The 54530-nt window shown below is 63.3% G+C and carries 54 protein-coding genes and 1 riboswitch (2 of these 55 only partly in view); of the genes, 22 read left to right on the top strand and 32 right to left on the bottom strand.

Annotated elements, in window-relative coordinates; all coding sequences use genetic code 11:
• The 5 genes in view from LNV06_RS21750 to LNV06_RS21730 are tightly spaced (at most 58 nt apart) and all read left to right on the top strand, a layout consistent with a single transcriptional unit that may run on beyond the window.
• Positions 1–280: the 3' portion of an efflux RND transporter periplasmic adaptor subunit gene (locus LNV06_RS21750; protein WP_263540409.1), read on the top strand. 1010 nt of this gene lie to the left of the window's left edge; 280 of the gene's 1290 nt are visible here — the last part of the coding sequence; the start codon falls outside the window, past its left edge; its stop codon occupies positions 278–280.
• Between the two features lie 27 nt (positions 281–307).
• Entirely contained in the window at positions 308–985 is a 678-nt protein-coding gene (locus tag LNV06_RS21745; RefSeq protein WP_263540408.1) for an ABC transporter ATP-binding protein, read from the top strand.
• An 18-nt stretch (positions 986–1003) separates the two neighbouring features.
• A complete protein-coding gene (locus LNV06_RS21740) occupies positions 1004–3403 on the top strand; it encodes an FtsX-like permease family protein (protein WP_263540407.1) in 2400 nt (799 codons plus the stop codon).
• 4 nt (positions 3404–3407) lie between these two features.
• Positions 3408–5822 (top strand): ABC transporter permease, encoded by a 2415-nt coding sequence (locus LNV06_RS21735; RefSeq protein ID WP_263540406.1) that lies wholly within the window; start codon positions 3408–3410, stop codon positions 5820–5822.
• A gap of 58 nt (positions 5823–5880) precedes the next feature.
• Positions 5881–6642 carry a PA4824 family protein gene (locus tag LNV06_RS21730; protein ID WP_263540405.1) on the top strand — a complete coding sequence of 254 codons (762 nt, stop codon included), beginning with the start codon at positions 5881–5883 and terminating at the stop codon, positions 6640–6642.
• A gap of 26 nt (positions 6643–6668) precedes the next feature.
• Here LNV06_RS21730 and LNV06_RS21725 read toward each other — a convergent pair whose 3' ends face one another.
• Positions 6669–7364, bottom strand: a complete 696-nt coding sequence (locus LNV06_RS21725; RefSeq protein ID WP_263540404.1) for a DUF8198 family protein — start codon at positions 7362–7364, stop codon at positions 6669–6671.
• 5 nt (positions 7365–7369) lie between these two features.
• Positions 7370–7792, bottom strand: coding sequence for a MerR family transcriptional regulator (locus tag LNV06_RS21720; protein WP_263540403.1), 423 nt, complete (start codon positions 7790–7792; stop codon positions 7370–7372).
• Between the two features lie 95 nt (positions 7793–7887).
• On the opposite strand from LNV06_RS21720, the gene LNV06_RS21715 reads away from it, so the two are divergent.
• Together LNV06_RS21715 and LNV06_RS21710 are read left to right on the top strand one after the other, a co-directional pair.
• Positions 7888–8946: an MBL fold metallo-hydrolase gene (locus tag LNV06_RS21715; RefSeq protein ID WP_263540402.1), complete on the top strand. Its 1059-nt coding sequence runs from the start codon at positions 7888–7890 to the stop codon at positions 8944–8946.
• A 492-nt stretch (positions 8947–9438) separates the two neighbouring features.
• Positions 9439–10446, top strand: coding sequence for a GGDEF domain-containing response regulator (locus LNV06_RS21710; RefSeq protein ID WP_263540401.1), 1008 nt, complete (start codon positions 9439–9441; stop codon positions 10444–10446).
• A gap of 21 nt (positions 10447–10467) precedes the next feature.
• Here LNV06_RS21710 and LNV06_RS21705 read toward each other — a convergent pair whose 3' ends face one another.
• The gene (locus tag LNV06_RS21705) at positions 10468–10836 is read right to left on the bottom strand and encodes a response regulator (RefSeq protein ID WP_263540400.1); all 369 of its coding nucleotides are present in this window, start codon (positions 10834–10836) and stop codon (positions 10468–10470) included.
• Positions 10837–10887: 51 nt separating this feature from the next.
• Positions 10888–11853, bottom strand: coding sequence for a chemotaxis protein CheX (locus tag LNV06_RS21700; RefSeq protein WP_263540399.1), 966 nt, complete (start codon positions 11851–11853; stop codon positions 10888–10890).
• 126 nt (positions 11854–11979) lie between these two features.
• Here LNV06_RS21700 and LNV06_RS21695 point away from each other — a divergent pair, with 126 nt between their 5' ends.
• Entirely contained in the window at positions 11980–13113 is a 1134-nt protein-coding gene (locus LNV06_RS21695) for a DNA glycosylase AlkZ-like family protein (RefSeq protein ID WP_263540398.1), read from the top strand.
• Here LNV06_RS21695 and LNV06_RS21690 read toward each other — a convergent pair.
• Positions 13110–13904, bottom strand: coding sequence for an HAD-IIB family hydrolase (locus tag LNV06_RS21690; protein WP_263540397.1), 795 nt, complete (start codon positions 13902–13904; stop codon positions 13110–13112). The two genes, LNV06_RS21695 and LNV06_RS21690, sit on opposite strands and share 4 nt — an antisense overlap.
• A gap of 69 nt (positions 13905–13973) precedes the next feature.
• Positions 13974–14090, top strand: a riboswitch (S-adenosyl-L-homocysteine riboswitch).
• 72 nt (positions 14091–14162) lie between these two features.
• On the opposite strand from LNV06_RS21690, the gene ahcY reads away from it, so the two are divergent.
• From ahcY to LNV06_RS21670, 4 genes are all read left to right on the top strand, one after another.
• Entirely contained in the window at positions 14163–15614 is a 1452-nt protein-coding gene (gene ahcY, locus LNV06_RS21685; protein WP_263540396.1) for an adenosylhomocysteinase, read from the top strand.
• 147 nt (positions 15615–15761) lie between these two features.
• Positions 15762–16538 (top strand): TlyA family RNA methyltransferase, encoded by a 777-nt coding sequence (locus LNV06_RS21680; protein WP_263540395.1) that lies wholly within the window; start codon positions 15762–15764, stop codon positions 16536–16538.
• The gene (metF, locus tag LNV06_RS21675) at positions 16535–17380 is read left to right on the top strand and encodes a methylenetetrahydrofolate reductase [NAD(P)H] (RefSeq protein ID WP_263540394.1); all 846 of its coding nucleotides are present in this window, start codon (positions 16535–16537) and stop codon (positions 17378–17380) included. Before LNV06_RS21680 ends, metF begins: the two co-directional genes overlap by 4 nt.
• A 141-nt stretch (positions 17381–17521) precedes the next feature.
• On the top strand, positions 17522–18184 hold the full coding sequence (locus LNV06_RS21670) for an OmpW/AlkL family protein (protein ID WP_263540393.1): 663 nt from the start codon (positions 17522–17524) through the stop codon (positions 18182–18184).
• A 74-nt stretch (positions 18185–18258) separates the two neighbouring features.
• On the opposite strand, the gene pepQ is transcribed toward LNV06_RS21670, so the two are convergent.
• A complete protein-coding gene (pepQ, locus tag LNV06_RS21665; protein WP_263540392.1) occupies positions 18259–19572 on the bottom strand; it encodes a Xaa-Pro dipeptidase in 1314 nt (437 codons plus the stop codon).
• A gap of 11 nt (positions 19573–19583) precedes the next feature.
• Entirely contained in the window at positions 19584–20159 is a 576-nt protein-coding gene (locus tag LNV06_RS21660) for a 5-formyltetrahydrofolate cyclo-ligase (protein ID WP_411970147.1), read from the bottom strand.
• Between the two features lie 130 nt (positions 20160–20289).
• Here LNV06_RS21660 and LNV06_RS21655 point away from each other — a divergent pair, with 130 nt between their 5' ends.
• Together LNV06_RS21655 and LNV06_RS21650 are read left to right on the top strand one after the other, a co-directional pair.
• Positions 20290–20670: a TfoX/Sxy family protein gene (locus tag LNV06_RS21655; RefSeq protein ID WP_263540390.1), complete on the top strand. Its 381-nt coding sequence runs from the start codon at positions 20290–20292 to the stop codon at positions 20668–20670.
• An 82-nt stretch (positions 20671–20752) separates the two neighbouring features.
• Complete coding sequence (locus tag LNV06_RS21650) at positions 20753–21700, top strand: class I SAM-dependent methyltransferase (protein ID WP_263540389.1); 948 nt, start codon at positions 20753–20755, stop codon at positions 21698–21700.
• Here LNV06_RS21650 and LNV06_RS21645 read toward each other — a convergent pair.
• Both LNV06_RS21645 and LNV06_RS21640 read right to left on the bottom strand, forming a co-directional pair.
• Entirely contained in the window at positions 21682–22164 is a 483-nt protein-coding gene (locus tag LNV06_RS21645; RefSeq protein ID WP_263540388.1) for a cupin domain-containing protein, read from the bottom strand. The genes LNV06_RS21650 and LNV06_RS21645 overlap by 19 nt on opposite strands.
• A gap of 13 nt (positions 22165–22177) precedes the next feature.
• The gene (locus LNV06_RS21640; protein WP_263540387.1) at positions 22178–22516 is read right to left on the bottom strand and encodes a DUF2917 domain-containing protein; all 339 of its coding nucleotides are present in this window, start codon (positions 22514–22516) and stop codon (positions 22178–22180) included.
• 134 nt (positions 22517–22650) lie between these two features.
• Here LNV06_RS21640 and LNV06_RS21635 point away from each other — a divergent pair, with 134 nt between their 5' ends.
• Positions 22651–23667 carry a LysR substrate-binding domain-containing protein gene (locus LNV06_RS21635; RefSeq protein ID WP_263540386.1) on the top strand — a complete coding sequence of 339 codons (1017 nt, stop codon included), beginning with the start codon at positions 22651–22653 and terminating at the stop codon, positions 23665–23667.
• A 5-nt stretch (positions 23668–23672) separates the two neighbouring features.
• Here the strand turns inward: LNV06_RS21635 and LNV06_RS21630 are convergent, their stop codons facing one another.
• From LNV06_RS21630 to LNV06_RS21605, 6 genes are read right to left on the bottom strand one after another with little or no spacing between them, the layout of a single operon-like run.
• The gene (locus LNV06_RS21630; RefSeq protein WP_263540385.1) at positions 23673–24041 is read right to left on the bottom strand and encodes a Na+/H+ antiporter subunit G; all 369 of its coding nucleotides are present in this window, start codon (positions 24039–24041) and stop codon (positions 23673–23675) included.
• On the bottom strand, positions 24038–24316 hold the full coding sequence (locus LNV06_RS21625) for a K+/H+ antiporter subunit F (protein ID WP_263540384.1): 279 nt from the start codon (positions 24314–24316) through the stop codon (positions 24038–24040). The genes LNV06_RS21630 and LNV06_RS21625 overlap by 4 nt, the downstream gene beginning before the upstream one ends.
• Complete coding sequence (locus LNV06_RS21620) at positions 24313–24834, bottom strand: Na+/H+ antiporter subunit E (RefSeq protein WP_263540383.1); 522 nt, start codon at positions 24832–24834, stop codon at positions 24313–24315. Before LNV06_RS21620 ends, LNV06_RS21625 begins: the two co-directional genes overlap by 4 nt.
• On the bottom strand, positions 24831–26558 hold the full coding sequence (locus LNV06_RS21615; RefSeq protein WP_263540382.1) for a monovalent cation/H+ antiporter subunit D: 1728 nt from the start codon (positions 26556–26558) through the stop codon (positions 24831–24833). Before LNV06_RS21615 ends, LNV06_RS21620 begins: the two co-directional genes overlap by 4 nt.
• The gene (locus tag LNV06_RS21610) at positions 26555–26935 is read right to left on the bottom strand and encodes a Na+/H+ antiporter subunit C (protein ID WP_263540381.1); all 381 of its coding nucleotides are present in this window, start codon (positions 26933–26935) and stop codon (positions 26555–26557) included. The genes LNV06_RS21615 and LNV06_RS21610 overlap by 4 nt, the downstream gene beginning before the upstream one ends.
• The gene (locus LNV06_RS21605; RefSeq protein ID WP_263540380.1) at positions 26935–29973 is read right to left on the bottom strand and encodes a monovalent cation/H+ antiporter subunit A; all 3039 of its coding nucleotides are present in this window, start codon (positions 29971–29973) and stop codon (positions 26935–26937) included. Before LNV06_RS21605 ends, LNV06_RS21610 begins: the two co-directional genes overlap by 1 nt.
• A gap of 201 nt (positions 29974–30174) precedes the next feature.
• Between LNV06_RS21605 and LNV06_RS21600 the strand changes: the two genes are divergently transcribed.
• Entirely contained in the window at positions 30175–30843 is a 669-nt protein-coding gene (locus tag LNV06_RS21600; RefSeq protein WP_263540379.1) for a YiaD family glycine zipper/OmpA-like lipoprotein, read from the top strand.
• 21 nt (positions 30844–30864) lie between these two features.
• Here the strand turns inward: LNV06_RS21600 and LNV06_RS21595 are convergent, their stop codons facing one another.
• A complete protein-coding gene (locus LNV06_RS21595) occupies positions 30865–31839 on the bottom strand; it encodes a sterol desaturase family protein (RefSeq protein WP_263540378.1) in 975 nt (324 codons plus the stop codon).
• 49 nt (positions 31840–31888) lie between these two features.
• Between LNV06_RS21595 and LNV06_RS21590 the strand changes: the two genes are divergently transcribed.
• Positions 31889–32488: a Crp/Fnr family transcriptional regulator gene (locus LNV06_RS21590; protein WP_263540377.1), complete on the top strand. Its 600-nt coding sequence runs from the start codon at positions 31889–31891 to the stop codon at positions 32486–32488.
• A gap of 4 nt (positions 32489–32492) precedes the next feature.
• On the opposite strand, the gene LNV06_RS21585 is transcribed toward LNV06_RS21590, so the two are convergent.
• Positions 32493–33152: a 5-formyltetrahydrofolate cyclo-ligase gene (locus LNV06_RS21585; protein WP_263540376.1), complete on the bottom strand. Its 660-nt coding sequence runs from the start codon at positions 33150–33152 to the stop codon at positions 32493–32495.
• A 137-nt stretch (positions 33153–33289) separates the two neighbouring features.
• Here LNV06_RS21585 and LNV06_RS21580 point away from each other — a divergent pair, with 137 nt between their 5' ends.
• The 3 genes from LNV06_RS21580 to LNV06_RS21570 all read left to right on the top strand — a co-directional run bounded on the left by LNV06_RS21580 (position 33290) and on the right by LNV06_RS21570 (position 37012).
• A complete protein-coding gene (locus LNV06_RS21580) occupies positions 33290–35260 on the top strand; it encodes a lytic transglycosylase domain-containing protein (RefSeq protein WP_411970152.1) in 1971 nt (656 codons plus the stop codon).
• Positions 35260–36225, top strand: a complete 966-nt coding sequence (locus LNV06_RS21575; RefSeq protein WP_263540374.1) for a complex I NDUFA9 subunit family protein — start codon at positions 35260–35262, stop codon at positions 36223–36225. Before LNV06_RS21580 ends, LNV06_RS21575 begins: the two co-directional genes overlap by 1 nt.
• Positions 36226–36328: 103 nt before the next feature.
• Positions 36329–37012: a glutathione S-transferase family protein gene (locus LNV06_RS21570; RefSeq protein ID WP_263540373.1), complete on the top strand. Its 684-nt coding sequence runs from the start codon at positions 36329–36331 to the stop codon at positions 37010–37012.
• Between the two features lie 87 nt (positions 37013–37099).
• On the opposite strand, the gene LNV06_RS21565 is transcribed toward LNV06_RS21570, so the two are convergent.
• Positions 37100–37657, bottom strand: coding sequence for an FxDxF family PEP-CTERM protein (locus LNV06_RS21565; RefSeq protein WP_263540372.1), 558 nt, complete (start codon positions 37655–37657; stop codon positions 37100–37102).
• A 136-nt stretch (positions 37658–37793) separates the two neighbouring features.
• On the opposite strand from LNV06_RS21565, the gene LNV06_RS21560 reads away from it, so the two are divergent.
• Positions 37794–39047, top strand: a complete 1254-nt coding sequence (locus tag LNV06_RS21560) for a multifunctional CCA addition/repair protein (protein WP_263540371.1) — start codon at positions 37794–37796, stop codon at positions 39045–39047.
• Here LNV06_RS21560 and LNV06_RS21555 read toward each other — a convergent pair.
• From LNV06_RS21555 to purE, 9 genes are all read right to left on the bottom strand, one after another.
• Positions 39033–40154: a class I SAM-dependent methyltransferase gene (locus LNV06_RS21555; RefSeq protein WP_263540370.1), complete on the bottom strand. Its 1122-nt coding sequence runs from the start codon at positions 40152–40154 to the stop codon at positions 39033–39035. The genes LNV06_RS21560 and LNV06_RS21555 overlap by 15 nt on opposite strands.
• 39 nt (positions 40155–40193) lie before the next feature.
• Entirely contained in the window at positions 40194–42173 is a 1980-nt protein-coding gene (locus LNV06_RS21550) for a putative bifunctional diguanylate cyclase/phosphodiesterase (protein WP_263540369.1), read from the bottom strand.
• Positions 42170–43036 carry a uracil-DNA glycosylase gene (locus LNV06_RS21545; RefSeq protein ID WP_263540368.1) on the bottom strand — a complete coding sequence of 289 codons (867 nt, stop codon included), beginning with the start codon at positions 43034–43036 and terminating at the stop codon, positions 42170–42172. Before LNV06_RS21545 ends, LNV06_RS21550 begins: the two co-directional genes overlap by 4 nt.
• Positions 43033–43569 (bottom strand): ribosomal protein S18-alanine N-acetyltransferase, encoded by a 537-nt coding sequence (gene rimI, locus LNV06_RS21540; RefSeq protein WP_263540367.1) that lies wholly within the window; start codon positions 43567–43569, stop codon positions 43033–43035. Before rimI ends, LNV06_RS21545 begins: the two co-directional genes overlap by 4 nt.
• Positions 43566–44288 carry a tRNA (adenosine(37)-N6)-threonylcarbamoyltransferase complex dimerization subunit type 1 TsaB gene (gene tsaB / locus LNV06_RS21535; RefSeq protein WP_263540366.1) on the bottom strand — a complete coding sequence of 241 codons (723 nt, stop codon included), beginning with the start codon at positions 44286–44288 and terminating at the stop codon, positions 43566–43568. Before tsaB ends, rimI begins: the two co-directional genes overlap by 4 nt.
• A 129-nt stretch (positions 44289–44417) precedes the next feature.
• A complete protein-coding gene (locus LNV06_RS21530) occupies positions 44418–45374 on the bottom strand; it encodes an esterase (protein WP_263540365.1) in 957 nt (318 codons plus the stop codon).
• A gap of 35 nt (positions 45375–45409) precedes the next feature.
• A complete protein-coding gene (locus tag LNV06_RS21525; RefSeq protein WP_263540364.1) occupies positions 45410–46384 on the bottom strand; it encodes an L-threonylcarbamoyladenylate synthase in 975 nt (324 codons plus the stop codon).
• 16 nt (positions 46385–46400) lie between these two features.
• On the bottom strand, positions 46401–47570 hold the full coding sequence (locus LNV06_RS21520) for a 5-(carboxyamino)imidazole ribonucleotide synthase (protein WP_263540363.1): 1170 nt from the start codon (positions 47568–47570) through the stop codon (positions 46401–46403).
• Positions 47570–48067: a 5-(carboxyamino)imidazole ribonucleotide mutase gene (gene purE, locus LNV06_RS21515; RefSeq protein ID WP_263540362.1), complete on the bottom strand. Its 498-nt coding sequence runs from the start codon at positions 48065–48067 to the stop codon at positions 47570–47572. Before purE ends, LNV06_RS21520 begins: the two co-directional genes overlap by 1 nt.
• A gap of 120 nt (positions 48068–48187) precedes the next feature.
• Between purE and LNV06_RS21510 the strand changes: the two genes are divergently transcribed.
• Positions 48188–49147, top strand: a complete 960-nt coding sequence (locus tag LNV06_RS21510; RefSeq protein ID WP_263540361.1) for a tetratricopeptide repeat protein — start codon at positions 48188–48190, stop codon at positions 49145–49147.
• A gap of 472 nt (positions 49148–49619) precedes the next feature.
• Here the strand turns inward: LNV06_RS21510 and LNV06_RS21505 are convergent, their stop codons facing one another.
• From LNV06_RS21505 to LNV06_RS21485, 5 genes are all read right to left on the bottom strand, one after another.
• On the bottom strand, positions 49620–50723 hold the full coding sequence (locus LNV06_RS21505) for a hypothetical protein (RefSeq protein WP_263540360.1): 1104 nt from the start codon (positions 50721–50723) through the stop codon (positions 49620–49622).
• Entirely contained in the window at positions 50720–51619 is a 900-nt protein-coding gene (locus LNV06_RS21500; RefSeq protein WP_263540359.1) for a phosphoribosylaminoimidazolesuccinocarboxamide synthase, read from the bottom strand. Before LNV06_RS21500 ends, LNV06_RS21505 begins: the two co-directional genes overlap by 4 nt.
• A 64-nt stretch (positions 51620–51683) precedes the next feature.
• Positions 51684–52787: an adenosine deaminase gene (locus LNV06_RS21495; protein WP_263540358.1), complete on the bottom strand. Its 1104-nt coding sequence runs from the start codon at positions 52785–52787 to the stop codon at positions 51684–51686.
• Positions 52788–52840: 53 nt separating this feature from the next.
• Positions 52841–53989 (bottom strand): BMP family ABC transporter substrate-binding protein, encoded by a 1149-nt coding sequence (locus tag LNV06_RS21490; RefSeq protein ID WP_263540357.1) that lies wholly within the window; start codon positions 53987–53989, stop codon positions 52841–52843.
• Between the two features lie 22 nt (positions 53990–54011).
• Positions 54012–54530, bottom strand: partial view of an ABC transporter permease gene (locus LNV06_RS21485; protein WP_263540356.1) — the 3' portion only. The gene runs 402 nt beyond the window's last position; only the last 519 of its 921 coding nucleotides appear in the window; the start codon falls outside the window, past its right edge; its stop codon occupies positions 54012–54014.

The raw sequence follows: 54530 nt of genomic DNA, 5'->3' as shown, positions 1-54530 counted from the left end.
GGCCCTGCAAGCCGGCCAGAGCCTGGACGCCCGCATCGTGCTGGGCCAACCCAGCCGCGCCAAGCTCTTGGCCGACGGCCCCTTCTACGCCGACAGCGGCGGTGCCTGGGTCTATGTGCTGAGCGCCGACGGCAGCAAGGCCGAGCGCCGCAATGTGCGTCTAGGTCGCCGCGCTGCCGGCCAGATCGAAGTGTTGGAGGGCTTGGCACCCAAGGAGCGAGTGATCGTCTCCAAGGTGCGCCAATTCGGCGAAGCCAAAACCCTGAATCTCAAGTCCTGAACCCAATTTCCGAGGAGCGAAGCCATCATGATCCAGCTGAAAAACCTGAGCAAACTGCACCGCAATAGCGAAGTCGAAACCACCGCCTTGAACTGCATCGATCTGCAGATCGAAGCCGGCGAGTACCTGGCCATCACCGGCCCCTCGGGTTGCGGCAAGTCCAGCCTCTTGAGCATATTGGGCCTGCTGGATGCGCCCAGCAGCGGTGAATACTGGTTCGACGGCCAGAACGTCACCGGCTGGAACGAGCGCCAGCTGAGCAAACTGCGCCGCGGCCGCATCGGCTTTGTGTTCCAGAGCTTCAACCTGATTGACGACCTGAGTGTGCGCGAGAACATCGAGCTCGCACTCGAGTACGGCGAGGTGCCGGTGGCCGAGCACAAAGGCCGCGTCGATGAAGCGCTGCACCGCCTGGGCATCACCCACCGCGCCAACCATCGCCCCTCGCAGCTCTCGGGCGGCCAGCAGCAGCGCGTGGCGATTGCCCGCGCCATCGTCTCGCGCCCGGCCCTGCTGCTGGCCGATGAGCCGACCGGCAACCTCGACAGCGCCCAGGGCGACGAGGTGATGCGCATCCTGCGCGAACTCAATGCCGAGGGCACGACGCTGGTGATGGTGACCCACTCGCCGGCTCATGCGGCCCAGGCCTCACGTTGCCTGCGTTTGCTGGATGGCCGCATTCTGGTCGACGCCCTGGCCGCCTGATTGCGAGGGAACTGACCCATGAAACTCAAAGACCTGCGCGTCAGCTGGCGCCAATTGCTGGCCGAGCCGGCCTACTCTCTGGTTGTGGTGCTGGGCCTGGCCATCGCCATCGCCGCCACCTACCTGATCGCCCTGCTCTTGAACAACCGTTGGCTGCCGGACCCGGCCGTGCCGGCGCCCGAGCGCGTCGCGCGTATGGAGTTCAAGGGCAATATCCCTGGGCGCAATGACGACTGGTTCTCCAGCAGTCCTTTCGTGTTTGCCACGGCCTTGCGCGAGGCCAAGGCCCCCATCACGCAGGCCGCCCGCTTGCTCGACAGCGAGCAGAGCCTGCGCGCCGGTGAGCGGCTCAGCAAAACCCAAGTGCTGTTCAGTGACGCCGACTTGGCGCCCATGTTTGGCCTGAAGGCCCTCAAGGGTGATCTGCAAGCCGCGCTCAGCAAGCCCGACACGATTGCACTGAGCACGGCCGCCGCAGAGCGCCTGTTCGGCGCCGGCCAAGAAGCCCTGGGCCAACGCGTGCGCATGAACAATCAAGACATGACGGTGGTGGCAGTGTTGCCGCGGCAAGCCGCCAACAGCGAGTTGCAATTCGACGCCCTGGCCAGCTTCGACTCGCCCACCTCGGGCATGGCCGTGAGCGGCATGGACAAAATTTGGTTCGCCGTCGCCGGCCGGGTCTTTGTTCGCCTGGCCGATGGCGCCAGCAGCGTGCAGCTGACGCAGCTGATGCAAGACATTTTTGACCGCAGCCCTGGCACCAAGGAAGTGCCGCCGGAATGGAGCGCCGGTGGTCGCAAGTCGGCCTATGTGCGCGCCGTGCCGCTGAGCCGCCTGCCTTTTGACGGCGCTGACAGCAGCACCCGTTTGATGCTCTACGCCGCCCTCGGCTCGGCGGCCACCATGATGCTGGGCCTGGCCGCCATCAACTATGTGAACCTGAGCAGCGTGCGCACCCTGCGTCGCCAGCGCGAGATTGCGGTGCGCAAGAGCCTGGGCGCCAGCCCGACTCGTTTGGCCGCGCAGTTTGTGGCCGAGTCCAGCCTGGTGGCCTTGCTGGCCGGCGCGGTGGGCCTGCTGCTGGCCTGGTTGCTGGCGCCGGCCTTGGCCGATCTGTTGGACGTTCAGTTCGCCGCCAAGCTATTCGCACCGACCCAGCTGCTGAGCTTGTTGCTCGGCTGCCTGGCGCTCGGCATCTTGACCGGCTTGTACCCGGCCCGGGTGGCGCTGGGCGTGCATTGCGCCCCAGCCCTGCAGGGCCGCAAACAGAGCGAAGGCGCGCGGGGCCGCACGCTGCGCCGCGCCATGACGGTGTTCCAGTTCTGCGCCGCGCTGACGCTGTCGGGCGCCGCCGTGATTGTGGTCTGGCAAAGTGACTATGTCGGCAAATTGGACCTGGGCTTCAAGACCGGCGGGCTCTTGGCCCTGGACCTGCCGCAAGACATCAAGCCAGAGCAGGTCGATGGCCTCTACGAAACGCTGAAGAGCCACCCCGCCGTGCAAGGCTTGAGCTGGAGCGACGATGTGCCGGGCCGCAATCCAGTAGGAATGATCGATACCTTGGCCAATGGCAATATCAAGGCCGGCGCACGCAGCGCCCGCTATGACCTGGGCTTCTTCTCGGTCTACCAAATCCCGCTGCTGGCCGGCAGCCTGGAAGGCATCGTCTTGCCCGACAAGACCGAACCCGGCGTCGACCGGCCATTGGCCATCGACGAAACCGCCGTCAAGGCCTTCGGCTTTGCCTCGCCGCAAGAAGCCATCGGCAAGCAGCTGATGTCGGGCCCGGACGGCTTCCGCATCAAGGCCGTGTTTGGCGCGATCAAGCAGGAGTCGGCCCGCAATATCTCCCAGCCGCAGGTTTTTCGCCTGTCCAAGCGGGTGCGCAGTGTCTTGACATTGAAGGGCCCCGACATGGCCGCGCTGCGCGCCGCCGCGGCCGAGGCTTGGCCACGCTATTTGCCCGACACGGTGATCGAGATGAACGGTGTCGAAGAGCAACTGGCCCAGCGCTACCGCATGGATCGCAATGTCGGCCGCCTGATCGCCGCCACCAGCTTGATCGCCCTCTTGCTGGCCGCCTTCGGCGTTTATGCGCTGGCCGCCTACACGGTGCGCCGCAGCCAGCTGGAGATTGTCATCCGCAAGCTGCACGGCGCCGACCATCGCCACATCGCCGGCCTGCTGCTGAAAGAGTTCGCGCCGCTCTTGGGCCTGGCCGCTGTCATCAGCCTGCCCTTGATCTGGTGGATTGGCCAGCAATACCTGGCCGGCTTTGTTGAGCGCGCACCGATGGGCGGCTGGCCGCTGCTGGCGGCATTGATGATCACCCTCTTGATGAGCGGCCTGGCCGGCCTGCGCCATGGCTTGGCGGCGATGTCGATGCGGCCGATCTTGGCGCTGCGCGACGGCGGCTGAGGCGATGAGACTGCTCGACCTGCGAGTTGCGGCCCGCCAGCTGCGCGCGGAACCGCTCAATGCCACCGTGCTGATCGTCGGCCTGGCTTTGGCTTTGGCAGCCTGCTATTTGCTGGCCGCGCTGCTGGGCGAGCGCCTGCGCCCCGACCCAGCGCTGCAAGATCCCGAGCGCATCGTCTTGATCGACTTCCACGGCAATATGCCGGGTCGGCAAGAGGACTGGTTTTTGGGCGCGCCCTTTGTGTTCAAGCAAGCGCTACAAGACGCCCGCGCGCCGCTGGAGATGCTCACCCGGATTTCGGACGACAAACCCAGCCTGCGCGTCGGCAACCGCAAGCTGCGCGCCCAGGTGACGGCGGCCGACGCCAGCGCGGCAGCGCTCTTCAATCTGCGCCCGCTGCAAGGCGATCTGCAAGATGCTCTCAGCCACCCCGACACCATCGCCTTGACCGAGTCCTTGGCGCAGCGGCTGTTTGGCAGCGACAAAGCCCTGGGGCGCAGCGTCGATATCGGCGAGCACCGGCTGCGGGTGGCCGCCGTGCTGCCCGAGCCCGGCTCACGCAGCCTGATTCGCGCTGAGGCCTGGATCAGCTTTGACTCGCCGGCCGCGGGGCTGGACGAGGAGACTCGCAGCGCCTGGTTCCAGATCAATGGTCAGGTCTTCGCCCGCCTGGCCACGGGGGCCAACACCGAGCAGATCGGCGCGCTGGCCCAAGCACTGCTCGACCAAAGCCCGGTGATGAAACAGCTGCCGCCCGACTGGACGGCGGGCGGGCGCAAGGCCGCTTTCATGCGCGCCCTGCCGGTGCCGCAAATGCCGTTTGAAGGGCGCGCCGGCCGGCAAAGGCTGCAAATGCTGGGGGCGCTAGCCGGCGTGGCGGTCTTGCTGCTGAGTCTGGCGCTGTTGAATCACATCAACCTCAGCGGCGTGCGCACCTTGCAGCGTCAACGTGAGATTGCGGTGCGCAAAGCGCTGGGCATCAGCCCGGCACGCCTGCTGCTGCAATTTGCGGTGGAAGCGCTGCTGATCATCGCTCTGGCTGCAGGCTTGGCTTTGCTGCTGGCCTGGATGCTGCTGCCTTGGGCCAGCCAGGCCTTGCAAGTGCCGCAACCCGACAGCTTGCTGCAGGCCCAGCCGCTGGCCGGCCTGCTGCTGGCTTGTGGCTTGCTCTCGTTCCTGGTGTGCCTCTACCCGGCGCGCCTGGCTTGGCGCATGCACGCCGCCGCCGCGCTGCAAGGGCGGCAAGCCAGCGAGAGCCAGGGCGGCCGCTGGCTGCGGCGCGCTTTGACTGGCCTGCAGTTCGCCATCGCCTTGTTTGTAGTAAGTGCGGCCCTGATTCTGAGCGCACAAAACGGCCATGTGCTGAGCCGTGAGCTGGGCTTCCAGCCCGAGGGCGTGATCACGCTGCGCTTGCCCGAGCAGGCCAGCGCACAACAAGCGCAAGACTTCCACCAGGCGCTGCAACAGCGCCCCGACGTGGCGGCACTGGCTTGGAGCGACAGCGTGCCGGGCAATGTTTTCATGGACCGTAACGCCCAATTCACTCGCGGCGAGCAGCAAGCCAAGCTGCGCTTCAACCATGCGGACGCAGGCTTTTTCAAGCTCTACCGCATCCCGATTCTGGCCGGTCAAATCGAGGGCCAGGGCCAAGACGGCTTGGTGCTGGATGAGGCGGCGACCAAGGCCTTGGGCTGGGGCTCGCCTGAACAGGCGCTGGGGCAGTCGCTCAGCACGGTGATGACCGGCTTGAATCAGACCAGCTCCTCTTGGCGCGTGGTGGCCGTGGTGCCCAATCAGCGCTTAGAAAGCACCCGTGAAGCCGACCGCCCCCACGCCTTCTATCCCTTCTATCTACAGAGCCGAGCCCAAGCTTGGAGCGGCCAGCGCGTCTTTTGGGTGCTGAACTTGCGCATGAACGCGGGCGGCGACCCAAGCAAGGTCTTGGCCCCACTTTGGGAGCGCTATTTCCCCGGCGAACCCTTGGTATGGGAGTCGGCCGAGCAAGTCATGATGGCGGCTTACAAGTCGGACCTGCGCATCGCCCAGTTGGTGAGCGCTTGCGGTATGCTGGCCTTGCTGCTGGCCGGCTTCGGGGTCTATGCCTTGGCGGCCTTCTTGGTGCAGCGCCATGCCAAAGAGATCGTGCTGCGCAAGCTTCACGGTGCATCACCACTGCAGGCGATGAAGAGCTTGTTCCGGGAATTTGCAGCGCTGCTGCTGGGCGCGGCACTGCTGGCCTTGCCCCTGTCTGCCGTCTTGGCAGAGCGTTATCTGGCGCAGTTTGCAGACCGGGTCAGCCTGGGTGCTTGGCCGCAGTCTTGGGCTCTGGCCGGGCTGGTCTTGGTGACTTTGCTGGCCAGCTTGCGCCATGGTTGGGCGGCGCTGGCGATGCGGCCGGTCTTGGCTTTGCGGTCTTGACCGAGCTACGCCAGCAGAGCCAAGGAATCGTCACGCAAATCAGGTCCAATCGCGAGCCATGAACTTGCGATGGACCCTAAGACTCATCACGCGGCGCCCCTGTGTGGCCGTACTGGCTTGCTTGCTGAACGGAATAGCGCCGGCCCACGCCGGGCGGCCGCTGAACACCGATGACGCCGGCGTGGCCGACGCCGGCAGCTGCCAGATTGAAAGCTGGCTAGAACTGCAGCCACGCACGCCCGGCCCGCGTCAGCCACAAGGCTTGGTATTCGCCCCGGCTTGCGGCGTGGCGCCCGGCTGGGAGTTGGAGCTGGGCTATGCACGCCAAGGCCAGCAAGACAGCCCCAGCCTAAGCCAAGGCAATATGGGCCTCAAGCTGGCGCCGGACGCCTGGCAGTTCAAGACTGCGTTGGGCGAGCTGAATCTCGGCCTGCGCTGGGCCAGCAATCATGAGCAAGCGCCAGCACAGAGCTGGCGGCAGACGCAATACAGCATGACCGCTCTGGCCAGCTTGGCACTCGATCCGACATGGACTCTGCATGCCAATCTGGGCGTGGCGAGGCTGCGAGATACAAAGAGCAGCGCCACAGTGATGAACTGGGCCGCGGTCTGGAGCCCCAGCGAGCGCGGCTTGCTCTTCATCGAAATGCAGACGAACAACCGAAACGAGGCCATGGGACCGAACAGTTATGGTCTAGGCGGACGCTACTGGCTGAAGAGAGACCAGCTGGGTCTGGACCTGAGCGCCAACCGAGAAGACCGCACCGGTAGCCGCGTGCTTTGGACCGTGGGTCTGGGTTGGTACGGCATCGGGCTCTGAGCCCAACAAGGCCAGCGCAGAGAAATCTAGGGTAGCTCGGCCAGCCCCTTGCGGGCAAACAAGGCTGAGGCCAGGAACTCTTCGCGCGAGCGCACCGTCTCCAAAAACTCATCGGCGCCGCGCATGGCCTTGAAGGTGTCAAAGCCTCGCTCCAAAAAGCCCTGCAACTCGCTCAAGCTGGCCGCTGTGGCCGGGCCCCGCATCATGCGCAGCGCCTGGCGCAGCAGCGGCTTGCGGGTCAGCTTGTCCAGCGAGACGCCCACCGCCAAGGTCAGATCGATTTGCTGCTGACGCAAGCCGGGCTCGCCACAGGCACACCAAGCCGCTTGATAACTTTTGGCCTGCACGGGCTCTAGACCCAGGGCCTGAGCCATGCGGGTGTCCAAGTCTTCGGAGATCGCATGCAGGGCCGCCAGCTGAGCCACAGTTGCCACCACTTCGGACGGGAAGATGCGCACCAACGCCGGCACCACCCGGGCAAACTGCGCATCGCGGCGCGAGAAGTCGCCGGGGCCATAAAGCTCCTGCAAAAAGAAGGTGGTCGCCGCCTCGTAGCGCGGCGACAGCAGCAAGTCGGCATAGGTCTGCGAAAAGCGCCGTTGCTGATACAACTTAAGGGCTTGCACCCGCGCCTCCAGCCCCGCTTCGTCCACACGCAGTTGACGCTGCGCTTCGACTGCCTGCAACTGATGCAGGATCTCAGCTTCGATATCGCGGGCCACGGCCGTCACTCACCCAGCAAGCTGCGGCAGCGCTCTTCATGCTGGCTGATCTCGGCCAGAGTGACCTCGATGTCATCCAACTGCTGCTCCAACTGGCGCCGGTGTTGCTGCAAGACCTCCAGAAAAGCGCGCAGCTGCGATTCGGCACCGCTGGAGGCGTCATACATATCCACCAACTGCTTGATCTCTTGCAGGGTCAGGCCCAGGCGCTTGCCGCGCAGGGTCAGCTTCAAGCGGGTGCGGTCGCGGTGGGTGTAGACGCGGTTGCGGCCGGCGCGGGCGGGCTCCAGCAAGCCCATGTCTTCATAAAAACGAATCGCGCGCGGCGTGATGTCGAACTCGGCGGCCAACTCGGTGATGGTGAACAAGCGCCCGTTGCCCTCGGGGGCGGCTGCAGCCGGGACTGCGGGGCGGGGATCGTTGCTCATGGCTAAACTGGGGCCTTAGTGACGTTAACGTAAACGGCAATTCTATTCATTGCCCGCCGCTTCAGACAGCGGGTCGGCAGCACAAGGCAGTCTTCATGGCCAATCTCAGAGAATCCGAACTCCACTATCCCTTGGGGGACGCTGTGCCAACACCGGGCGGCATGCTGGAGTTGGCGCCGGGCGTTCGCTGGCTACGCATGGGCCTGCCTTTTGCGCTGGACCACATCAATCTGTGGCTGCTGCGCGATGAGATCGATGGCCAAGCCGGCTGGACCGTGGTCGACTGCGGCGTTGCCAATGACGCCACCCGCGCGCTGTGGGAACAGGTGTTTGCCGAGCATTTGGAAGGTTTGCCCATTCTGCGGGTGGTCGTCACCCACTTCCACCCCGATCACATTGGCCTGGCCGCCTGGCTGACCGAGCGCTGGCAATGCCGCGCCTGGATCAGCGCCACCGACTTCAATCTGGCCCGGCTGGCCAGCGGCTCCACCGTGGGCATGGGCGGCAACACAGCCGCGGCCTTTTTCGCCAGCCACGGCCTCAGCGACGAGGATTCGCTCGCCAAGATTCGTGCTCGCAGCAGCTATTACCCCAGCATGGTGCCGGCCGTGCCGAGCAGCTTCCGGCGCCTGATGGACGGACTGCAGCTGAACATCGGCGGCCACGCCTGGCACTGCATCACCGGCTACGGCCATGCGCCCGAGCACATCAGCCTGCACAGCCCCAGCTTAGGCTTGCTGATCTCCGGCGATATGGTGCTGCCGCGCATCTCCACCAATGTCTCGGTGGTCGACGTGGAACCCGAGGCCGACCCGCTGAGCCTTTACCTCAGCTCCATCCAGCGCATGCTGAGCTTGCCCGCCGACACCCTGGTGCTGCCCTCCCACGGCAAGCCCTTCACCGGCCTGCACGCCCGGGTCGACCAACTGCAAGAACACCACGATGAACGCCTGGCCGATGTCCTGCAGGCCTGCAGCGCCAAGCCCTGCCATGCCGCCGAACTGCTGGACCTGCTGTTCAAACGCAAGCTGGACCTGCATCAAACGACTTTCGCCATGGGCGAATCCGTCGCCCACCTGAATGCCTTGTGGCTGTCGGGTCGCTTGCAAAGGCGTTTGGATGCGGATGGGGTTTACCGGTTCTCCGGGCTCTGACTTGCGCATCTACAGTCATCTCCCGCGCGACCGTCAGTCAAGCCGTGGCACTTTGCGGACTTTTGGTTTGACGATGATCAGGCCTCTTGGGGGCTTCACGCCGCTCCTGTCCCCCGCCCCGGGCTTGCGCCCGAGGCTCCTCCTTTACCTCGCGTCGCAAAGCCCCCAAGCGTCCTGATCCAGAACGGCCGTGCGACTTCGATGCGGGCACACATCGATGGAACTGCCGAGTGGCGTCGGGGGCGTGATTCCGCGAGGTAAAGGAGGAGTCGGCGCCTGCAAGGCGGCGGCGGGGGACAGGAGCGGAATTACGCCCCCGGCGGCGCTTGGCACCAGCCAGTCCGCAAAGGTCCGCAAAGTGCCATCAGCAGCCTCAAACCACTTCGAGACAAGTCCGAGTCACTCCCAACAAACCCCTGGAACACATCTGCGCCCGGGATCAATAATCTGAGCCGCGCCGCGCTGGCGCTAGCCCGTTCTGGAGGAATCCCCATGCAGCCCATCACGCCCCCTGCCGCATTGCCTCCGCTGTTGATCTTGGTTGTCGATGATCAGGCCAGCAGTCGCAGTGTCTTGGGGGCGCAATTGAATGCGGCCGGCCATCAGGTGATTGAGGCCGATTCGGCGGAAACAGCGTTGAATCTGTTCCGGCAAGAGCATCCGGACTTGGTACTGCTGGACGTTGAAATGCCCGGCCGCGATGGCTACTGGGTGGCCAGCCAGATGCGGGCGGCGGAGTCGGGCGGGTGGACGCCCATTGTGTTTCTCTCCAGCCGTGACCAAGACCAGGACCTCTGGCAAGGCATTGAATCCGGCGGCGACGATTACTTGGTCAAGCCCGTGTCCGGCACCGTCTTGCAGGCCAAACTGCGCGCCATGCAAAGACTACGGCGCATGCAGCTGCGCTTGATCGAACTGTCCGACGAGTTGCGCGCGGCCAATGAGCAGCTGACCAAGCTGAGCATGGAAGACGGCTTAACCGGGCTGCCAAACCGGCGCGCTTTTGACGCCCGCTTGCAGCAAGAGATCCAGGCGGCGCAGCGCGACAAGCAGCCGCTGACCTTGGTCTTGTGCGATATCGACCTGTTCAAGGCCTACAACGACAGCCTCGGCCATGTGGACGGCGACGCCTGCTTGCAGCGCATCGCCCAGTTGCTGAACGAAACCTGCCGCCGTCCGCGCGACTTTGCGGCCCGCTACGGCGGCGAGGAGTTTGCGCTGATCTTGCCGGGCACGCCGCGCTCGGGCGCCATGACCTTTGCACGTGCGGTCTTGCGTTCACTGGAGTTGACGGCGATCCCGCATCAGCAGTCCACCGTGAAGCCTTTTGTGACGCTCTCGGGCGGCATCACCACCTGCATTCCGGAAGCCGGCACCACCTTGGAAGGCTTGCTCAGGCGGGCTGATGATGCGCTTTACACCGCCAAGTCACGCGGGCGCAATCGCTTCTTCAGCTTTGAGATGCAGATGGACACCTTGGAGCAACGCGCCGCCGGCTGAACTCAGCAGCGCCAGCCCGCCTCACATACCGCAGAGCTTGCGGAAGGGCCCCAAGACCGCCTCGCCTCGGAAGGGCTTGACGATCCAACCGGTAACGCCAATCGCCTTGCCGCGCGCACGCAGCTGGGGGTTGTCTTCGGTGGTCAGCATCACAATGCGCACCCCGGTATTGCCCAGCTCGGTGCGGATTTTCTCGGCCATGGTCAGGCCGTCCATATTGGGCATATTGACGTCGCTGACCACCAGGCGAATGCCCGGGTCGGCGCGCAACTGCATCAGCCCATCCCGCCCATCGGTAGCCACCGCCACCTGGAAACCGTTTTGCCCCAGAAACGTGGCCACGATCTCTCGCATGGTGCTGGAATCATCGACCACAAGCACATTCGCCATAACTAAAACTCTCCCTGCACCCAGGCGTTTGCGGGCCTGAATGAATTCAATTCAAAACAGTTCCAACTCGCCGGTCGGCCCGGCCGAGGGCGCATGGTCCATGAAGGCTTCGAACTCTTCCACCGACCAATGCAGATTGAAAATCACCCGCTGAACAATCATCAAAGGCGGCATGCCCGGACGCGCCGGATCCGACAAGTGGTAGCGGATGCACAGCTGAGGATCTTGCGAGCCGAATGAAATGTACTTGTGCTGGTGGTTGATGACGATGGGCACTTGGATCTGCTGCTTGCTCAGATCCTGCGGCGGGATGTAGCGATTTTTGAACGCACCCCAAATCAGATTGGTGGTTTCGCCCAGCATATTGTTGAGCTCGCGGAAGTTCAAATCGCCGCCTATGCCCTGGTAGCTGAAGCCTTGAATCAAGCCTTGGCGCAGCGCGTTCTCCTCGGTTTGCAGCATCATGTAGCCACGGCACCAAGTGCTCTCGATGGGGATCAGAGTGGACACCTCGCCATGGATGATGCGGTCGTGCACCACATAAGGCGCCTCGGCCTCCACATTGGCAAAGGGGAACATGGCCTTCAGAGCTTCGCAGGTGAGCTCCACAATGCCGCGCACCAGCACCGTGGGATAGCTCAGGCTGAAGATGGCGTGGTCCACCGCCTCGCGCAGCAAGGCCAGGTCACCGCCGGTCCAGCGATGCCGCACGACGATTTGCTCCTGCAGGGTCAGCTCCCGCTCGCTGGTGCGGCGCAAAAAGATCGGCAGCTCGGGGCGCAGCTTGTGAATGGCGCGAGCCAGCGTCAGACCGTCGGGCCCTTCGCAAGGCAGGTCTTCGGCCAGCAGCACGCCACCCAAGTCCTTGTGCTGAGCCAGCGCCGCCAAGGCATCGCTGGACGAACGCGGCAGCGCCTGCAGACCCACCTGTCGACAAAACTCAATCAGGCTGGCGTAATGGTCCGGATCATGCTCCAGCAGCAAGACCTTGGCCGCAAGTTGGGTGGTTTCCGTCATGTCTTTGCGGTGCGTCGCCGCCCGCCCTCTGGGCCCGTTGGAGCCTCCTATTCCGGAGGATTTCGACCGCCTGCGCCAATTCTGTAGCAAAAATTTTCTCGTGCGAGGCCACGGCACAATCAGCCCATGCGATCTCCTGAGCTCGATGATTTGCGCCGCTACGCCATTGCGCGCAGCCTCTTCAAACCCACCAGCTTGCCCCAAGCCATTGAGCGCCTGGGCTTTGTGCAGGCCGACCCGATCCGAGCGCCGGCGCGCGCGCAGGATTTGACGCTGCGCTTGCGGGTCAAAAACTATCTGGCCGGCGACTTGGAGCGACGCTACGCCAGGCTCGATATCGAAGAGGACTGCCTGGTCAATTACGGCTTCTTGCCGCGCCAGCATCTGCGCCTGATGCATCCGCGCGAGGCCAAGCGACGCTGGAGCAGCGAGACCGCCCAACATGCCGCCACCGTCCAGGCGCTGCTGGAAAAGATTGGGCCCAGCCACCCGCGCGAGATTCAGGCGCAGCTTAATCTGGGCAGCACCCGCAATGCCTGGGGTGGCAGCAGCAATGCCACCACCCATTTGCTTGACGGCATGCATTACCGTGGTCTGCTGCGGGTGCACAAGCGCGAATCAGGCATCCGCATCTATTCCCTGGCCCAACACCCCGCCGATGAGCGCAGTGCGCATGAGAAAGCCAGCGCCCTGGTGCAGCTGATCTTGGCCAAATACGCTCCGCTGCCCTCGCGCAGCCTCGGCCAGCTTTGCAGCTTGCTGGGCTATGGCGCGCCGCATCTGGGCAAAGAGATCAAACAAATCCTTGCCCACGCGCGCAAAAGCTGGCCCAGTGTCGAGATCGAGGGCCAGCGCTGGTACTGGCCGGAGGGCGAAAACCCTGCCGCCAAACGCTGGCAACTAGACGACGAGCTGCGCCTCTTGGCACCTTTCGACCCGGTGGTCTGGGACCGTCTGCGCTTTGAGCGCTTCTGGGGCTGGGCCTATCGCTTCGAGGCTTACACCCCGGCACCGAAGCGCAAGCTGGGTTATTACGCCCTGCCGATGCTGTGGCGCGGCCAGATGCCGGGCTGGGCCAATGTTTCGGTGCAAGCCGGTCAGATGCAAGCGCAAGCTGGCTTTGTCAGCGGCAAAGCGCCGCGCGACAAGGCTTTTGACCAGGCTTGGCAGGCCGAGCTGGAGCGCATGCGCGCCTTTCTGGCGTTACCGTCTGAAGCAGGCTCAGCGTCTGACTCAGCGCCTAACTCAGCGTCCAACTAAGCGCGCGCCGCCAGCATTGCCCGCGCCAACTCAGCAAAGCCCTGTCCTCTTTCCGCCTGGGTGACGTAGCAGGGCAAGTACTCCAGCTGCGGCACAAAGCGCGAAATATTGGCCACGCCAACGCTCAAAGGCATGCGCGCAAACATGGTCTGGTCATTGGTGGAGTCGCCCACATAGACCCATTGCTCGGGCACAAAAGCCTGGCCCAGCACGGTTTGCACCGCCCAATGCGCCGCGCTCCATTTGCTGTGCTCGCCGATCCAGCCATTGATGTGAATGGAGCTGACCGTAGCCACCAAGCCATGCTCGCGCATCACCGCGCACACGGCATCGATCTGCTCGGCGCTGAGATGGGCAAACTCGCTGTGATCCACGGCGATATCGGTCAAGCGGCCGGCGGAGTCGGTGGCCAGCCGAGCGCCAGGCACCCGCCGCAACACATCCGCCGCACAAGCTTGCAGGCGCGCGAAGTTGGCGGCTCGGGTAGCTTCGTCCTGGCTGAAGTCGCGGCGCAAGACCTGACCCTGGGCGCCCGGTTCCCGGCGCAGCATCACAGACCCGTTCTCCGCCACGATGGCCGCCACCGGCCAAGTCAGGGCGAAGGGCTCGCTCCAGCCGGCCGGGCGGCCGGTGATGGCAATGACAGGCAGGCCTTGATCGCTCAAGTCTTGCAGGGCCTGCAACGCTTCGGGGTCGATTTGGCCCTCGGCGGTCAAGGTGTCGTCGATGTCGGTCAAGATGCCGCGCAGGCCGCGCAGCGCTTCAGGTGGGCATTGGCTGAATGGGTGCATGCGGCGGATTGTCCGCAAAACATGACCTTGTTCTTTGGACCGGTTTGTCTGATGCGTCTAGAATTGCGCCGTTCCGAGGAGCGTTGCAACCTGCTGATGACAGCAGGCCAGGCTCGGAAAAGTTTTGCGCCAGACTGGATTCAAGCTCGAATCAGCCGGCAAGACCTGCAACCGCGCTCACCCGCTGACGTCTTCGCGTGGGTGATCGGTTTGCCCAAATGATGACGGTGGCGGCTTCATATCCTGAAGGAGCCCGCAATGACGACCGCTGCATCGACTACCCTGTCCAAAGACCAATTCCATATCGCCGACCTGAGCCTGGCCGCTTGGGGCCGCAAAGAACTGACCATTGCCGAGAGCGAAATGCCGGCACTGATGGCCATCCGCAAAGAGTACGCCGCCACCCAGCCGCTCAAGGGCGCGCGCATCACCGGCTCGCTGCACATGACCATCCAGACCGGCGTGCTGGTCGAAACCCTGCAAGCCCTGGGCGCCGAAGTGCGCTGGGCCTCGTGCAATATCTTCTCGACCCAAGACCACGCCGCCGCCGCTTTGGTGGCCAATGGCACGCCGGTGTTCGCCTACAAGGGCGAGACCCTGGAAGACTACTGGGACTACACCCACCGCATCTTTGAATTCGGCGCCAAGGGCTCGGCGGGCGAAGGCCCCAATATGATCCTGGACGACGGCGGCGATGCCACTCTGCTGATGCACCTGGGCCAGAAGGCCGAGAAGGACCTGTCGGTGCTGGACAAGCCGGGCAGCGAAGAAGAGCGCATCTTGTTCGCCGCCATCAAGGCCAAGATCGCCCAAGATTCGAGCTGGTACACCCGCAAGAGCGCCGAAATCATCGGCGTGACCGAAGAAACCACCACCGGCGTGCTGCGCCTGAACGAAATGGCCGCCAAGGGCAGCCTGCTGTTCCGCGCCATCAACGTCAATGACTCGGTGACCAAGAGCAAGTTCGACAACCTCTATGGCTGCCGCGAATCGCTGGTGGACGCCATCAAGCGCGCCACCGACGTGATGGTGGCCGGCAAGATCGCCGTGGTGGCCGGTTACGGTGATGTGGGCAAGGGCTCGGCCCAGGCCCTGCGCGCCCTGTCGGCGCAGGTCTGGGTGACCGAGATCGACCCGATCTGCGCCCTCCAAGCCGCCATGGAAGGCTACCGCGTGGTCACCATGGAATACGCCGCAGACAAGGCCGACATTTTTGTCAGCGCCACCGGCAACAAGAACGTGATCCGCTACGAGCACATGGCCGCGATGAAGAACAACGCCATCGTCTGCAATATCGGTCACTTCGACAACGAGATCGATGTGGCTTCGCTGGACAAGTGCGAGTGGGACGAGATCAAGCCGCAGGTCGACCATGTGATCTTCCCGAGTGTTGATGGCAAACCCGGTCGTCGCATCATCCTCTTGGCCAAGGGCCGTCTGGTGAACCTGGGCTGCGGCACGGGCCACCCGAGCTATGTGATGTCGTCGAGCTTCGCCAACCAGACCATCGCCCAGATCGAGCTGTTCGCCCACAAGGACGCGTACGACATCGGCAAGGTCTATGTGCTGCCCAAGCACCTGGACGAGAAGGTGGCACGTCTGCAACTGACCACGCTGAATGCGCAGCTGAGCGAGTTGTCGGATGAGCAGGCGGCCTATATTGGCGTCCCCAAGACGGGCCCCTTCAAGCCCAACACCTACCGCTATTGATCTGAAGGCTACTGCGCGGTCGCCAGGCGTTGTTGCGGGTCCCTCCACAGATCCTCACGTAGCCCAAGCTACGCTCCGGTCTGCGGATCCGCCCGCGCCTAGCCTGACAACCGCTCGCTACGCCTCGACACACCTGCCCCTTCTCCTATGCGCGCTGATCAACTGTTAGTTTCCAAAGGCCTGGCGCCGACTCGTTCGGCGGCGCAGCGGCTGATCACGGCCGGTGCGGCGCAGTGGCAAGGCCCCAAGGACTGGCAGGCGATCCGCAAGGCGGGTGAGGAGTTGCCGGAGCATTGCGAGTTGCGCGTCAGCGATGACGCGGAGTTGCGCTTTGTCTCGCGCGGCGGGCTCAAGCTGGAGGGCGCGCTGCAGCAAAGCGGCCTGGATGTGAGCGGCCTGACGGTGCTGGACATGGGCCAGAGCACCGGCGGTTTTACCGATTGCCTGCTGAAAGCGGGTGCAGCCAAGGTCGTGGGCGTGGACGTGGGCCACAGCCAGTTGCATGAGCAACTGCGCCAGAACCCCCAGGTGGTGGGTCTGGAGCATTTGCATGTGCGCGAGCTGGCCGGCTCGGCCTTGGCGCAGCATGCGCCGCCCGAAGGCTTTGCCCTGATCGTTGGCGACCTCAGCTTTATCTCGATGCTGGGCGCGCTGCCGCATCTGGCGGCTTGGTTGGCGCCCCAGGGTCAGGTCTTGCTGCTAGTAAAACCGCAGTTCGAACTGGGCAAGAAGGCGCTGGCGCGCGGCGGCCTGATCAAGGACGCCAAGCAATACCCGCTGCTGGAAACCCAGGCCCGCCAGGCTGCCCGAGACCAGGGCTGGCGGGTGCTGGGCTATTTTGAGAGTGCCATCACCGGCGGTGACGGCAACAAAGAATTTTTCCTCTGGGCGCAAGCGCCGGAGGCTGTGAAAGAAAAGCCATGAGTACAGCAACAAACCGCGTGCCGGTCAGCTTTGAGTTCTTCCCGCCCAACACGCCGGTGGGCACCGAGAAGCTCAAGACCGTGGTGCAAGACCTGACCGTGCTGAATCCGCATTACTTCAGCGTCACCTATGGCGCCGGCGGCTCCACCCGCGAGAAGACGCTGAGCACGGTGATGGACATTGCGGCCGCCGGCTATGAGGCTGCACCGCACCTCTCTTGCGTGGGCTCCACCCGCGAGAACATCGCTGAAATCCTGGCCACCTACCGCGCGCAAAACATCCGCCGCGTGGTGGCCCTGCGTGGTGATCTGCCCAGCGGCACCGCCACCGCCGGTGAATTCCGTTATGCCTCGGAGCTGGTGTCCTTCATCCGCGAAACCCAAGGTCCGGACTGGCAAATCGAAGTGGCCGCCTACCCCGAGTACCACCCGCAGCAGCGCTACGCGGCCAAGGATCTGCAGCACTTTGCCGCCAAGATGCGCGCCGGCGCCAACTCGGCCATCACGCAGTTCTTCTTCAACCCCGATGCCTACTTCCACTTCGTCGACGAAGTGCGCAAGCTCGGTGTGGACGCGCCCATCGTGCCCGGCATCATGCCCTTCCACAACTACGCCCGCATCGCCCAGTTCGCCGCCCGCGATGGCATCGAGATCCCGCGCTGGGTGGCACTGAAGATGGAAGGCTATATGGATGATGTGGCCAGCATCCGCGAGTTCGGCCTGGAGGTGATGACACGCGTTTGCGAGCGTCTGATTGCCGGCGGTGCGCCCAGCATCCACTTCTATACGCTCAATCAATCCACTTTGACGCTGGAGTTGTGCAAACGCCTCAGTCTCGGCTGAGCTTCTTGCGCAAGATCAAGTTGAACCGGCCCTCCTCGCGAGGGCTTTTTTGACTTTGCGTTAGATCAAGGGTTAACCCCTGCGCTCGTCATCCAATCTCTTCCATCGGGGCTGTTCCCGGCTTTTTAGGAAGAAGACCAAATGACCAGCAAGCTCTTCAGCGCTATCGCTACCGTTTCCGCAGCCGCCGCTCTGGCCGGCACTTCGTTTGCCGCTCAAGCTCAACAAGAAGGCCCTTGGCTGGTGCGTGCACGCGCTGTGCACCTGGATTCGGCCAACACCAACAGCGACAAGCTGCGCACCACTTTGAGCGCCGTGGTGGGTTCGCCTGCCGAAGCCTCGATCAATAACAAGTGGCTGCCTGAAGTGGACATCACCTACTTCATCACCCCCAACATCGCCGCTGAGTTGATCCTGACCTACCCGCAATCGCAAGACCTGTCGGTCACCGGCGTGGGCAAGATCGGCAGCTTCAAGCACCTGCCTCCAACCCTTAGCGCGCAGTACCACTTCAGCCCCACCAGCACTTTCCGTCCTTATGTGGGCCTGGGCGTGAACTACACCAATCTGTCCAGCATCAAGTTCGACTCGAACGTCGCGCCGCTGGACCTGAGCCTGAAGAACAACAGCTGGGGCTTCTCCGCACAGATCGGTGCTGACATTGAAGTTGCCAAGAATCTGTACCTGAACATCGACATCAAGAAGGTTCAGATCAAGACCACTGTCTACTCCAAGGGCACGGACATCGGCGAATTCAAGGTCGATCCGCTGCTGGTCGGCGTGGGCCTGGGCATGCGCTTCTAAGCCAGCCTCGCCATTGAAAAAGCCGCTGCAGCCCATCAGGGCCGCAGCGGCTTTTCTATTTCGACGCGTTCGCTTTACAAGCCGGCAAACGCATCCCGCGTCATGTTCTCTGGCCCGCCCTCGGCGCGGCAGACCACATCGTCTTCAATGCGGATGCCGCCGAAGCGGCTGAGGCGCTCCACCAAGGCCCAATCCACCGAGGCAGAGGCCGAGCTGGCTCGCAGCTGGCGCAGCAGGGTCGGGATGAAGTACAGGCCCGGCTCAATGGTCACCACCATGCCGGGCTGCAGCGTACGCGTCAGGCGCAGATAGGGGTGACCCTCGGGCTTGGGCGCCAGCGCGCCGCTCTCGTCGGCCATAAAGCCGCCCACATCATGCACTTGCAGGCCCAGCAAATGGCCGGTGCCGTGAGGCATGAAGATGGAAGTCACACGCTCGGCGATTTGCGCCTCCACACTCATCTTGACAATGCCTTGCGCTTGCAAGATAGCGGCGATACGGCGATGGGTGCTGAGGTGAATCTCACGGTAGTCCACCCCGGCGCGCACCTCGTCCACCAGCGCCAGTTGGGCGCTTTCCATGGCGGCCAGCAGCGCATCAAACTCGGCGCTGGCGGCATTGCCATGCGTCCAGGTGCGGGTGATGTCAGAGGCATAACCGTTGACTTGAGCGCCTGCGTCGATCAAGAAGCTGAGGCTCTCGGCCGGGCGCTGCACGTCTTGGTATTGGTAGTGCAGCACCGCGCAATGCTCATTCAAGGCGACGATATTGCCGTAGGGCAGGTCGCGATCGGTGTGGCCGGCGGCGATCAGGTAGGCGCGGTGAATCTCCGCCTCTGAGGCGCCAGCCAGAAACGCGTCGCGCGCGGCCAGGTGCGCAGGCGCGGCACGGCGCGAGGCGGCACGCATCTGTTCCAGCTCGTACTCGCTCTTGCAAGCGCGCGGGTAGTGCAGCAGGTTGAGCAAATCGGCAGGATTATTCGGCACCACGCCGTCCAGCGCCGCATCCGCCTCGCCAATGATGGCCAAGCGGCCCGGCGCCTTCAGATGAGCCGCCGCATCCTCGGCGCGGCTGATGACAATCAGCTCCACATGCTCGACCCATTCCCCGGTCGGCGCGCTGGGCGGCACATGCCAGTAATCATCGGGCTGGTAATAAACGACGCGCGGCTTGTGGCCGGGACGCAGCAACAGCCAGCTATTGGGGTGGTTGACCAGCGGCAGCCAATGCTTGAAATGCGGATTGGGCTGAAACAGATAGGGCCGGTCGTCCAGGAAGGCGTATTTCTCGATGCCGGAGGCAATCAGTAGCGCATCAAAGCCACAGCGAGCCAGCGCGTTTTCGCTGCGTTGCTGCAGCAGGGTCAGGTGTTGAGCGTAGGTATTCATAGGACAGATTGTCAGCCATGGATGTCCCAAACCACGCCCTCCTCCGTCAGCATCGCTTCCAGCGGCACATCATGGGGCTCGGCCTTCAACAGCGGCTGAAAGCCGTGCGCATAGCCAATGCCAGCCGTGGCCGGACGCGGTTGCAGGGCGGCCAGGGTGCGATCCATGAAGCCGCCGCCATAGCCCAGACGCAGGCCGAATGGGCCATAGCCCACGCAAGGCACCAGCAGCAACTGAGGCTCAAAGACCTCGGTGTCTTTGGGTTTAGGGATGCCATAAGCGTCTTCCTCCATGGGGCAGCCAGGGTACCAAACGTGAAATCGCAGCGTGCCATGGTCTTTATCCACCACGGGCAGACCGATGCGTCGCTCGGGGTGGCTTTCACCCCAACGGTACAGGGCCGGCAGCGGGTCAAACTCACCCTTGATCGGCCAATAAGCGCCAATCGTCAGCTCGGTGCGGCGCAGCAACCAGACACGCAAGACTTCCTGCAATTGCTCGGCCAGCTCCAAGCGATGCGGCAGGTTCAGGCGAACTTCAATCAGCTTGTGACGCAAGGCAGTGCGGTCATTCAGGTCCACGGACATTTCCCCTGGCAAAGGAAGTAACAATCCGCCGGCGCTTGGCTCGCTGCTTTGCGCCGACTGGGCCTGATTGTGAGTGCTGTCACTGAGCATCCGACGCGCTTAGCGTCCGTTCAAACCCTATATTTGACCCATGGCAATCAAACATGAACTGCTGGACCACAGCCTGGAGTTGCTCAGTCCCCTGGGGGCCCTGCGCCATCGCCGCATGTTTGGCGGCTGGGGCATTTATGTGAACGACCTGTTCATCGCCATCATCGCCTTTGATCAGCTCTACCTGAAGGCCGACGCCCAAACTCGCGAACAATTCCTGGCCGCCGGCTGTACTCCCTTTCAGTACGAGCGCGAAGGTCAGGTGGCGACCTTGGGCTACTTCGTGGCGCCCGAAGAAGCGATGGAGTCACCGGCGCTGATGGAGAGTTGGGGACGGTTGGCCTTGAGCGCAGCACTGCGAGCGCGAGCCGAGAAAGCCAAGCCCAAGGCCCCCAAGAAAAAGCGACTCATCGCAAAGTAGGCTCTCGCTCATGGGCCTGCCGCGACAATGCGGCTCGCCAAGCCATTTGACACCCGCGCTCGATTCTTCTTTCCTTCTCGCCATGCAAGCCCTGCTCAACGCCATCGCCACGATGGCCCTGCCCGCTGACGCCCAGCGTATTTTTCATGGCCGAGGCGGCCTCTACCCAGGCTGCGAGCAATGGTCGCTGGATGCCTATCCGCCGGTGCTGGTCTTGACCAGTTTTGAACCCTGCAGCGATGAGGAGCTGGCCACCCTCCACGCCGCACTCGCCGCGCGCTGGCAAGACCTGGCCCCAGGGCAGGCGCTGAACTGGGTCTACCAATGCCGCGCCGAAGGGCAGCTCAGCGAGACCCGCTTGATGGCCGGCGAAGTGCCGGAGCCCCATGTGGTGCTCGAGGCCGGTGCCCGCTATCAGGTCCATGTGCTGAAGGGCCAGAACCACGGCTTGTTTTTGGACATGGCCGAAGGCCGGCGCTGGGTGCGAGAGTTTGTGCAGCAGCAGCGCACCGTCAAACCTGAGTTGAAGGTGCTGAACCTGTTTGCCTACACCTGTGCCTTCTCGGTGGCGGCGCTGCAGGCAGGTGCACACAAGGTCGTCAATATCGATATGAGCGCCGGCGCCCTAGGCATTGGCCGGCAGAACCATCGCCTGAATGAGTTGCCGACCGGCCATGAGGCCGGCGCCAGCTTCCTGGCCCATGACATCTTCAACTCCTGGGGCAAGATCACTCGCGGCGGACCTTATGAGCTGATCATCCTGGACCCGCCCAGCTATCAAAAAGGCAGCTTTGTGGCGACCAAAGACTACGCCCGCCTGATGCGGCGCCTGCCCGATCTACTCGCCTCGGGCGGCCACGCCATGCTGTGCCTGAACACGCCCAAGCTCGACCAGGCCTTCTTGAAAGACCAGATGCAGGAATTGGCGCCGGAGTTGCAGTTCGTCGAGCGCGTGGCCAATCCGGCGGTGTTTGCCGATGTGTCGGCCGAGCGATCGCTGAAGGTCTTGATTTACAGAACCCCGGGCTGACTGACAGCCGCCAAATCAACCAAAGCCTCTTCGTCACCGTTCATATAGAGCCGCTTGCCCAGCCGCGGGTAGTCACAGACATCCAACTCCAACTGCGTGCGCGCTGCGATGAAGACCAGGGGCTCTGTGCCGCTGTTGATCAAGGTATGCGCCGAACCCTGGGCCGCAAAGCCAAGAAAATCGCCAGGGCCGAGGGCATGCAAGACACCATCGATATCGGCATGTCCCTGACCTGCAAGAATGTAGATGCACTGCTCCTCATACAGATGGCGGTGGTACTCCCAGGCCAGCCGCCCCGGCTGCAGGGTCACCAGTTGAAACCCCAGGGCCGTCAAACCCGTCACGGCCGACAAGGATCGGCTGTCCCGCACCGCCTGCGGATTCAGCGCATGCGTCTTGCTGACCCAAGGCATGCCGGCAATCTCGGCAGCCTTGAGCAGGCTTACAGGCTTGCTGCGCGCCATGTCTGCACGGCAATCAGGCCGCGGGCTGCAGCGAAGTCAACCCCGCCAAGGTCTGCCGCGGGGACCGCACCATTGGCCGAGACGCGAACGCCTTGCAAGCCGTTGGCGGCACCAGCAGCTGAAACGCCGCCTGAGGCCAAGCCTCCAGCACCACCTGGCTGCCCGAGGCCAGGGCCAAGCTCTCGCCGGCTTGCAGCCAAATGTCTTGCGCGGGCGCCTGGGCGCTGCCCTTCAACGTCAGCCAAAGACGGCCTTCGCTGACGCTGAGTTCACGGGCGCCGGGCCCAATCGGCAGGCTCAGAGCCTCGCCCGAGGCCAGGCGCCACAGCGCTTGTTCTTGCAGATTACTCATGACTTCACTCCCCTTTTCATCCTCTGGCAGCATCACCGGAACCGCGGCGACTCTCAACTGACAGGCTTGAATGCTAGGGACGGCGCCTCGGCGCGTCCAATGAGATCGGCGAAATGGATTGATACCATTCGCGCATGAATAGAAATTCCGAGAAGAAGCCCGCACCGCCACAGGCCCAGCCCCAAACGATCCGGCAACGTCCGCTGGCGGTGGGGCCGCTGCGCGCCTTTGAAGCGGTGGCCCGGCTCTTGAGTTTTCGCGGCGCGGCCGAGGAGTTGTTCCTGACCCAGTCTGCCATCAGCCGGCAAATTCAGTCGCTGGAAGAGGAGCTGGGCTGCGCGCTGTTCTTGCGCGGTACTCGCCATGTGCAACTGACCAGCGACGGGGCGATGCTGCAGGCCACCGCCGTGCCGCTGCTGGACCGACTGGACCAAACCGTGCGGCAAATGCGCGAGAAACGCTCACGCCGGGTGGTCAATGTCACCACCTTTGCCTCTTTTGCTTCGCTGTGGTTGATCCCGCGCCTGGAGGCCTTTCAGCGCGAGCATCCAGACATTGACATCCGCGTCTCGGCCAATGATGCGGTGATCGAGCTGGACGACAGCGAGTTCGACATTGCCCTGCGCTACACCGAACGCGGCAACACCCCAGAAAACGCCACGCGTCTGTTTGGCGAAACCCTCACCCCGACGGTCAGCCGCTGGCTGGCCAGCCAGGCCGAACAGGGCGAGCGCCCACCGCTGCGCAGCGCCGCTGATTTGGCGCATTACACCCTGGCCGAAGAAGACGACAGCCGCCCCACGGCCGAGTTCCTCAGTTGGCGGCGCTGGCTGCAAGAGCAGGGTCAACCCCATCTGCAACCGCGCCGCTGGATGTACCTCAACTACACCTACCAGCAAGTTCAAGCAGCATTGGGCGGCCAGGCGGTCGCGCTGGCAAGGCTCGCCTTGGTCAGTGAACAACTGGAGCGCGGCGATCTGGTCGAGCCCTTTGGCCGAGCCGGCCGCATGACAAGCCCGGTCGCCTATTGGCTGCTCTGCTCACGCCACAGCGAAGCGCGGCCCGAGGTGATGCAGTTCAGAGACTGGTTGCTCAAGCAGGCCGAACAGACCCGGCAAGACATTGGCGAAACGGCCGCGCCGGCCGATTGATAAATTCAGTCCTGCTTGGGCCGGCTCAGCGAGGGCGGCACCGCTTCTTCAGGCGCGACCGAGGTTCGGCTGCGAAACAGCGCCGCGCGCGACAGCATGATGGTGGTCACCGGCACCGTCATCGCCAAGAAGATGATGATCAGCCAAGCATGCAGGGCCAAGCCTTGCTCCAGCGCGGAGAAGTAAATGATGGTGGCCAGGGTCACGCACCAGGCCGCAATCGTGAAGGTCAGCGCCGGCGGATGCATGCGCATGAAAAAACTCTTGAAGCGCACCAGTCCCAGCGCCGCCACGAACACAAACACGCCGCTGGCCAGCAGAAGCAGGGCCACTGGGATCTCCACCCAGAGTGGCAAGGCCAATTCAGGGCTCATTCAATCACCTCGCCGCGCAACAAGAACTTGGCCATGGCCGTGGAGCCCACAAAACCGAACAAGGCAATCAGCAAGGCCGCCTCAAAGTACATGGCGCTGCGGTAGCGAATCGCCAGCACCATCAGCGTCAGCATGGCGATGGTGCACACCACATCCAGGGCCAGCACCCGGTCTTGCGAGGCCGGGCCGCGCACCATGCGCCACAGGCACAGGGCCATGCCCGCCACATACAGCGCCAAAGTGCAAAGAATGGCGCCAAACAAGAAGGTACTCATGATTCAAAAATCTCCATCAAGGGGCGCTCGTAGCGCGACTTGATCAGGGCCACTTCCGCCTCCGCATGTTCGAGCTCGAACATATGCACCAGCAAGGCGCTGCGGTCCAGGGCCAGCTCCGACCAGATGGTGCCGGGGATCACGCACATGATGGCGGACAAGACCGCCAGCCCATTGGGGTCGCGCAGATCGAGCGGCACGGTCACAAAGCCGCCCTGAGGCAAGCGATCAGCCGGCCGCAGCGTGCCGCACAGCACCCGCCAGTTCCACACCAGCACATCCAGGCCGACCTGCCAAAACAAACGGAAGGCCAGGCCGGGCTTTCTGAAGCTGACCGGCGTGGGACGCAAAGACGCTGTCAAGCTCGGCGCTAACACGCCCACCGCGATGGCCAAGAGCCAATGCCCGAGGCTGAAGGCATCATTGAGCAGCAGCCACAGCGCCACCAGGGCCAGGCTCAGCAGCGGCGCGGGGAAGAGGCGTTTCAGCCAGGGCTTGCGAGGTGTGGCGTGCGTCATGGCTTGGCCTCCTGCGCTTGCCGCAGCCGTTCTGCGTTCGTCGGCGTGGGCACCGGCTGGGTGCTCAAAACAGCCTCGATATAGCCCTGCGGCTGGTAGAGCAATTGCGCCGTGGCGCGGGCGTACTGGAACAAGCCTTCAGCATGCACCGTCATGGCCACACACACGCCCAGCAAGAGCGCGATGGGTGTCAGCTCGGCCACTCGCAAGACCGGCGCCGCGCGGTCCACCGGTGTCCAGAAAAAGCGAATCCCGGTGCGCGACAAAGCAATCAAGGCGAACAAGCCGGAGAGCATCAGAAGCCCCAGGAACAGCCAGGCTGGAGTCGACACCGGCGCACTCGGCGGCCCCAGCAAGGCCGAGAGCATCAGCAGCTTGCCGACGAAGCCCGACAAGGGCGGCAGGCCCGCCACCAGCAGCGTGCAGCACACAAAAGCCAAGCCTAGCAAGGCAGTGGCGGCGGGAATGGCGCGCCCAACCAGCACCTCTTCGTCCTCATCCAGATTGGCCTCGCGCGCCAACTCCTGCTCGACCAGGGCAAAAGGTAGGTGATCCTCTTCATCCTCCGGCGCACGCTGCGCAGTCGGGTCGGGGTTGCGAGATCGATCCATCAACTCGGCCAGCAAGAAGAAAGCGGCCACCGCGAAAGTGGAGCCCGGCAGGTAGTAGAGCGCGCCGGCCGTCAGCTCGGGCTTCTCAAAGCCCAGCACCGCCATCAAGGTGCCGGAGGACACGATCACTGCATAACTGGCCAACCTGGCGGGCCGCTGTGCGCTGAGCAGACCCAGGGCGCCAAAAGCCAGGGTCGCCATGCCGCCCCAGAGCAGCCACTGATGCCCAAAGCCTGCCGATGCGCCCGCTTGGTCTGAGAATAAAAGCGTGGACAAGCGCAGCAAGACATAGACGCCGACCTTGGTCAGCAGGGCAAACACCGCCGCAGACGGAGCGCTGGCGGCCGTGTAGGCCGGGCTGAGCCAGAAGTTCAAAGGCCACATCGCCGCCTTGGCCAAAAAGGCCACCGCCAGCACCGCGCAAGCGGCGTGCAGCAAAGCGCGGTCACTGTCGGGAATATCCGGAATGCGCGCCGCCAAGTCGGCCATATTCAAGGTGCCGCTGACGCCGTAAATCAGCGCAGCACCCACCAGGAACAGCGAGGAGGCCGCCAAATTGATGGCAATGTAATGCAGGCCCGAACGCACCCGCGCCGGGCCGCTGCCATGCAGCAGGAGGCCATAAGACGCCGCCAGCATCACCTCGAAGAAGACAAAGAGATTGAAGAGATCGCCGGTCAGAAAGGCGCCGTTCAAGCCCATGATCTGCAACTGCAGCAGCACATGGAAGTGCGCCCCGGCCTTGTGCCAGCGCGCCGAGGCGAACAGCAAGGCCATCAAGGCCACCACGCCGGCCACCACCAGCATCAGGGCCGAGAGTCGGTCCAGCACCAGCACGATGCCGAATGGCACATCCCAGTTGGAGGGCAGATAGACGCCAAAGCCAATGGGCTGCGCCTCCTCCATCGCCACGCTGAGCATCAAGAACACCGCCACGGCCAGATTGCCAATGGCCGCCAACATCGAGAGCAAGGCCTTGCGGCGATGGCGCCGCTCGCCCAACATCAGCAGCAAGCAGGCGGCGAGCAGCGGCAGCAGAATCGGCGCCATGGTCAGGTGCGGCATCAGCGCCGCATTGGCCACCAGCGCCCAGTGCGTCAAGAGCGCCATCATCGCTGCGGCTCCTGTGCGGCAGCGCTCGGCTCAGACAACTCATCCGGCGTGCCGTCCACATGGTCATTGCCAAAGAAGCCGCGTTGCGCCAGCAAGACCACCAGGAACAGGGCCGTCATCGCGAAACCGATGACGATGGCCGTCAGCACCAGAGCCTGCGGCATCGGGTCGATATAGTTCTGCAGCGTGGCCGGCACGCCGGCCGCCAAGACCGGCTCTTTGTCGATGCCCAGTCGACCCATGCTGAAAATGAAAAGATTGACCCCATAGCCCAAGAGGCTCAGGCCGATGATGACTTGATAGGTACGCGGACGCAGCAGCAACCAAACGCCGCAACCGCTCAGCAGACCGATGGCACAGGCCATGACGAATTCCATCAGCTGAGCCCTTTCTGCGCCTCGACTGCGACCCGGGCGTCCTGCGCGGCCCGCTCTGCGGCTTCTTTCATGTCTTCCAATTCTTCCTGGCGTTGAATGCGGTGCCCACGCACCGCTTGATGGCCCAGGGCCGTGAGGATCAGCAGCGTCGCCCCCACCACCAAGCTGAACACGCCGATGTCATAGAACAAGGCGCTGGCGATATGAATTTCACCCAAGAGAGGCCAATGGAAATGCGCGGTATGCGTGGTCAGGAAGGGATAGCCGAAGACAAAAGAGCCCATGCCGGTTAGCGTGGCGATGAGCAAGCCATTGGCGATCCAGCGCTGCGGGCGCAAATGGATATTGGCTTCCACCCACTGGGTGCCGGAGACGATGTACTGCAAGATGAAGGCGGTAGACAAGACCAGACCCGCCACAAAGCCGCCGCCTGGCTGGTTGTGGCCGCGCATGAAAAGGTGCACCGCGATCACCGCCGCCACCGGCAGCAGCAAGCGCAGCAGCACCGCAGGGACCAAGAGATAGCCGCTGGCGGTATCGGTGGCGGTATTGGCGTGGACCAGGTCGGTGTCGATATCACCGGCCAGGGCCTGTTGCTGCAAAGGCAACTCGGTGCTTTCGCTGGCGGGGCGGAAGCGCCGCAGCAAGGCATAGACCGTCAGCGCGACGATGCCCAGCACGGTGATCTCGCCCAGCGTGTCGAGGCCGCGGAAGTCCACCAGCATCACATTGACCACATTGGTGCCAAAGCCTTCGGGCAGGGCGCGCTCCAAGAAGAAGGGCGAGATGCTTTGCGAGAAGTCCCGCGTCATCATGGCGTAGGACAGCAAGGCCATGCCGCCACCCACCCCCAGGGCCAGCAAGAGGTCGCGCGCGCGGCGGGCGCGGCGGCGGGCTTTGTCCAGCAGCGTTTCGGCCATGGCCTCGGCGGCCTCCAGCGCCTCAATCCGCTTGGGCAACCAGCGCAGACCGAGCAAGATCAAGACGGTGGTGACGGTTTCCACCGAGAGCTGGGTCAGCGCCAGATCGGGGGCCGAGAACCAGGCAAAGGTGATCACGGTGCATAGACCCGCCACGCCCATCATGGCCAGCGCCGTCAAACGCTGGAACTTGGCGGCGCGCGCGCAGGCCAAGGCCGCCGCACCACCGACCAACCACAGCAAGGCAAACATCGGCGCAAAGGGCACCGGTGGCCGTTGCCCGGCGAAGAACTGAGCGCCCCGAGCGGCCAGCGCCGTCGCCGCGAGCACGACCATCACCAGCAAGAGCAATTGCCCTTGCAAACCTCGGGTGCTGAACAGCGTCAACAAAGAGCGAGACCAAGCGGTGAGCCCCGCCAAACCGGTTTGGAATGCCTGCTTACCGTTGAGCCGGCCGATGAGCGGCGTGCGTTTGAAGCGCTCGCGCTGCAAAGGGCCTCGCAGCAAGGCATACAGCCCAATGCCGCCGAACAGAGCGATGAAGCTCATCATCAAAGGCGTGTTGAAACCATGCCAAACGGCCAAATCGAATTCGGGCAAGACCCCGCCGACCACCGGCGCAGCGGCCGCGCTCAAGACGCTCTGCATGGTCCATTGCGGCAGCGTGCCCACCAAGAAGCAGGCCAGCACCAATAACTCCACCGGCACACGCATCCAATGCGGTGGCTCATGCGGACGGCGTGGCAGCTCGGCGCTGCGGTCGGGCCCGAAGAAGACATCAACCGTGAAGCGCAGCGAATAGACCACGCTGAAGATGCCTGCCAGCACCGCAGCCACCGGCAAGAACCGGTCAAACCAGGGCGCGCTGGTCACAAAGACGGCTTCGCTGAAGAACATCTCCTTAGAGATAAAGCCATTCAACAGGGGCACGCCGGCCATGGCCGCGCTGGCCACCATGGCCAAGGTGGCGGTGACCGGCATGCTGCGGCGCAAGCCGCTCAGGCGGCGAATGTCGCGCGTACCGGTCTCATGATCGATGATGCCCACGGCCATGAAGAGTGAGGCCTTGAAGGTGGCATGGTTCATGATGTGGAAGACCGCCGCCACCGCCGCCAAGGGGCTGTTCAGGCCCAAAAGCGTGGTGATCAGGCCCAGATGCGAGATGGTGGAGTAAGCCAGCACGCCTTTCAAATCGGTCTGAAAAATGGCAATGAAGCCGCCCAGCAGCAAGGTGCACAAGCCCGCGCCGGTGACGATCCAGAACCATTGATCGCTGCCAGCCAGCACCGGCCACAAGCGCGCCAGCAAAAACACCCCGGCCTTCACCATGGTGGCCGAATGCAGATAGGCCGACACCGGCGTGGGCGCGGCCATGGCATTGGGCAGCCAGAAGTGAAAGGGGAATTGCGCGCTCTTGGTAAAGGCGCCGAGCAAGACCAGCGCCAAGGTCGTGACATAAAGCGGATGCGCCCTCACCTGCTCACCCGCGGCCAAGACCACATCCAAGTCATAGCTGCCGACGATATGACCCAGCACCAGCACGCCGGCCAACAAGCACAGGCCGCCGGCGCCGGTGACGGTCAAGGCCATGCGGGCGCCGCGTCGCGCATCTCGGCGGTGGTGCCAATAGCCGATCAAGAGGAAGGAGAACAGGCTGGTCAGCTCCCAGAACAGCACCAACTGCAGCAGATTGCCCGACAAGACCACCCCACTCATCGCGCCCATAAAGGCCAGCAAGAAGGAGAAGAAGCGTGGCACCGGGTCGTCCGGCGACATGTAATAGCGCGCATACAGCACCACCAGCGCCCCCATGCCCAGCACCAGCATGGAGAACATCCAGGCAAAGCCATCCATGCGCAAGACAAAGTTCAGGCCCAGCGAGGGCAGCCAGTGGAACTCCTGCCGGACCACACCGCCGGCGGCGACTTCAGGAAAAAGCAAGGCCGCTTGCAGCACGCAGAACAAGGCCACCGCGCCGGCCAAAGTGGACTCAAGATTGCGCGCATTGCTGGGCAAAACCGCCGCCAACAAGCTGGCCAGAAAAGGCAGCGCCACCAGGCTGATCAGCCCGAAGCTTTGAAAGAAATGCTGAACGCTATCGAATGAAACAGCAGTCATGGAGACAAGACAGGCCTTCGCATGGATTTAAGGGGTTCAGCAATACAGGGCCAAATCTGGCCGGCGAAATCGTCGCCGTCATCGATGCCGGCTTTGCGCTGAAGCATACCGGAGTCATTTTCCAGCGCTAACATCAATCATCCTCAGCGCCCCGTTTTCCATTCGTCCGCATCGATTCACGCTTTCAAGAAGGAAACCGTCATGCCCTCCATCTCTCGCAAGACTTCGGCTGCTCCGACCCTGCTGCTGCTCGCAATGCTCAGTTTGGCCGGCTGCGCCAATATGAGTGAAACGCAAAAAGGCACGGCCGGCGGTGCCGCCATCGGGGCGGTGGCCGGCGCGATTCTCAGTTCAGCCACCGGCGGCAATGCCGGCACTGGCGCCGTCATTGGCGGCGCGCTGGGCGCCGTGGGCGGCAATCTGTGGTCCAAGAATATGGAAGAAAAGCGCCGCGCCATGGAGCAGGCCACCCAAGGCACCGGCGTGGAAGTGACCCGCACGGCGGACAACCAACTGAAGTTGGAAGTGCCCAGCGACATCTCATTCGCCGTGGGCAGCGCAGCGCTGGAGCCGCGCCTGCGCCCAGTGCTGGATGCCTTTGCTCATGGCCTGAGCGGACAAAGCGCCATGCTGGTGCGCATCGTCGGCCATACCGACAGCACCGGCTCTGACGCCATCAACGACCCGCTGTCCAAGCGCCGCGCCGAGAGCGTGCGCGACTATCTGGAAGACCGCAGCATCAGCGGCAATCGCATTGAAGCGGTCGGCCGCGGCTCGCGCGAGCCGGTGGCCAGCAATGACAGCGCCGACAGCCGCGCCAAGAACCGCCGAGTCGAGATCTTCTTGCGCGAGCCTGAAGCCCGGCAATAAAGCCCAGTGCTCAGACGGTGCTCAAGTCCGGGGCGAGACATCTCCGGACTTGGCTGAGTCCGCTGACGCAGAAGCCTTGGGCTTCTGATGCAGCGGCCCGCGGATCAGGTCGACCCAGCGCAAGGCCTGGGGCCGCCAGCTCCCCGGCACCCAACCCACCTGGGTAGGCCCCGCAGCCTTGGGCAAGACCAGACTGCCAAAGACCCAGTCCCACCAGGGCAGGACCGTGCCAAAGTTGCCCGCCTCGGCCAAGACCACGCTGTGGTGCCAGCGGTGCAACTCCGCACCACCCAGCCAAACGCGCAAACCGCGCAGACTGCCCGCCACATTGGCGTGGGCGGCCAACTCCTGGGCCTGGATGAACAAGGCCGCCCAGAGCATCACGTCGGCAGGCACATCCAACAAGAACCAAGGCAGCAAGCGCCCCAACTTGTTCCACAGCAGATTGAGGGGATGGACCAAGACGCTATTGCTGGCGTTCACCGCCGTCGGCCAATGATGCAAAGCGTGCCAGCGCCACAAGGCCGGGCGCTCATGCGCCCAGCGGTGCAGCCAATAGGGCAGAAACTCGCCGATCGCAATCACCAGCACCAAGGCCACAGGCATGGGCAACCATTGCCACATCGGCTGGAGCGAGCCACCACGACTGGCCCCGGCCTCGTGCTGCTGCCAAGCCAAGGCCGCGGCATGGATCAACAAGGAGAGCGCGGTATCCGTTACGGCGGCCAAGCCCAATGAACTGGCATCGCGGCGCATATCGGCGGCGCTCGGCTGCCAGTCGGGGCGCCCCGGACTCAGGCGCTCGCAAACCATCAGCCAGGCCAGGGCCATGAGAGTGCCAAGCGCCAAGGTAACTTCGGCTGACCAGCTCCAGTGCCAACTCAGAAGCGCATAGGCCGGCAGTGCCAGCAGCATGACCAGATGCGGCCAATTGAGGGGCGCCAGGCGTGGCTCGTCAGCTGGGGATGGGGTGGAATCTGGGTCATGGTTGTTCATGGGGCATGATGCTGAGCCCCAGTCTCAACTCGCGCATTAACCCAGGTTCATGGAAACACAGCCCTGCCCGCTTTGCGGCCCCGCCTTGATGGAATGGCTATCGGCCTGCCCAGAGCGCTTGGCGCGGTGGCAGGCATTGCCGCGGCGCACACTGCGACGTGGCCAAAGCCTGCAAACACAGGGCCAGCGCATCGACCGCATCTGGTGGATGGAGCAAGGCTTGGCACGCGGCTTTTTTCTCGACCCGCAAGGCCGCGAGCGCAACCATGCCTTTTACGCAGAGCAAGACTGGCTGGGCGCGGCCGGCATCGGCGCCTTGAGCCCCTGGCATCTGCAGGCCTTGGAGTCGAGTTGTGTGGTCGAACTGAGCGAGCAAGACCTGCAAGCCTTGCAACAAGAGTGGCCGCAAGCGCCGAGCCTGATCCTGCAAGCCCTGCTCGCCGGGCTGGCCCGCCAAACCCAACGGGAGCATGAGTTGCTGATGCTGGACGCGGCGGCCCGCTATCAATCCTTTTTGAACGCAAGCCCAGCCTTGGCGGAACGCCTGAGCCAAAAGCAGATTGCGAGCTATTTGGGCATTACTGAGGTGGCCTTGTCGCGCATTCGCCGGCGGCAGCGCGAGGACAGCGCCTTGGGCCGTTTGGCTTAAGGCCTCAAGGCGAGATCACTTCTCGCTCGGTCAGGATCAAGGTCAAGGGCTGGTCATGCGGCTCGGCCGCAAAGTGGCATTCGCTGAGCTGCCAGGCAATGCCAATGCTGGTGACACCCGGATGCGCCGCCAACCAGCGGTCGTAATAGCCGCCGCCATAGCCCAGGCGATAGCCTTCGCGAGTAAAGCCCACACAGGGCACCAAGACCACGTCAGGCACCAGCACCGCACCACTGCTGCTGGCGATGCCACATTCGTCTTGCACCGTGGGCTCGGAGCCGTCCCAGCGGCGATAGTCCATGCGGCGCGGCGACTTGTAGGCAAAGGGCAAGCTCCACTGAGCCGGGCCTGCTGGCAGATCTTCATCGTCATCGTCGGCGTCCTCCTCGGACGCAGCCGCAGCGTCATGCCCCGCGCCGCTAAGGGGCAGCTCCAGCAGCGGCTGTGACAAAGCCTGCACTGCGTTAAATTCCCCCTCAAGCGGCCAGAACAGGCCCAGACATTGCGGCTCCAATTGTTGAAGCACGGCGCGCAGATGCTGGCCCAGCGCCGCGCTGGCGGCATGAGCGGCGGGCGTCGAAAGCCAGGCCGCACGTTGGGCCAGCAGTTGCGTGCGCAAGGCGCCGCGTTCATGCGGCATGATGGGTGCTGAACTGGTGGGCATGATGGTGGACACGCGTCCCTTGAAAGAGAAAGAGGATTGTTTTGGCAGTATATGAAGGAGTGGGGGCAAGGCAGGCCCTGGCATGGATCAGCGCCCTCGGCGTGAGCCTCGGTGCGGGCCTCTGTGCCTTGCAACCCATGCAGGCACTGGCCCAGCCCGCGCAGGCCATGCCCATCGTCGCCCAGCCCGAGCTGATCACCGAAGCGCATGAAGCCCAGCGCAAGAAAGACCGCAAGCGTCTCGCGGCACTGAACCAAACCGCGCAAGCGCAGCGCCATCCCTTGGCGGCCTGGGTGGACTACTGGGACTTGGGGCTGCGTTTGTATGAAGTCAGCCAGCCCGAGGTCAATGCCTTTTACGCCCGCTGGCCCGGCACCTATGTCGAAGACCGCTTGCGCAACGATTGGCTGCTGGAGCTGGGTCGGCGTCGCGAATGGGCGAATTTCACCGTGGACCATGCGCGTTATCAGATGCGTGACGACCGCGAGGTGGTCTGCTATGCCCTGATGGCCGAACAGGCTGCCGGCCGCAATATGCGCGAAGCCGCGCGCAGCGCTTGGCTGGCACAGCGCGATGGCGACGAGGGCTGCAACGCCCTGGCCCGCAGTCTGTTTGAGGCCAAGCAACTGACTGCTGACGATGTCTGGCTGAAGCTGCGCCTGAGCGTCGAAGCCCTCAAGCCGCGTGCCGCCAAGCTGGCAGCCAATATGCTGGGCAAGCAAGTCGAGCTGCATCTGACTGACATCCAGGACAACCCCTTGCGCTATATGACTCGCAAGGCCAAGACCGGCGGTCGCACGCACAGCGAGTTGGCCACCCTAGGCCTGATGCGCGTGGCGGCGGCCGATCCCGCGCAAGCCGCGGAACTACTGGCTACACGCTGGGAGAAAGAGTTGCACGCCGAGTTGGCGGCCTGGGCTTGGGCCCAAGTCGGCCGCCAAGCGGCCTTCAAGCTGCAGCCCGAAGCCAGCGACTACTTTGAGCGCGCCCTCAAGCTCAGCCAAAAGCTCAAGAGCCCCTTGGAGTGGAGCGATGAAACTTTAGCCTGGGCCGCTCGCTCGGCGCTGCGCAGCGGGCGCTGGCATCAAAGCCTGCGCGCCATGGATTTGATGAGCGCCAGCGAGCAACGCGATGCCACCTGGCAATACTGGCGCGCCCGAGCCTTGCTGGCCACGGCAGCCGAAGGCGCGCCAGGTGAGGCTCTGCGACAAGAAGCTCGCGCATCATTGCAAAGCCTGGTATCGCCCTTGAGTTTTTACGGTCGCCTGGCCGCCGAAGACCTGGGGCAAACCTTGAGCCTGCCGGCCGCACCCGCCCCCTTGAACAATGCCGAGCGCAAGCAAGCGCAGGCCAACCCAGGTTTGAACAGCGCCCTGATGATGATTGCCATCGGCCTGCGCAACGAAGGCGTGCGGGAATGGAATTACGCGCTGCGCGGCATGAGCGACCGCGAACTGCGCGCCGCCGCCCAAGAAGCCTGCGACCGCGAGATCTGGGACCGCTGCATCAACAGCAGCGAACGCAGCAAACAAGAGATTGACCTGGCCCAGCGTTTCCCAACTCCGCATCGCCAAGCACTCTTGAGCCAGGCCCGCGAGACCGGCATTGACCCCGCCTACGTTTACGGTTTGATCCGGCAGGAGTCACGCTTCGTCATGGATGCGCGTTCGCATGTAGGCGCCTCTGGGTTGATGCAAGTGATGCCCGCTACCGCGCGCTGGACAGCCAAGAAAATCGGCACGGAGTTCAAGCCCGAATTCATGACCGACCGCGACTTCAACATCAAAATTGGCACCAACTACCTCAAGCTGGTGCTGGATGATTTTGAAGGCTCCATGGCCATGGCGGCCGCCGCCTATAACGCCGGACCTGGACGGCCCCGGCGCTGGCGTGAAGGCGCTTCGCTGGACGCGGCCATCTGGGTCGAGAACGTGCCCTTCAATGAAACCCGCGACTACGTCAAAAAGGTCCTGACCAATACCACGCTGTACGGTCAGTTGCTGAACATGGAGCCGAACAAAGGCTTGCGCCAGCGGCTCGGGCGCAGCATCGGCCCGCGTGAGGCCAATGCCCCCGCAAGCAACGCACCTCCTGGAGACAATTCCTGATGAGTGATGACTTCAACCCCAAGATCCTGATTCTGGGCGGCAGCGGCTTTATTGGGCGCAGCCTGTGCGAGCAATTGCTGCGTCAGTTCGGCGGCCGCGCTCGTATTACCGTGCCAAGCCGGCGAAGCCGCCATGCCCAAGCCATTCAGGGCCTGCCGGGGCTGACGGTCTTGCAGGCCCATGTGCATGAGGACGCGCAACTACAAGCCTTGATTCAGGGCCAAGACCTGGTCATCAATCTGATTGCCATTTTGCAAGGCAGCGAGGCTCAGTTTGAGCAGGCCCATGTGCACTTGCCGGCCCGCTTGGCCAAGGCCTGCCAGGCCACTGGGGTACGGCGGCTGATCCACGTCAGCGCGCTCGGCGTGCAAGACAATGCACCTTCTCGCTACCTGCGCTCAAAAACGCGCGGCGAAGCGGTGCTGCAGGCCGCTGGGCTGGACCTGACCGTGCTGCGCCCTTCGGTGGTGTTTGGCGCGGGCGATCACTTCGTCAACTTGTTTGCCAAGCTGCAGGCCTTCTTCCCCTTGATGCCTTTGGCTGGCGCCGATGTGCGTTTTCAACCGGTGTGGGTGGAAGATGTAGCGCGCGCCATCGTGGCCTGCGTCATCGACAAGCACAGCATTGGCCAAACCTATGAGCTGGCCGGGCCCCAGGTCTTGAGCTTGGCCGACATCGTGCGCATGGCCGGCCAGTACAGCGGCCATGTGCGCCCCGTGCTGCCCCTGCCGGGTCCGCTGGCTTGGGCGCAGGCCGTAATGATGGAAATGATGCCGGGCGAGCCGATGATGTCGCGCGACAACCTGGCATCCATGCAAGTGCCCAATGTGGCCAGCGGTCGGCTGCCAGATTTGCAGACCTTGGGCATCGCGGCCCAAGCCATGTCCGCCGTGCTGCCCAGTTACCTGGGCGTCGATCAGGGTTGCGCGAGGCTTGATCTTTGGCGCCGCAAGGCCGGTCGCTGATGCGCGGGACTCATCACTGACTTGAGAAACTCTCACACGCACAGCGGCGAGCTTGACCTAAGCTAGGCGCCGTCCTCCACGCATAGCAAGCTGCTACAAGCCCATGAACAAGCTCTATATCGGCAACAAGAACTACTCCTCCTGGTCGATGCGCCCCTGGGTGCTGATGAAGGCTTTTGGCATCGCCTTCGAGGAAGTGAAGCTGCGCTTTGACTTCAGCCCAGGCTCGGCCTTCTACCAAACGCTGGCACCCCTCACCCCAACCGGCAAGGTGCCGGTTTTGGTCGAGCCGGATGGGTTCGCTGTTTGGGACACTTTGGCCATTGCCGAAGCACTGGCCGACCAACACCCCGAACTCGCGATCTGGCCACGAGAGCGCCAACAACGTGCACGCGCCCGCAGCCTGTGCGCCGAAATGCATGCCGGCTTTAGCAAGCTGCGCGGCTTGTGCCCCATGAATATCGATGCGGACCTGAGCGAGCAAGGCGCCAAGCTACTCGCCTCAGAAGCCGGCTTGCGCGCCGATCTCGCACGCGTCGACGCCCTTTGGAGCGAGGCCTTGGCGGCCAGCGCGGGTCCTTTTCTTTTTGGCGAATTCAGCGCGGTGGACGCCTACTTTGCACCCGTGGTGATGCGCGTGACCCGCTATGGTCTGCCACTCAGCGCGACAGCCGCGGCATACGCCAAACGCGTGGAGCAACACCCGGCCGTTGCCACCTGGGTTGCAGACTCATTGGCGGAAAAAGACTTCCTGGACTTTGAAGAGCCCTACCGCCAATGCCCATGAGCGGCAACTAGCCCCACAAACGCAAAGAGCGCCTCGAGGGCGCTCTTTTTTACTTCAGGTCTTGCGACCTGAGGCACTCAAGCCGATTCAGATCGACTTGCGGCGACGGGCCATGAAGCCCACTGCGCCCAAACCAGCCAGGAGCATGGCGTAAGTTTCTGGTTCCGGCACAGGAGCCAGAGTTGAAGTGATGGTGTACAGACCGCCAAAAGCGCCCTGAGCAACATTGCCTTCAACCTTGTAGAAATAGCTACCGGTCGACAGGACCAAACTATTGAAAGTGCTGCCAGTCGTTCCATCGAAGGTGAAGGAAGCAATCTGTGCATCAGCTGCGCCGCCAACGCCATCACCGCCATCACTCCACAAAGAGTACTTGCCGGACTCGATGTTCAGGATGTTCAGGTTGTTGTTCGCAACAACGGTGCTTGTCACCGTGGCTGCGGGGTCGAGTGTGAACAGGAAATAGTCAACAAAACTACCGCTGACCACTTTTGCGCCCACTTCAGCAAAACCGTGGTCGCCCCAATTGTCTGTCGCAGCTTGCGCTCCCACAGAGCCCAAGGCCAGAGCCGCCACTGCCAATACGGATTTCGAAATTTTCATCATCATTTCTTCCCCAATATTAAAAAGCACTGAAACCGCCAAGCCCCCATGCTTTGAACAACAATTGAGATGCAATGTAGCTGGGTTTGAGGATCTACGCCCCCCCTAATCTCGGGGTCCCGCTACCTAGGGAGAACTCTAGGGTTCGAATATTTCAGTTTTGTTGTCGAAAAGTGGCATGAATCACTTCTTAGTAGGGGGGGCGGTCCGCGACGCCTTATTGGGTTTGCCGGTCAAAGACCGCGACTGGGTGGTGGTTGGCGCCGACCCGGCCGCGATGAAGAAAGCTGGCTTTACCGCCGTAGGGCGAGATTTCCCGGTCTTTTTGCACCCAGACACCCATGAAGAGTACGCGCTGGCACGCACCGAGCGCAAAACCGCACCGGGCTATCACGGCTTTGCCTTCCATGCCTCACCCGAAGTCACGCTGGAGCAAGACCTGGCCCGCCGCGATCTGACCATCAACGCCATGGCTCAAGACGCACAGGGCAATATTGCCGACCCCTATGGTGGCCAGCGCGATCTGCGAGACCGAGTCTTGCGACATGTCTCGGCGGCTTTTGCAGAGGATCCGGTGCGCATCTTGCGTTTGGCGCGCTTTGCGGCGCGGTTTCCAAACTTCAGCGTTGCGCCCGAAACCATGACCTTGATGCGCGAGATGGTGGCTAAGGGCGAGGTTGACGCCTTGGTGGCGGAACGGGTCTGGCAAGAGTTTTCGCGCGGTCTGATGGAGAACAAACCCTCTCGAATGCTGGAGGTGCTGCGCGACTGCGGTGCACTGGAGCGTTTGGCGCCCGAGGTCGATCGCCTGTTCGGCGTGCCGCAAACAGCGATCCACCACCCTGAAGTCGATACCGGCGTGCACCTGCTGATGGTGCTGGATCAATGCGCGGAACAAGCCGCCCCCTTGACCGTTCGTTTCGCCAGCCTTTGCCATGACCTGGGCAAGGGGCTGACCCCGGCGGAGGTCTTGCCGCGCCACATCGGCCATGAGAGCCGGGGCTTGCCCTTGGTGAAGCGACTCAGCGAGCGCTGGCGCGTGCCCAGCGAATGCCGGGAGTTGGCCGAACTCGTGGCCCGCGAACACACCCATGTGCACCAAAGCCAGAGTTTCGGTCCAGAGGCCCGGCTGCGCCTGCTGGATCGTTGCGACGCCTGGCGACGGCCAGAACGCTTTGAAGAATTGCTTTGGGCTTGCGAATGTGATGCGCGAGGCCGTTTGGGCTTTGAGCAAAGGCCGTATCCGCAAAGGCAGCAGTTCCAGCTGGAGCTGCATGCGCTATTGGCGATCGATCTGGCCAGCGTCAGCGCAGCTGCATTGGCCGAGGGCAAGCGCGGGCCAGCGATCGGCCAAGCCGTGCAAGCGGCCCGGCTGGCCGCATTGCAGGCCTTGCCGACTTCTGCTGCAGCGGCAGCTTCACAAAGTATGTGAGCGGTCGCCGCGGGCAAAGCCCAGGGCCTCAAAGCCCTCGCCAGCGGCAAAGCCAATCACCTTGAAGAGCTCGCCCATCTCGTGCTCGGCGATCAGCTTGTGGGCCATGGCGCGCTCGGCCACGCCAGCATTTGCCAGCAGTTCGGCCAAGCCGCAGTTCAGCAGGAAGTGGGCTTGCGTGGTGTAGCCCAAGACCTGCAAGCCAGCCTCCTGGCCCGCCAGGGCGATGCCAGTGAAGTTGACGTGAGCGGTGATATCTTTTTGCCCCAGCAAGCGCAGGGGATCAGGGTCGGCCTTGTGCAGGTGGTGGCACATCAAGGTGCCGCCGCTGCGTTGCGGCAGGTAGTACTCGCCTTGCGGGAAACCGTAATCGATCAAGAAGACGGCGCCGCGCTTCAAGCGAGCGGCCAGGGTGCGCACAAAGGCTTCAGCTTGCGGGTGAATCTCAGTCACCGTCCCAGGTGGAAATACACCATGAGCCTCTTCGGCATCGGCAGGCAATCGCTGTGTCGTCGGCCGATCAGCGTACACAAGCTCGCCGTCTGAGCCCAAGCTCACACCTCGCTCGGCCCAAGCTTGCCCGTCGAAGCTGAGCAATTGCACCGGCATCGCATCCAGCACTTCATTGCCGACCACCACACCCTCCAACTGCTCGGGCAATTCATCCAGCCACTCCAGCTTGTGAGCCCAGGGGGCCAAACGCTCAGCCTGGCGCTGTCGCAAGACGCCGGACAGATCGACGATGCGATAGCGCCGAACCTTGTCCCCCAGCGCCTCCAATAGCTGGGCCGCCAGCGCGCCGGTGCCCGCCCCAAACTCCCAGAGTTCATCGGTCTTCGTGAGCGTCAAGGCCTGCGCCAACTGCACAGCCAAGGCCCGCCCGAACAACGGCGACATTTCAGGGGCGGTGACGAAGTCGGAGCCGCTTTGCGGCATCAGGCCAAATTTCTGACTTTGGTTGCTGTAGTAACCCAAGCCGGGCGCGTACAGCGCCAGCGCCATGAAACGGTCAAAGCTCAACCAGCCGCCGGCCTCGGCGATCTGCTGAGCCACAAGATCATCCAGGGCGCTCAGTGCGGAACGGCCGACTGCCGCGTCATCTTTCATTGCGAGACTCATTAAAAGGCGAAGAAAAGACGGCCGGATTCAGGATGCTGGCGCGCGCCGCAGCGTCAGCCAATGCTCAAAAGCGCTGGCCGACATCGGCTCACCGATCAACTCGCCCTGCAAGCCACCGCAACCCCATTGCAGCAGCAACTGGCGCTGGGCCTCGTTGCGCACGCCCTCAGCGCTGACCTTCAGCCCCAGGCCGGCAGCCATCTGGATGATGGCGCGAGTGATGGCGGCCGAGCCGCTGTCCTCGGGAAGGGCGGCGACAAAGCTCTGGTCGATCTTGAGCTTGTCCAGCGGCAATCGGGTCAGATGCGCCAGCGAGGTGTAGCCAGTACCGAAATCGTCCACCGACACGGTCAGACCCAAGGCGCGCAAGGCGGCCAAGGTCAGCGGCGCACTGGCGATCTCGTCCATCAGCATGCGCTCGGTCAGTTCCAGCTCCAGCCAAGCGCCGGGCACGCCCAGCTCTTCAAGGACTCGGGCGACCATATCGCCAAAGCCTTCCAGCCTGAACTGCATGCGCGACAGATTGACAGCAATCGGAACCTGGGCAATGCCGTGCTGATGCCAGTGGCGGGCCTGCAAGGCCGAGGCCCGCATCACCCAGGCGCCTAAGTCCACCATCAGACGATGCCGCTCGGCCACGTCGATAAATGCATCGGGGCTCAACAAACCGCGCTGCGGATGCTGCCAACGCAACAAGGCTTCGGCGCCGATCAATTCGTCGGTTTGCGCATCCACCTGCGGTTGGAAGAAGAGCACGAACTCGTTGCGCTCCAAGGCCTGGGCCAACTGGCTTTCCAGCAAAAGGTCCGCATAGGCATGCTCGGCCAGCGAGTCCTCATAAAAGCGATAGCCTGCGCGGCCCGCGGCCTTGGCTTGATACATGGCCATATCGGCACGTTGCATCAGGTCTTCGACCCGCACGCCATGCTCGGGATAAAGGCTCACGCCTATCGACGGCGTCACGGTCAGCAAACAACCATCCGCCATCACCGGCACTTCGACCACGGCCAGCAAGGCCATCAACACAGCCATCACATCGCTGCGCTCATGCACATCGCCCAGCAAGACGACGAACTCGTCGCCGCCAAAGCGAGCCACCAGATCGGTGGAACGCAGGCAGTCATTGATGCGCTCGGCCACGGTGATCAAGACCTTGTCGCCTTCCATATGGCCCAGCGAGTCGTTGACCCGCTTGAAATTGTCCAGATCAATGAACAAGAGGGCCAGACGTTGCTGACGGCGCTCGGCTCCCTGCATCAAGCCTGCGGCGCGCTCGATAAAGGCACTGCGATTGAGCAAGCCGGTCAAATCATCGTGATGGGCCAGATGCTCGATGCGCGCCTGCGCCGCAATGCGGTCGCGGATATCGCGCACGATGCTCATGCGCATGCGCTCCCCACCACTCTCGACTGACCGAACAATCAACTCCACCGGGATGATGTGGCCCGCGCGGTGCAAGAGCGCGGTCTCATAACGCAACTCCCGCTCGGCCTCCATCACCGAGCGCACCTTGGCCCGCTCTGAATCCAAGACAAAGTCAATCACCGGCAGGCCCAGCACCTCATCCAGCTGATAGCCGAGCAAGGCACACATCGGTGCATTGGCATCGGCGACCAAGCCCTCTTTGTGAAAAAGAATGCCTTCCGCCGTGGCTTGCATGAATTTCTCAAGCCGCGACTCACAATTGCTGAGCGCCTCGGCCTGTGAGCGCCAGATGCACAGATGCGCAGCCACCGAAGCGTCCCAACGCGCTTGCAGCAGCCCGGAGTGGCTGGCGCTCGCGGCGAAATTCAAGGGCAAGTCAAAGTCCTGCGCCTGATTCAAGGCCGGCAAGACTGCTGGAGAGGCCGACAAGACCGACGACTCAGCGCCCTCTTCGCCCAAGCCCAGGGATTGCCATACCGCATTGGCCTGCAGCACCCGGCCGCGCTGATCCAGCAGGGCCAGCGGCACCGGCAGCAAGCGCCAGTCCGCTTGAGGTACCAAGGCGCCGAGTGCCTGACTCATACGCCCTGCCCCTCGCTCTTCAAACTGCGTCGCACCAGACACAGGTCTTCCCAGGCGCGGGCCTTCTCTGCCGGATTGCGCAGCAAATAGCTGGGCGGGAAGCTGACGATGACCGGAATCGATTGGTAGTGGTGCGTTCGCCCACGCAAGCGGCCCAAAGCCTCTTGCGTATGCAGCAAAGACTGCACCGCCATGCGGCCCAGAGCCAGGATCACCCGCGGCTGCAGCAGTTCAATTTGGCGCTGCAAATACGGTTCGCACTGCTGCAACTCTTTGGCGCCTGGGTTGCGACCCGGCGTGCTGCGGCACTTCAAGGCATTGACCATGCCTACTTGCCCGGCGGCCTCGCTCGGGTCCAAGCCTATCGCGCGCAGCATATTGCCCAGCAGCTGCCCGGCCTGCCCGGCAAAAGGCTGACCCTCGGCCAACTCTGGCTCGCCCGGCATGTCACCGACCACCAAGCACTGAACTTGCGCTTGACCGTGGCCGAACACTGCATCCTCGGGGCCGCGTCGCCCCTCACACAACTGGCAGGCCCGACAGTCGCCCACGCTGTGCTGCAGCTCAAGCCAGTCCATGCCGGCAATGGCAGGCGCTCTGCTGCCATCGGCAGGAGCTTGCGCGAGCGGGGTCGCGGGCGCTGGAGCCGGTGTAGCAGCGGCGCGCTTCAACTCGACGGGCAAGGCTTGCAAAACCGACACCGCAGCCGTCGAATGCGCTTCGGCCTGCTGGCTTCTCGCCTCGCTGACACTCACCAAGGCCACTTCTTCCGCGACGTCTTCTACGACCTCTGCTTCAGGCCGCGCCCAAACGCGCAAGCCCATGGCAGCAAGCATGCGGCGCTGGCGCTCGTCCCAAGTCATTGGGGCACCACCAAGCTCATCAAACAGGCGTCCTCACGCGGCCCCTGCAAGACCGGGTAATAGCCCCGCCGCAGCCCCACTTCGCTGAAGCCATAACGTTGATAGACCGTGCGAGCACGCTGATTGCTCAAGCGAACCTCCAACCACAGCTGCGGGCAGCCCTGCTCTGCGCAAAGGCGGCACAAAGCATCCAGCATCTGTCGCGCCAAACCTTGGCCCTGAAAAGTTGCGGCCACCGAAATGTTCAGCAGATGCATTTCCTCAAAGCCCTTCATGGCCAGGAAATAGCCCAAGATCGGCGTATTGACCTCGCGCAGCGAAGGCGCCCGTCGCAAGACATAGGCCAAATATCCCGCTGCCATCGAATCGATGAAGTTGCCCTCCGACCACGGCAGTGCGTAGACCTCGCGCTCGATGGCCAGCACCTCGGGCACATCGGCCACTTGCATGGGCTGCAGACGGGTCGCCACCGCTGGCCGGTCAACAGGGCCGTTGGTGGGGTCATCAATGGGGCTATTCAACAAGGCGCTCATGATGCGGCGGCCTGCTCCCGCAAAGCCATGCGTTCGGCCGTGGTTTGCGCCACCTTGTCGCGTACATAAATCGGCATGGCTTCAGCGGCATCCAGCAAGGCGCCTTGCGTCCAGGCCTGCGCCGCCAAAGCGGCCAAGGCTGCCGCGCGCGATTGATGGCGTGGCCAACTCTGAGTGGGTGCCTGCAAAGCGGGTGCAAGCTGATCGGCAAAGACGGTCAAGGCCGAGCCGCACAGCGCAGTAGGCTGACCCCAGTGCGCCATCAAGGACTCGGGGCTGTAGAGCATGGGGGCCTGATCTTGCTGCCAAGCGCCCTCCACCCAGCGGTACGCGCCCGCGTAGATTTCACCCATGCGCGCATCCATCGCCACCCACATCAGGCCTTCAAAGGCTGCGCCGGCTTGCTGACGCGCATCCTCGGCCACCAGCATCAAGCTGTCGATGGCCAGCACCGGTTTGCCGGCCCCAAAAGCCAGGCCTTGCACCACGGCACAAGCGGCGCGCAGGCCGGTAAAGGCACCTGGGCCGCGGCCGAAGGCGATGGCATCCACATCCGCCAACTTCAGGCCCGCCTGGGCCAGCAAGGCCAGCGCTTCCGGCACCAGGCGCGAGGAGGCCTGCGGCCCGCCGTCGGACTCAAACAGCCAGCGTCCCGCCGGGCTTGTCAAAGACAAAGCCATGGTTTCCGTCGAGCTATCGAGTGCCAGCAATACAGTCATTGGGGAAGTGTAGCTTTGGGCCATGAAGCCCTGCGCCTTTGCTCAGAGCCAGCGCAGATGAAAAAGCCCGGCCGCTGAGCGACCGGGCCAAGTCAAGTGCATGCAGGGCGAGGCGCGCGATCAGCGCGATCAGAAGGGGTTGTTGTACACCCGGCTGTAAGCCATGATGCCGACCTGATTCTGAGCGTATGGGCTCAGTTGGCTATCCGTCGCCCACAAATAGTTCTTCCAGGCATCGCTGGTGGTCGCAGCCGTGGTCAAGGTCTTGGGGGTGCAGTCGGTGGCAGCTACCGTGGACAAACAAGCGGCATCGACCCAATTGCCAAATTGCTGAAACCTGACCCATTTTTGGGATTCGACTTCGGTATCCACCAAGCCAATGAATCGACCATCGTTGAGGATGGTGATGCGCATTTCAATATTGAAGGCATGGGTCAAGTCGCTGAGCAATTTAGCTCGGCCGGCGTTGAGCTTGTCATCCGCCAGCGCCCTGGGGCTCAGGCCCAAGTCCGGTACCGTCAGCAAAATCGTGCGGCCATTGGCATCGGCGAGGCGATTGACCTGGTTGCCCAATTCCACGCCCAAGGCTCGTGCTTCCGCCATCAGCGAGTCTTGCGACTGAGCAGGAAACTTGGCGTACAGCGCCCACAAGTCATTGGCACCCACCAACACGGACAACAGGTCCTTGGGGCCGATCGTGCCGACAGCCAGATGGGCGTCAATCTGCTTTTTGAAATCGACAATCTTGGCGCCTGCTTTGGCATACATGAGGCTGGTCGGCGAGGCCACTTTGTCGGGGTTGCACTCGGCAAACACCAAGCGATAGCTCGCAGCCAAATACTGAACCCAGTTCGGATTGGACTGACATTCCAGAGCACCTGTGGTGGCATTCAAGGCATTGATGCCATGCTTTTTGCCATCCGTGGTGACCACACTGGACTCATCACCAAAAGCGATCATGCGAGTGGGCGCAAAGGGCTCAATCTGCTGCGTACCGCCGCCGCAGCCGGCCAGAACGGCACTGATGGCCAAGGACAACAAACCCATCCGGCCCACTCGACCTGCTCCGCCTTGAATACGCTTCATGAACATTCCATCCCGAAAACTCAAACCCACAAACATCACTCAAAAGCCGCAGCGGCACGGGTCAGGCGATCCCTGACGCCGTCCCACTCGCGCGCCGGCGGCGGCGACTCCACCCAAATTTCACGTGCACCGGCCGCATCCAGATCACGCAGCACCGCAAACAACTGCTGCGCAGCGACCACGGCGTCCAGCGGCATGGGCTGCAAAATGCAGCCCGCAAAAGCCAAGGCCGTGCGGGAATATACCGCCAGCCCTTCAGGCAAGGCCCCAGACAGGCGCTGCTGCAATTGTTCGGTGCTGAGCAAGCGCACCGTGGCACGAGGCGCATAGTGGGCCGCCAAAGTGCCGGAGGCGCGCGGCGCGGCGGCGTCGGGCGCCAGCAAAGGCGAGCCGATGGCGGCTTCAATCTGCGCCGCCGTCAAAACACCTGGGCGCAGCAAAACCGCCTGGCCACGGCTGCAATCGACGATGCTGGACTCAATGCCCACCGCACAATCGCCGCCGTCCAAGACCAACAAATCGGCATCAAATTCATCGGCCACATGGGCCGCACGCGTCGGGCTGACGCGACCAAACCGATTCGCACTGGGCGCCGCAACGCCGCGCACGCCCTGCTGCCGCGCTGCGGCCAACAAGGCCCGCGCGACCGGGTGCGCCGGGCAACGCAGTCCGATGCTGGACTGGCCGCCGGCCGAGGCCGCGGCCACGCCTTCAGCGCGTGGCACGATCACCGTCATTGGCCCGGGCCAAAAGGCTTGCATCAAACGACGCGCCACCTCAGGCAAGTCGGCCGCAAAGTAGGCGGCATCCTCGGCATCCAGCACATGCACGATCAAAGGGTGATCGGCCGGCCGGCCCTTGGCCGCGAAGATCTTGGCCACAGCTGCGTCGTCATCGGCACGCGCACCCAGGCCATAGACCGTCTCGGTCGGCAGGGCCACCAATTCACCGGCGGCCAGCGCGCGCGCGGCCGTGGCGATGGCCTGAGGATCGTTGCCGTTCAAGAGCATGGTCAAAACCTTCTGCTCACCACTCGGTCGGCAGACCCAGCAGGGCCGCAGCTTGGCGCGCCAGAACTTCAGCCTGCTCGGCCGTGGCGGCGGTAATGTTCAGATGGCCCATCTTGCGGCCCACGCGGGCGCTGCTCTTGCCATACAGATGCAAATGCGTGCCCGGCAGGGCCAAGACCGCATCCCAGGGCGGCGTGCGCTCGACGCCTTGAGCGTCAAACCACAAGTCACCCAGGAGGTTCAACATCACGGTGGGCGAATGCAAACGCGGCTGGCGCAGCGGCAGGCCGGCCATGGCGCGCACCTGCAGATCAAACTGCGACACATCGCAGGCGTTCATCGTGTAATGCCCCGAGTTGTGCGGGCGCGGCGCCATTTCGTTGACGATCAGGCGGCCGTCTTGCAGCACAAAGAATTCGACGCAGAGCACGCCGACGTAATTCATCGAGGCCGCAATACGCGCGGCCGAAGCCAGGGCTTCGGTCTGCAAAGCCTCTGAGATGGCCGGCGCCGGCACCTGGGTGACGGCCAAGATGCCGTCGCGGTGCAGGTTTTGCTGCACCGGGAACTGCACGATCTCGCCTTGGGCATTGCGGGCGCTGATGACCGACAACTCCAGCGCCAGCGGAAGCATCTGCTCAAGCACGCAGTCGACTTGTTTCAACTCGGCCCAGGCTGCCACCAACTCTGCACGGCTGCGCACGCGGACTTGGCCCTTGCCGTCGTAGCCCATGCGGGTGGTTTTCAGAATGCCGGGCAGCAAGTCATCGCTGACGGCCTGCAGGGCCGCCTCGCTATGGATCACCGCATAGGGTGCGCAAGCCACGCCGCTGGCGGCGAAATGCGCCTTCTCGGCGGCGCGGTCCTGACAGATGGCCACGGCCGAACCGGCCGGCGCAACCACGCGGCTTTGCGCCAATTGCTCCAGCGCCTGCGCCGGCACGTTTTCAAATTCGGTGGTGATGGCCTCGCACTGCGCGCTCAATTGCTGCAGCCCGGCCTCATCCAGATAGCCGCTTTGCACATGGCCATGGGCGACCAAGCCGGCCGGGCTGTCGGCATCGGGGTCCAGCACCACGGTGCGGTAGCCCAGGCTTTGGGCGGCGTGAACAAACATGCGGCCGAGTTGGCCGCCACCCATCACGCCCAGCGTGGCTTCGCCCGGCAGCAAGGTCTTGCCTGCCATCAGACCAGGTCCTTGCTCATGGCGCGCGCCACTTCGGTTTGGCGGGCGCGGTAGGCTTGCAGCTTCTCGCGCAAAGCGGCGTCATGATTGGCCAACATGGCCACGGCAAACAGCGCCGCATTGCCGGCGCCAGCGGTGCCGATGGCAAAAGTGGCGACCGGAATGCCCTTGGGCATCTGGACGATGGAATGCAGTGAATCCACACCTTGCAAATGACGGCTGGCCACCGGCACGCCCAGCACCGGCACCACCGTTTTGGCGGCCAGCATGCCCGGCAAATGCGCGGCGCCGCCAGCGCCCGCGATGATGGCCTGCAGGCCACGACCGGCAGCGCTTTCCGCATAGGCGAACATATCGTCCGGCATGCGGTGAGCCGACACCACCTGGGTCTCATAGGCGATGCCGAACTCGGCGAGAATGTCGGCGGCATGCTTCATGGTTTCCCAGTCACTGCTGGAACCCATCACCACGCCAATCAGGGGAGTTGCTGTCTTCATGGAGGTGCCCGGCAGAATCTGCACGGCTCGCTTCGTCAAAGGCTGGAAAGCCTTGAATTGTAGGCGGCCAGGGCCACCTACCCCCGCTCACCCATTGTTGACCTCCAAGTTCGGCTCGCCATGATCGACATCACGCTACAAAACTTCGAATCTGAACTCATCACCGGCTCCATGCAGCAGCCGGTGCTGCTGGACATCTGGGCGCCCTGGTGCGGCCCCTGCCGTACGCTGGGCCCGATGCTGGAGAAGCTGGAAGAGGCCTACGCCGGTCGCTTCACCCTGGCCAAGCTCAACAGCGACGAAGTGCCCGAGATCGCCACCCAGCTGAGCCAGATGTTCGGCGTGCGCAGCATCCCGTTTTGCGTGATGTTCGTCGGCGGCCAGCCGGTCGACGGCTTCGTCGGCGCGGTGCCGGAGGCGCAGATCCGCGAGTTCCTGGACAAGCATGTGCCGCCCGGTGAGGTCTTGGCGGCCCAAGAAGATGTGGCCGAGGCCGAAGCCCTGCTGGCCGATGGCGATCTGGAATCGGCCCTGGGCAAGCTGCAACAAGCGCTGGAGAGCGACCCCGCCAACGAAGTTGCCCGCTTTGACTATGTGAAAGCCTTGCTGGAGTTAGGCCTGCTCTGCGAAGCTCAAGAGGCCTTTGCGCCGGTGGCCGCGAAGGCGGCCGACACCATCACCCCGCATGCACGCTTTGCCGCGCTGGCGCATTGGCTGACAGCCTGCGAGCGGGCCGCAGCCGGCATCGACGCCCCCGCCCTGCAGGCTGCGATTGAAAGCAAGAAGCGCGACTTCGACGCCCGTTTCGCCCTGGCGCAAGGCCTGATGGCCGAGCAGCGCTTCACCGATGCCATGGACGCGCTGCTGGAAATCATCATGCGCGACAAGAGCTGGAACAACGAGCTGGCACGCAAGACCTATGTGGCCATCTTGGAACTGCTGAGCAAGCCCGCGCCAAAACCGGCGGCCACCGAAGCCAAGGCCAAGGGTGCACTGGAATTGGCCGGTCAGGCCGTGGCCGTGGCACGCGATCCGCTGCTGGACCAGTACCGCCGCAAACTCAGCATGGCGCTGAACTGACGCCGTACATCTAGGCGAGCCAGAGACTCTTTGGCTGGCGAAGACCTTGCGCTATCAGCAGCGTCCATGTCTTGCCACTCGACTCGCCGACATGAACGGCAGCGATGCATCCGGAACGGTCCTTCGTTTGGACGGAGATCAGGATGCTTGGGGGCTCTGCGCCGCTCCTGTCCCCCGCCCCGGGCTCGCACCCGGGTCTCCTCCTTAACCTCGCATCGCAGAACCCCCAAGCGTCCTGATCCACCACGGCCGTGCTCCCTCGACGCGGACGCACATCGGTGGAACTGCCGAGTGGCGTCGGGGGTGTGATTCCGCGAGGTAAAGGAGGAGCCGGCGCCTGAAAGGCGACGGCGGGGGACAGGAGCGGAATTGCGCCCCCGGCGGCGCTCGGCATCCGGCCCATGCAAAAGACTCCGCTTCGGGCACGAAGTCGCCACAGCAGATGAAAGCCTCGACAGCCGCAGTCGAAGCTTCAAACTGGACGCAAAGCCACGGCTTGCAGCGCCTGCGCCCAATGCTGCTGCTCGGCGCTGAATTCGCGCCACAAAGTTTGAGCCAGACCGGCCTGTCGAGCCGCCTGGCTCTCATGACCCAAAGCGCCGTAAACCTGGGCCAAGCGGCTGTGCGAGATGGCGCGGTCGTCCACATCGCAATGTTGATGCGATTCCAGCTCAGCCTCCTGGGCTTGCAGCAGCGCGCGCTCGGTCTGCCCCAGATGCACCCGACACCAAGCCATATCGGCCAAGAGGCTGCCACTCAAACGCGCCAAACCCGCTGACACCGTCTGCGGCAAATGGGCTTCATACAAAGCCAGCGCCTGGGCAAACTCGCCCTCCACCACCAAGATCTGCGCCCGCAACACCGGCGTCAAATCTGGCTTGACCGAGCCGCCCACGGCGGCGTCGTAATGCTTGATGGAGTCCGCCCCCAAGAGCAAGCCCTGCCCTTGGCCATTGGCATCCGACCAGACCGCCTCGCGGCGCAGCTGGGCGGCGCGCATCTCCGCCATGTTGTACATCAGTGCCGAGATGGAGGCGTCGTCACCATCGGCTTGCGCATGCGCGCGCGCCTTGGCATACCAGAGCTTGGCCGATTCCTGCTGGGCCGCAAAATCAAAAGCCAGGCCCATCACGGTGCACAAGCGGTAGCGGGCGGCGTGATCCTGAACACCAGCCACCTGATCGCAGGCTTGTGCATGGCTGAGCATGGCGTCCAGTTCGTGCTGAACATAGGCCAGCTGCGCCAGCCAGGCCGAGCACAAAGCGTCCAGTGACTTCAGCCCCGCACCCGAGGCAATCATTCGCGCATGCGAGATCTTCTCTTTGGCGGCGCTGCTGAAGTCGGTGTAGTAACTCATCAAGCCCTCGGCAAAATGCAGCCAAGCGCCCAGCTCCGGATGAGGGTGCTGGAAGGACTGCAAATGCAGGGCGGTGAGTTGCTCGCGAGCTGCGGCCATTTGCCCATGACGGGCCAGCAGCAGCGCTTTTTGAGCTTTCAATACCGCTGGCTGGGTCGGCCCGGTCGCCGCTGCGATTTCGGCATCCAGCCGTTTCAGCAGGCGACTCTTGATGCTCATGACAGAGTCAAGCGCTGCAAAGCCTCACGGTATTTGGCGGCGGTCTTTTCGATCACTTCGGCCGGCAAGGCGGGCGCCGGCGCGGTCTTGCCCCAGGGCTTGCCATCCACCTGGGCCTGCTCCAGCCAGTCGCGCACAAACTGCTTGTCATAGCTGGGCGGGTTGATGCCGACGGCATAGCTTTCCACCGGCCAGTAGCGCGAAGAGTCGGGGGTCAGCACCTCGTCCATCAGCGTCAAGGTGCCATCGGCGTCGAGGCCGAATTCAAACTTGGTGTCGGCAATGATGATGCCCTTGGTCAGCGCAAAGTCGGCGGCACGCTTGTAGAGCTGAATGGAGATATCGCGCACGCGGGTCGCCAGATCCAGGCCGATGATCTCGACCATGCGATCGAAAGAGATGTTCTCGTCGTGGTCGCCCATCTCGGCCTTGGTGGCCGGGGTGAAGATGGGCTCAGGCAGCTTGGAGGCGTTTTGCAGGCCGGCCGGCAATTGCACGCCGCAGACTTGACCATTGCGCTGGTACTCGGCCCAACCACTGCCGGCCAAATAGCCGCGCACCACCGCTTCCACCGGCAGCGGCTTCAGGCGCTTGACCAGCATGGAGCGGTCCTTGACCTGGGCTTTTTCGGCCTCGCTGACGACCGACAGCGGGTCATCGCCGGTCAGGTGATTCGGAACGATGCCGGTCAGCTTGTCGAACCAGAACAAAGCCATTTGCGTCAGCAAGGCACCCTTGCCCGGGATCGGCTCGCCCATGATGACGTCGAAGGCCGAGAGGCGATCGCTGGCAATCATCAGGATGCGGTCCTCACCCACGGCGTAGTTTTCACGCACCTTGCCACGGGCAATCAGGGGCAAAGAGGTCAGCGAGGAGTTCAGCAGTGCAGCGGTCATAGCAAGGTAGTCCCAAGAAGGAGGGCGAATTTTAGGCGGGAATCATGCGGCGGAGCGCCGCGCCTCAGCCCGCGTGCGGCAAACCGGCGGCTGCTTCTAGAAAAAGCACATCAATCTGGCGATAGCGCTGCTGGCGGCTGGGCTCATCCAGATCAAAGCAAGCTTCAAAGCTATGGCGCAGCAAAGCATAGGCGTGACGCGCGTTCAGGCCGGGGTCAGCCTCAAAACAGCGCAGGTAGTTGTCGTTCAAATAGCCGCCAAAGTAAGCGGGGTCATCGGAATTGACCATGGCACACAAGCCCAGATCCAACATACGCCGCAAGGGATGCTCGGCCAGAGACGGCACCACGCAGAGCTTGAGGTTGGAGAGTGGGCAAACCGTCAGCGGCATGCGTTCATCCGCCAGTCTTTGCACCAGGGCGGGGTCTTCCAGGCAGCGCACGCCGTGGTCGATGCGCTTGGCCTGCAGCGCGTCCAACGCGCCATAGATATAGGCCGGCGGGCCTTCCTCGCCGGCATGGGCGACGCAATGCAGGCCCAAGTCACGGGCGCGCGCAAAGACGCGGGCAAAGCGCTCGGGCGGGTTGTCCTGCTCGGCGCTGTCCAGCCCCACGCCGATAAAGTACTCACGCCAAGGCAAGGCCGCCTCCAGCGTGGCCAGCGCGTCTTTCTCACTCAGATGACGCAAAAAGCACAGGATCAGGCTCGCATTGAGGCCCAACTCAGCCTGCGCCCGCTGGCAGGCCCGGTGCAGGCCCAAGATCACCGCCTGCATGGGCACGCCACGGCTGGTGTGCGTTTGCGGGTCGAAAAACACTTCGGCGTGCACCACACCATCGGCCGCGGCACGCTCAAAGTAAGCCCAAGCCAGATCGAAGAAGTCATCCTCCGTCAGCAAGACGCCGGCGCCGGCGTAGTACACATCCAGAAAACTCTGCAGATCGGTGAAGGCATAGGCGGCTCGCAAGGCCTCGACCGAGGGATAACCGAGCTTGACCCCATTGCGCTGCGCCAGCTTGAAGATCAGCTCCGGCTCCAGCGTGCCCTCGATGTGCAGATGCAGTTCCGCCTTGGGCGCGCGGCGCAACAGATCCAGCAAGACCGGCCGAGGGATGGCTTCGAAGTTCAATGCGCCCGTATCGCGGGTTTCATGCTGGCTTTTGTCCATCGTTGCGCCCTCGGCTCAGGGGTCAGGTCTTGCTCGGCCTCATGGCCTCAGCTTCACTTCGAGTTCGGCAATTTGCTCTCCACACCCTTGATGTAGAAATTGATGCCAGAGAGGAATTTATCGTCCGCCACCTCGTCCTTCTTCAGCAGCTCCTTGCCGTCCTGGCCGACGATGGGGCCCTTCCAGATGGCGAAGCTGCCGTCCTTCAGGCCGGCCTTGATCTTGTCGATTTGGGCTCGGGTCTCAGCCGGCACCGATTCAGCCACCGACACCATATCGATGGCGCCCTCTTTCACGCCCCACCAGGCGTGTTTGCCGGCACCAGCGACCCACTTGCCGTCCAGCGCCTCACGCACGGCGGCAATGTAGTACGGCGCCCAGTTGATCACCGCCGAGCCCAGGTGGGCCTTGGGGCCATAGGCGGTCATGTCGGAGTCCCAGCCGAAAGCGTATTTGCCGTTCTTCTCGGCGGTTTGCAGCACCGCGCTGGAGTCGGTGTTTTGCATCAGGACATCGGCGCCGCCGTTGATCAGGGTCTGCGCGGCTTCGGTTTCTTGTGGGGGGTCAAACCATTTGTTCACCCACACCACCTTCACCACCACCTTGGGGTTGATGCTTTGCGCACCCAGGGTGAAGCTGTTGATATTACGGATCACTTCGGGGATTGGGATGGAACCCACCACGCCCAGGGTGCCGCTCTTGCTCATCTTGCCGGCGATCAAGCCAGCCATATAAGCACCTTCATAGGTGCGCGAGTCATAGGTGCGCTGATTGGCCGCCTGCTTGTAGCCGGTGGCGTGCTCGAACTTCACATCCGCATGATCCGCCGCCACTTTGAGCATGGACTCGCCATAGCCAAAAGTGGTGCCGAAGATCAGCTTGTTGCCGGTGCTGACCATGTCGCGGAAGACGCGCTCGGCATCGGCCGCTTCAGGCACTTTCTCGACGAAGCTGGTGACGACCTTGTCACCGAACTCTTTCTCCACCGCCTTGCGGGCATTGTCATGGGCGAAGGTCCAGCCGCCATCGCCCACCGGGCCGACATAGGCAAAGGCAATCTTCAGCGGCTCGGCCTTGGCGGGCGCGCTGCTGGCCGCAGGTGCCGCGGCCTCCTCGGTCTTTTTGCCGCAGCCCACCAAGCCCGCCGCGGCGGCCACCGCGGTCAAGGACGCCAGTTTCAACAGAAGATGTCGCTTGTTCATAGACTTTCTCTCCATTCAAGAATCATGAGCCAGGGAAGAAGGGTTTGCCCAGCGAGGCCGGCATATTGGCGCGAATGAAAGCCGCCTTGCTGGAGATGAGCACCAAGACCACGATGGTGGCCAAATAGGGCAGCATGCTGAGGAACTGACTGGGAATCTGCACGCCCTGCCCCTGCAGATGGAACTGCAACATGGTGACAAAGCCGAACAGATAGGCGCCGAGCAGAATACGCGCCGGCCGCCAGGTGGCAAAAGTGGTCAAGGCCAGCGCGATCCAGCCCTTGCCGGCAATCATGCCCTCGACCCACAGCGGCGTATAGATCACCGACACATAAGCCCCGGCCAGGCCACACAAGGCGCCGCCGGCCACCACCGCCGCCAAGCGAATCTTGCGCACCGGATAACCCAGCGCATGAGCGGACTCCGGCGACTCGCCCACCGCCCGCAGCACTAGGCCGGCACGCGAGCGATACAAGAACCAAGCCAACAAGGCGGTCAGCGCAATCGCGCCGTAGACCAGCGGATGATGCTTGAAGAAAGC

This window comes from Paucibacter sp. Y2R2-4 (genome assembly GCF_025717535.1).
In the GTDB taxonomy this organism is placed as follows: Bacteria; Pseudomonadota; Gammaproteobacteria; order Burkholderiales; family Burkholderiaceae_C; genus Paucibacter_A.
Note: the sequence above shows the minus strand (reverse complement) of the source record. Positions and strands in the feature narration are given on the sequence as shown.

What these genes read in the sequence shown, in the direction of transcription:
- LNV06_RS21670 (WP_263540393.1), top strand. Translation starts at nt 17,522, where the DNA reads ATGACCAGCAAGCTCTTCAGCGCTATCGCTACCGTTTCCGCAGCCGCC.
- LNV06_RS21545 (WP_263540368.1), bottom strand. Translation starts at nt 43,036, where the DNA reads ATGACTTGGGACGAGCGCCAGCGCCGCATGCTTGCTGCCATGGGCTTG.
- LNV06_RS21505 (WP_263540360.1), bottom strand. Translation starts at nt 50,723, where the DNA reads ATGAGCATCAAGAGTCGCCTGCTGAAACGGCTGGATGCCGAAATCGCA.
- LNV06_RS21680 (WP_263540395.1), top strand. Translation starts at nt 15,762, where the DNA reads ATGCGCGCTGATCAACTGTTAGTTTCCAAAGGCCTGGCGCCGACTCGT.
- LNV06_RS21600 (WP_263540379.1), top strand. Translation starts at nt 30,175, where the DNA reads ATGCCCTCCATCTCTCGCAAGACTTCGGCTGCTCCGACCCTGCTGCTG.
- LNV06_RS21655 (WP_263540390.1), top strand. Translation starts at nt 20,290, where the DNA reads ATGGCAATCAAACATGAACTGCTGGACCACAGCCTGGAGTTGCTCAGT.
- LNV06_RS21740 (WP_263540407.1), top strand. Translation starts at nt 1,004, where the DNA reads ATGAAACTCAAAGACCTGCGCGTCAGCTGGCGCCAATTGCTGGCCGAG.
- LNV06_RS21570 (WP_263540373.1), top strand. Translation starts at nt 36,329, where the DNA reads ATGAACAAGCTCTATATCGGCAACAAGAACTACTCCTCCTGGTCGATG.
- LNV06_RS21555 (WP_263540370.1), bottom strand. Translation starts at nt 40,154, where the DNA reads ATGAAAGATGACGCGGCAGTCGGCCGTTCCGCACTGAGCGCCCTGGAT.
- LNV06_RS21580 (WP_411970152.1), top strand. Translation starts at nt 33,290, where the DNA reads ATGCAGGCACTGGCCCAGCCCGCGCAGGCCATGCCCATCGTCGCCCAG.
- LNV06_RS21615 (WP_263540382.1), bottom strand. Translation starts at nt 26,558, where the DNA reads ATGATGGCGCTCTTGACGCACTGGGCGCTGGTGGCCAATGCGGCGCTG.
- LNV06_RS21735 (WP_263540406.1), top strand. Translation starts at nt 3,408, where the DNA reads ATGAGACTGCTCGACCTGCGAGTTGCGGCCCGCCAGCTGCGCGCGGAA.
- LNV06_RS21695 (WP_263540398.1), top strand. Translation starts at nt 11,980, where the DNA reads ATGCGATCTCCTGAGCTCGATGATTTGCGCCGCTACGCCATTGCGCGC.
- LNV06_RS21605 (WP_263540380.1), bottom strand. Translation starts at nt 29,973, where the DNA reads ATGACTGCTGTTTCATTCGATAGCGTTCAGCATTTCTTTCAAAGCTTC.
- LNV06_RS21495 (WP_263540358.1), bottom strand. Translation starts at nt 52,787, where the DNA reads ATGGACAAAAGCCAGCATGAAACCCGCGATACGGGCGCATTGAACTTC.
- LNV06_RS21520 (WP_263540363.1), bottom strand. Translation starts at nt 47,570, where the DNA reads ATGGCAGGCAAGACCTTGCTGCCGGGCGAAGCCACGCTGGGCGTGATG.
- LNV06_RS21645 (WP_263540388.1), bottom strand. Translation starts at nt 22,164, where the DNA reads ATGGCGCGCAGCAAGCCTGTAAGCCTGCTCAAGGCTGCCGAGATTGCC.
- LNV06_RS21710 (WP_263540401.1), top strand. Translation starts at nt 9,439, where the DNA reads ATGCAGCCCATCACGCCCCCTGCCGCATTGCCTCCGCTGTTGATCTTG.
- LNV06_RS21590 (WP_263540377.1), top strand. Translation starts at nt 31,889, where the DNA reads ATGGAAACACAGCCCTGCCCGCTTTGCGGCCCCGCCTTGATGGAATGG.
- LNV06_RS21660 (WP_411970147.1), bottom strand. Translation starts at nt 20,159, where the DNA reads ATGTCCGTGGACCTGAATGACCGCACTGCCTTGCGTCACAAGCTGATT.
- LNV06_RS21530 (WP_263540365.1), bottom strand. Translation starts at nt 45,374, where the DNA reads ATGAAGCGTATTCAAGGCGGAGCAGGTCGAGTGGGCCGGATGGGTTTG.
- LNV06_RS21715 (WP_263540402.1), top strand. Translation starts at nt 7,888, where the DNA reads ATGGCCAATCTCAGAGAATCCGAACTCCACTATCCCTTGGGGGACGCT.
- LNV06_RS21575 (WP_263540374.1), top strand. Translation starts at nt 35,260, where the DNA reads ATGAGTGATGACTTCAACCCCAAGATCCTGATTCTGGGCGGCAGCGGC.
- LNV06_RS21630 (WP_263540385.1), bottom strand. Translation starts at nt 24,041, where the DNA reads ATGAGCCCTGAATTGGCCTTGCCACTCTGGGTGGAGATCCCAGTGGCC.
- LNV06_RS21500 (WP_263540359.1), bottom strand. Translation starts at nt 51,619, where the DNA reads ATGACCGCTGCACTGCTGAACTCCTCGCTGACCTCTTTGCCCCTGATT.
- LNV06_RS21550 (WP_263540369.1), bottom strand. Translation starts at nt 42,173, where the DNA reads ATGAGTCAGGCACTCGGCGCCTTGGTACCTCAAGCGGACTGGCGCTTG.
- LNV06_RS21525 (WP_263540364.1), bottom strand. Translation starts at nt 46,384, where the DNA reads ATGCTCTTGAACGGCAACGATCCTCAGGCCATCGCCACGGCCGCGCGC.
- LNV06_RS21690 (WP_263540397.1), bottom strand. Translation starts at nt 13,904, where the DNA reads ATGCACCCATTCAGCCAATGCCCACCTGAAGCGCTGCGCGGCCTGCGC.
- LNV06_RS21610 (WP_263540381.1), bottom strand. Translation starts at nt 26,935, where the DNA reads ATGGAATTCGTCATGGCCTGTGCCATCGGTCTGCTGAGCGGTTGCGGC.
- LNV06_RS21560 (WP_263540371.1), top strand. Translation starts at nt 37,794, where the DNA reads ATGAATCACTTCTTAGTAGGGGGGGCGGTCCGCGACGCCTTATTGGGT.
- LNV06_RS21650 (WP_263540389.1), top strand. Translation starts at nt 20,753, where the DNA reads ATGCAAGCCCTGCTCAACGCCATCGCCACGATGGCCCTGCCCGCTGAC.
- LNV06_RS21595 (WP_263540378.1), bottom strand. Translation starts at nt 31,839, where the DNA reads ATGAACAACCATGACCCAGATTCCACCCCATCCCCAGCTGACGAGCCA.
- LNV06_RS21705 (WP_263540400.1), bottom strand. Translation starts at nt 10,836, where the DNA reads ATGGCGAATGTGCTTGTGGTCGATGATTCCAGCACCATGCGAGAGATC.
- pepQ (WP_263540392.1), bottom strand. Translation starts at nt 19,572, where the DNA reads ATGAATACCTACGCTCAACACCTGACCCTGCTGCAGCAACGCAGCGAA.
- LNV06_RS21620 (WP_263540383.1), bottom strand. Translation starts at nt 24,834, where the DNA reads ATGACGCACGCCACACCTCGCAAGCCCTGGCTGAAACGCCTCTTCCCC.
- LNV06_RS21700 (WP_263540399.1), bottom strand. Translation starts at nt 11,853, where the DNA reads ATGACGGAAACCACCCAACTTGCGGCCAAGGTCTTGCTGCTGGAGCAT.
- LNV06_RS21640 (WP_263540387.1), bottom strand. Translation starts at nt 22,516, where the DNA reads ATGAGTAATCTGCAAGAACAAGCGCTGTGGCGCCTGGCCTCGGGCGAG.
- LNV06_RS21635 (WP_263540386.1), top strand. Translation starts at nt 22,651, where the DNA reads ATGAATAGAAATTCCGAGAAGAAGCCCGCACCGCCACAGGCCCAGCCC.
- LNV06_RS21585 (WP_263540376.1), bottom strand. Translation starts at nt 33,152, where the DNA reads ATGCCCACCAGTTCAGCACCCATCATGCCGCATGAACGCGGCGCCTTG.
- tsaB (WP_263540366.1), bottom strand. Translation starts at nt 44,288, where the DNA reads ATGACTGTATTGCTGGCACTCGATAGCTCGACGGAAACCATGGCTTTG.
- LNV06_RS21490 (WP_263540357.1), bottom strand. Translation starts at nt 53,989, where the DNA reads ATGAACAAGCGACATCTTCTGTTGAAACTGGCGTCCTTGACCGCGGTG.
- rimI (WP_263540367.1), bottom strand. Translation starts at nt 43,569, where the DNA reads ATGAGCGCCTTGTTGAATAGCCCCATTGATGACCCCACCAACGGCCCT.
- purE (WP_263540362.1), bottom strand. Translation starts at nt 48,067, where the DNA reads ATGAAGACAGCAACTCCCCTGATTGGCGTGGTGATGGGTTCCAGCAGT.
- metF (WP_263540394.1), top strand. Translation starts at nt 16,535, where the DNA reads ATGAGTACAGCAACAAACCGCGTGCCGGTCAGCTTTGAGTTCTTCCCG.
- LNV06_RS21730 (WP_263540405.1), top strand. Translation starts at nt 5,881, where the DNA reads ATGAACTTGCGATGGACCCTAAGACTCATCACGCGGCGCCCCTGTGTG.
- ahcY (WP_263540396.1), top strand. Translation starts at nt 14,163, where the DNA reads ATGACGACCGCTGCATCGACTACCCTGTCCAAAGACCAATTCCATATC.
- LNV06_RS21745 (WP_263540408.1), top strand. Translation starts at nt 308, where the DNA reads ATGATCCAGCTGAAAAACCTGAGCAAACTGCACCGCAATAGCGAAGTC.
- LNV06_RS21510 (WP_263540361.1), top strand. Translation starts at nt 48,188, where the DNA reads ATGATCGACATCACGCTACAAAACTTCGAATCTGAACTCATCACCGGC.
- LNV06_RS21625 (WP_263540384.1), bottom strand. Translation starts at nt 24,316, where the DNA reads ATGAGTACCTTCTTGTTTGGCGCCATTCTTTGCACTTTGGCGCTGTAT.
- LNV06_RS21720 (WP_263540403.1), bottom strand. Translation starts at nt 7,792, where the DNA reads ATGAGCAACGATCCCCGCCCCGCAGTCCCGGCTGCAGCCGCCCCCGAG.